Here is a 57,671-nt window from a genome sequence, read left to right on the forward strand (position 1 = left end):
TTGTCGAATTCGACAGGCCCTTGTCCCTAAAGGAGAGGACGATGGTTGCGGTAAGAAGTGCACATCTCAACAAAGCTGGTGAGTTTGACCCACAAAAATGGATCGCAAGTCTGGGGATTTCCAGCCAGCAGTCGTGTGAACGCTTAACCGAAACCTGGGCCTATTGTCTGCGCACGACGCAGGGCCATGCTGATGCCGATTTGCTGTTATGGCGCGGCATCGAGATGGTCGAAATCCTTTCCATGTTGAACATGGATATCGAAACGCTGCAGGCCGCATTGCTGTTCCCCCTGGCGGATGCCGACGTGGTCAGCGAGGACGTGCTGCGTGAGAGCGTAGGGAAATCCGTTGTTGAATTAATTCATGGCGTGCGGGATATGGCCGCCATTCGTCAGCTGAAGGCGGCTCACACGGATTCGGTCTCTTCCGAACAGGTTGATAACGTTCGCCGCATGCTGCTGGCGATGGTGGATGATTTCCGCTGTGTCGTCATTAAGCTGGCCGAACGCGTTGCCCATCTGCGTGAAGTGAAAGATGCGCCTGAAGATGAGCGCGTCCTGGCGGCAAAAGAGTGCACTAATATCTATGCACCTCTCGCTAACCGTTTAGGCATCGGACAGCTGAAATGGGAGCTTGAGGATTACTGCTTCCGCTATCTGCACCCTGCGGAATACAAACGCATTGCCAAACTGCTGCACGAACGCCGTATCGATCGCGAGCACTATATTGACGAGTTCGTCGGCGGATTACGTCAGGCAATGAAAGAAGAAAACGTGCGCGCAGAGGTATATGGCCGACCGAAACATATCTACAGTATCTGGCGCAAAATGCAGAAAAAGCATCTTGCCTTTGATGAGCTGTTTGATGTGCGTGCGGTGCGTATCGTCGCCGATCGTTTGCAGGACTGCTACGCCGCGCTGGGGATAGTGCATACTCACTTCCGTCATTTACCGGATGAGTTTGACGATTATGTCGCCAATCCAAAGCCGAACGGCTATCAGTCCATTCACACTGTTGTGCTGGGTCCTGGCGGCAAAACGGTTGAAATTCAGATTCGTACCAAACAGATGCATGAAGACGCCGAACTGGGCGTCGCGGCACACTGGAAATACAAAGAAGGTCCGTCCACTGGAACGCGTACCGGCCACGAAGATCGTATTGCCTGGCTACGTAAGCTTATCGCCTGGCAAGAAGAGATGGCCGATTCGGGCGAATTGCTCGACGAAGTGCGTAGCCAGGTCTTCGACGACCGGGTGTATGTCTTTACGCCGAAAGGGGACGTTGTTGACCTGCCGACAGGTTCAACGCCGCTCGATTTTGCTTACCACATCCACAGTGATGTGGGACATCGCTGCATCGGCGCGAAGATTGGCGGTCGTATCGTGCCGTTTACCTATCAGCTCCAGATGGGCGATCAGATAGAAATCATCACCCAGAAACAGCCGAATCCAAGCCGCGACTGGCTGAACCCGAACCTGGGTTATGTCACCACCAGCCGTGGCCGTTCCAAAATCCATGCCTGGTTCCGCAAACAAGATCGCGACAAAAATATCATCGCGGGTCGCCAGATCCTGGACGATGAGCTGGAACATTTAGGCATCAATCTGAAAGAAGCGGAAAAACACCTGCTGCCGCGCTACAACTTCAACGAAATGGATGAGCTGTTGGCGGCCATTGGCGGGGGCGATATTCGTCTCAACCAGATGGTGAATTTCCTGCAGTCGACGTTCAATAAGCCGAGCGCGGCTGAACAGGATGCGGCTGCGCTGAAACAGCTTCAGCAGAAGACCTACACGCCGCCACATCGCAGTAAAGACAATGGCCGCGTGGTGGTTGAGGGCGTCGGCAACCTGATGCACCATATTGCCCGCTGCTGCCAGCCGATTCCCGGCGATGAGATTGTCGGCTTTATTACTCAGGGTCGGGGGATCTCGATTCACCGTTCGGACTGTGACCAGTTGGCCGAGCTGCAATCTCATGCGCCAGAACGCATCGTGGATGCGGTGTGGGGCGAAAGCTATTCCGCGGGTTACTCGCTGGTGGTGCGCGTCACCGCCAATGACCGCAGCGGTTTGCTGCGTGACATCACCACAATTCTTGCCAACGAGAAGGTCAACGTGCTGGGCGTGGCCAGTCGCAGCGACACGCGCGAGCAGCTCGCCACCATCGATATGACAATCGAAATCTACAACCTGCAGGTGCTGGGCCGCGTGCTGGGCAAACTGAATCAGGTGCCTGATGTGATTGACGCCCGTCGTCTGCACGGCGGTTAATCCTCTTTATATCAGCCGGGTAAGGCGTCATCGCCGCCCGGCGTTTCTCATTTTTACCAGGAACTCCTCATGACCCAAATCGACCGCCTGCTCGGCATTATGAAACGCCTACGTGACCCGGAAAACGGCTGCCCGTGGGACAAAGAGCAGACTTTCGCCACTATCGCGCCCTACACCCTTGAAGAAACCTACGAAGTGCTGGACGCTATTTCGCGTGAAGATTTTGACGATCTGCGCGGTGAGCTGGGCGATCTGCTGTTCCAGGTGGTGTTTTACGCGCAAATGGCTCAGGAAGAAGCGCGTTTCGATTTTGACGATATTTGCGCGGCCATCAGTGACAAACTTGAGCGTCGTCATCCGCACATTTTTGGAGAGGCAACGGCAAACAACAGCACCGAAGTGCTGGCCCGTTGGGAGCAAATCAAAAGTGCTGAACGTGCTGAGAAATCACAGCATTCCGCGCTGGATGATATTCCGCTGAACCTGCCTGCCTTAATGCGCGCCCATAAAATTCAAAAGCGTTGCTCAACCGTGGGCTTTGACTGGACCTCATTAGGACCGGTGCTGGACAAAGTGCATGAAGAAATCGATGAAGTCATGCACGAAGCTAAACAGGCTGTGGTCGATGAAGACAAGCTGGAAGAGGAGATGGGCGATCTGCTGTTTGCTACGGTAAATTTATCTCGTCATTTAGGCGTGAAAGCGGAGACCGCGTTGCAAAAAGCCAACCTGAAATTTGAGCGTCGCTTCCGCGAGGTTGAGCGCATTGTCGCCGCTCGTGGCCTGGAAATGACCGGTGTTGACCTCGATTTGATGGAAGAGGTGTGGCAGGAAGTAAAACGCCAGGAACATGATCTCTAACGAATTTTCGCGATCAAGCGCAATTTGTGTGATTTTTTAAATGACAAGCGCTTGATTTGCGTCAAAAACAATTAACCAAAAGCGGCTATTTTCTCACTCCCTATGTTTGTCAAAGCCTGAGTCAGGAGACGGAGAATGAAAGTTTGTGGCACTCGCCGTGTTCGGGTATACTACTTTCCCGTCCTGGTTATTCCATCATTCCAACCTAACTTCTCAGGTTCAGCATGACAACGAACTATATTTTTGTGACCGGCGGGGTTGTATCCTCTCTGGGTAAAGGCATTGCCGCAGCCTCTCTCGCGGCCATTCTTGAAGCCCGTGGCCTCAATGTGACCATGATGAAATTGGATCCGTACATCAACGTCGATCCAGGCACCATGAGCCCAATCCAGCACGGCGAAGTGTTCGTTACCGAAGACGGCGCTGAAACCGATCTGGACTTAGGTCACTACGAGCGCTTCATTCGCACCAAGATGAGTCGTCGCAACAACTTCACTACGGGTCGTATCTACTCCGACGTTCTGCGTAAAGAGCGCCGTGGCGACTACTTAGGCGCAACCGTTCAGGTTATCCCGCATATCACCAATGCAATCAAAGAGCGCATCGTTGCCGGTGGCGAAGGCCACGACGTTGTGCTGGTTGAAATTGGCGGTACAGTCGGTGATATCGAATCGCTGCCATTCCTGGAAGCCATTCGTCAGCTGGCGGTAGATATTGGCCGTGAACACGCGCTGTTTATGCACCTGACGCTGGTGCCGTACATGGCTGCTGCCGGTGAAGTGAAAACCAAACCGACTCAGCACTCCGTGAAAGAACTGCTCTCTATCGGTATCCAGCCGGATATCCTGATTTGCCGTTCCGATCGTGCCGTTCCAGCCAACGAACGTGCGAAAATTGCATTGTTCTGTAACGTTGCTGAAAAGGCTGTAATTTCTCTAAAAGACGTCGATTCCATTTATAAAATCCCGGGCCTGTTGAAATCACAGGGGCTGGACGATTATATTTGTAAACGATTCAGCTTGAACGTTCCTGAAGCTAACTTGTCCGAATGGGAACAAGTTATTTACGAAGAAGCGAATCCGGCAGGCGAAGTGACCATCGGTATGGTTGGCAAGTACATTGAACTGCCAGATGCCTATAAGTCAGTTATCGAAGCGCTGAAACACGGTGGTCTGAAGAATCGCGTCACTGTTAACATCAAGCTGATTGATTCGCAGGATGTTGAAACGCGTGGCGTCGAAATTCTGAAAGATCTGGATGCTATTCTGATCCCTGGCGGCTTCGGCTACCGTGGAGTAGAAGGCAAGATCGCTACCGCACGCTATGCGCGTGAAAATAATATTCCTTACCTTGGCATTTGCCTGGGTATGCAGGTTGCGTTGATTGAGTTTGCCCGTAACGTCGTGGGTATGGAAAACGCGAACTCTACGGAATTTGTGCCAGACTGTAAGTACCCTGTTGTGGCGCTTATCACCGAATGGCGCGATGAAGACGGTAACGTCGAAGTTCGTACCGAGAAGAGCGATCTGGGTGGCACGATGCGTCTTGGCGCACAGGCTTGTCAGGTTTCTGAAGACAGTCTGGTTCGCAAGATGTATGGCTCGACGACCATTACCGAGCGCCATCGTCACCGCTACGAAGTCAACAACATGCTGCTGAAACAAATTGAAGCTGCGGGTCTGCGTATTGCGGGCCGTTCCGGAGATGATCAGTTAGTCGAGATCATTGAAGTGCCAAACCATCCTTGGTTTGTTGCTTGTCAATTCCACCCGGAATTTACTTCAACGCCGCGTGATGGGCATCCGCTGTTTGCAGGCTTCGTGAAAGCCGCCAGCGAGTACCAGAAGCGTCAGGCGAAGTAAAAAAAGTTAGAACGACAACGCGTACCTTGAGTACGCGTTGTTTGTCTGGAGTTTTAGTTTAACTTGTACTGAGGAAAATCTAATGTCCAAAATTGTTAAAGTCATCGGTCGTGAAATCATCGACTCCCGTGGTAACCCTACCGTAGAAGCTGAAGTTCACCTTGAAGGTGGTTTCGTTGGTATGGCTGCTGCGCCGTCAGGTGCTTCTACTGGTTCCCGCGAAGCGCTGGAACTGCGCGATGGCGACAAATCCCGCTTCATGGGCAAAGGCGTACTGAAAGCGGTTGGCGCGGTTAACGGCCCAATCGCTCAGGCTGTTATTGGCAAAGATGCCAAAGACCAGGCTGGCATCGACAAGATCATGATCGATCTGGACGGTACTGAAAACAAATCTAACTTCGGTGCGAACGCAATCCTGGCTGTGTCTCTGGCAACCGCTAAAGCTGCTGCTGCTTCTAAAGGTCAGGCGCTGTTCGAACACATCGCTGAACTGAACGGCACCCCAGGCAAATACTCCATGCCGGTTCCGATGATGAACATCATCAACGGTGGTGAGCACGCGGACAACAACGTTGATATTCAGGAATTCATGATTCAGCCAGTTGGCGCGAAATCCCTGAAAGAAGCCGTTCGTATGGGTTCTGAAGTGTTCCATAACCTGGCTAAAGTTCTGAAAGCTAAAGGTATGAACACTGCTGTTGGTGACGAAGGTGGTTATGCGCCAAACCTGGGTTCCAACGCAGAAGCACTGGCTGTTATCGCTGAAGCGGTAAAAGCTGCAGGTTACGAGCTGGGCACCGACATCACTCTGGCGATGGACTGTGCAGCATCTGAATTCTACAAAGACGGTAAATACGTTCTGGCTGGCGAAGGCAACAAAGCCTTCACCTCTGAAGAGTTCACTCACTTCCTGGAAGATCTGACCAAACAGTACCCAATCGTGTCTATCGAAGACGGTCTGGACGAATCTGACTGGGACGGTTTTGCATACCAGACTAAAGTTCTGGGCGACAAAATCCAGCTGGTTGGTGACGATCTGTTCGTAACCAACACCAAGATCCTGAAAGAAGGTATCGAAAAAGGCATCGTTAACTCCATCCTGATCAAATTCAACCAGATCGGTTCTCTGACCGAAACTCTGGCTGCGATCAAAATGGCGAAAGACGCTGGCTACACTGCCGTTATCTCTCACCGTTCAGGCGAAACTGAAGACGCTACCATCGCTGACCTGGCTGTTGGTACCGCTGCTGGCCAGATCAAAACCGGTTCTATGAGCCGTTCTGACCGCGTTGCTAAATACAACCAGCTGATTCGTATCGAAGAAGCGCTGGGCGAAAAAGCACCGTACAACGGTCGTAAAGAGATCAAAGGTCAGTAATACTGAGCTTTCGATTTAAAGAAAAACCCGCTTCGGCGGGTTTTTTTATGCCTGCGTTACAACAGTAGCGGAAGCGTCGCGCTGGCCGTTTGCTGACTGGCATCACCGTATCGATCGTCCAGTGAAATCAAGGTCATTGCCAGAAGCTCTACAAGCAGCATCACGCCGACTTTGGTATTCAGCGCCCCGGCGCTGAGCGGGCCTTCTGGCTTTGCAGCCACCAGCAATATATCGCTTAATGAAGTCAGCGGACTGCGCGGGGTATTGCTCAATGCCAGCACCTGCGCGCCACGTTTTCGCGCGAGTTTTACGACGTGTAAAAGATCCCGCGTCGAGCCGGAACTCGAAATAGCCACCACCAGATCGTCAGACGTTAAGGTCGTCGCATTCATCGAAGCACGATGCATATCACTAAATAGCTGTGCCGACTTGCCAAGACGAAGCAATTTGTAGTGCAGGTAATCACCGATAATGGCGCTTGCCGCCACGCCATAGATGTATACGGAGCGCGACTGGTGTAATGCCTGAGCGGCTTTTAACAAAATTTCCCGGTCGAGCAGACGAGAAGTATCCTGTAGCGCCAGAATCGACTCTTCGACGATTTCGTCAATCTCATCGCCTTTCTTTACGGGTACATGCTCACGCTTAACATCCAGCGCCAGCGCCATTTTAAATTCGGTATATCCCTTACACCCTAGCGTGCGGCATAGCCGCGTCACGCTCGCTTCGCTGGTGTCGCTTTCACGCGCCAGCTCGGTAATCGTCAGGTAGAGCACTTTAGAAGGATCGTTCAGGATAAACGATCCTAACTTTTGCTGCGTAGGGCTGTATCCAGAGACGCCCTGGCGCAGCCTGAGCAGCAGATTTTCATTTTCTGACATGCCTGATCCTTGATGCGTTTTTCTAGCGCTAGTGTGGCGGAAAGCGGGGGAAAGATGCCAGTCATTTTAAAAAAGTATGATCCCTCTCTGCTTTTGTGATGATAATTTTCATTTTATATATTTATTGTGGTAAAAATTTTCATCAGTTAAAGAGAGAGTGAAAATCATGATGCAAATGTTCAGCGGTGCCTCATCAGGGGCGTGGTTTGAAAAAGCCCAGCGTTTTGGTAAGTCGTTTATGTTACCCATCGCCGTATTGCCTGCGGCGGGTTTACTGTTAGGTATTGGCGGCGCGCTATCAAATCCGAACACGCTTACGGCCTATCCGTTTCTGGATATCGGCTGGCTGCAGGCCATTTTCACCATTATGAGCAGCGCGGGTTCGATTGTTTTTGCAAACCTGTCGGTGCTGTTTGCGGTTGGCGTCGCGGTTGGTCTGGCGAAAACGGACAAAGGCACGGCTGGGCTTGCAGCATTGCTCGCGTTTCTGGTGATGAATGCCACCATCAATGCCTTGCTGATTCTGACCGGCAAACTCGCGCTGGAAAATCCCGGTGCCGTAGGGCAGGGAATGACGCTTGGCATTCAGACGCTGGAGACCGGCGTCTTTGGTGGGGTGGTGATTGGTCTTGTCACCTGCACTCTGCATCACCGCTTTAATAAAATCGCGCTACCGCAGTTCCTCGGCTTCTTCGGCGGCTCACGCTTTGTGCCGATTATCAGCTCCCTCGCCGCCATCGTCGTCGGCGCGGCGATGACGGTCGTATGGCCGCATTTTCAGAAACTGATCTTTGGACTGGGCGGCCTTGTGGATGCCACGGGTTATCTCGGCACATTGCTGTACGGTTTTATTCTGCGCATGCTAGGCCCGTTCGGTTTGCACCATATTTTCTATCTGCCTTTCTGGACGACGGCGCTCGGCGGCAGTGAGATCGTGAACGGTCATCTGGTCGAAGGCACGCAGCGGATCTTCTTTGCGCAACTGGCTGACCCGAATACCCAACAGTTTTACCTCGGCACGTCACGCTTTATGTCCGGACGCTTTATCACCATGATGTTTGGCCTGCTCGGGGCGTGTCTGGCGATGTATCACACCGCCAAACCTGAGAATAAAAAGCGCGTAGCGGGGCTGTTAATTTCCGCAGCGTTGACCTCTTTCCTGACAGGGATTACCGAGCCGATTGAGTTCTCGTTCCTGTTCGTGGCACCGGTGCTTTATGTCATCCACGCTTTATTCGATGGACTGGCATTTATGCTCGCCCACATTCTGCATATCACCATTGGCCAGACGTTCTCCGGTGGTTTTATCGATTTCATTCTGTTTGGCGTTCTGCAAAGCGAGGCCAAAACGAACTGGATGTATGTCCCGCTGGTCGGCGTGCCGTGGTTCTTCCTCTATTACTTCACCTTCCGCTTCATGATCACGCGTTTTGGCTATGCCACGCCGGGGCGCGAAAAAGAGGCGGTGGTCGAAAGCACCCTCCCGCAAAGTGAACGCGCGGCGGCGGTGATTGCAGGGCTGGGCGGCAAAGACAACCTGGACGAGGTGGATTGCTGTGCGACGCGGTTACGCGTGACGGTCAAGGATGGCGGAAAGGTTAATGAGGCCGCGCTGAAAGCCACTGGCGCACGCGGTGTAATCGTCCGCGGTAACGGCGTCCAGGTGATTTACGGCCCGCATGTCACCATTATCAAAAACGAAGTGGAAGAGATTTTATCGTGAAAAAGACTGTACTGGATGTATTGAAAGGCAAATTAATCGTCTCCTGTCAGGCGCTGGAAAACGAACCGCTGCATAGCCCATTCATTATGTCGCGCATGGCGCTGGCCGCAGCGCAAGGTGGCGCGGTAGCGATTCGGGCCAACAGCGTGGTAGATATCGCTGCCATTAAACAGCAGGTGTCGCTGCCGGTGATTGGCATCATTAAGCGAGATTATCCGGGCAGCGAGGTCTTTATTACCGCTACGCTCAAGGAGATCGATGAACTGATGACGGTGAATCCGGAAATTATCGCGCTGGACGCCACCGCCCGACCGCGTCCGGATGGCGAAACGCTGGAGTCATTGGTGGGGAAAATCCGGTCCCACTATCCGTCGGTGCTGTTAATGGCCGATATCGCCACCCTTGCGGAAGCGAAAGCGGCACAAGCGCTGGGGTTTGACTGCGTGGGCACCACGCTATACGGCTATACAACGGAAACACAGAGCCATTCGCTTCCTGAAAATGACTGTGAATTTTTACGAGACGTGGTGGCTGCCGTCAGTATTCCTGTGGTGGCTGAAGGCAATGTCGACACGCCTGAGCGTGCTGCGCGCTGTCTTGCGCTGGGGGCTCATACGGTTGTTGTCGGGGGCGCCATTACGCGTCCTCAGCAAATCACGACACGTTTCGTCGCGGCGATTGAGGCACACAGCACCGATCGGGCATGAAACATCGGCGGGGATCTGCGATAATTAACGATTATCCCCAAAGTGAGATGACTATGCAGTACCCGATTAACGAGATGTTCCAAACCCTGCAAGGCGAGGGTTACTTCACTGGCGTTCCTGCTATTTTTATTCGTTTACAGGGATGCCCGGTTGGCTGTGCCTGGTGTGATACCAAACATACGTGGGACAAACTGGCAGATCGGGAAGTATCGCTGTTTAGCATTCTTGCCAAAACCAAAGAAAGCGATAAATGGGGAGCCGGGAGTGCTGAAGATCTGCTGGCGATTATTGGTCGTCAGGGCTGGACAGCGCGCCACGTTGTCATCACCGGCGGTGAGCCGTGCATTCACGACCTTATGTCGCTGACCGATTTGCTGGAAAAGAACGGCTACAGTTGCCAGATTGAAACCAGCGGTACGCACGAAGTGCGCTGCTCTCACACCACCTGGGTTACCGTATCGCCAAAAGTGAACATGCGCGGTGGCTATGATGTGCTTTCGCAGGCGCTTGAGCGTGCCGATGAGATTAAACATCCCGTTGGTCGCGTGCGCGATATCGAAGCGCTGGATGAACTGCTGGCGACGTTGACCGATGAAAAGCAGCGAATCATTGCCCTGCAGCCGATCAGTCAGAAAGACGATGCGACGCGTCTGTGCATTGAAACCTGTATTGCCCGCAACTGGCGGTTGTCGATGCAGACGCACAAGTATCTGAATATTGCCTGAAAAAAAGCCCGGTTAATTCGCCGGGCTTTTTCTTACTCTCCGCGATACACGCAGCCTGCGGTACACGTCTCTTTGATCATCACCGAGCTTAACAGCGGCACCCGCGGTTTCATCTGATCCCAGATCCATTTTGCCAGCACTTCGCTGGTGGGGTTTTCCAGTCCGGGAATGTCATTCAGATAGTAGTGATCGAGGCGATCGTACGTCGGCTTGAACGCCGCTTTCAGTTCGGAGAAGTCCATAATCCAGCCAGTGTGTGGATCGACTTCACCGGTAATCTCAAGACGCACCATAAAAGAGTGTCCGTGCAGACGGCCACATTTATGCCCTTGCGGGACATGCGGGAGGTGGTGGGCGGCTTCGAAGATGAAATCTTTAAACAGTGTGGTGGACATCATGTGCTCTCAGTAGTGCGGAAAAAACCGCCGCATAGTACCGGAAAGCACATTTTTAATCATTAACTAAAACGGCCATCCACCATTGCGGGGTTGCGTTGGGCAAATTTAAGGAATTTTATGGTTATATTTCAGTCAGTTGCTTAACCAGTTTTGTTGTTAACAACCATGACTAAAACAGGTTAGTTCTTTTGGTTATTTGTTATTTCCATCCCTTCTTTAATTGTTATTATCCCCGCCGTTAACCTTATCTTCAGTTTGGATTTTATGCCCGTCATACTTCGGTTGTCGCTGCTTGGCTGCAACTCGAACTATTCAGGACATATTACTTGAAGTCCGCTTTGCTACTGGAACATAACGACGCATGACAACACAGGCCCCACCTTCGAATTTGCTTCCTCTGAACCCGGAGCAACTGGCGCGCCTTCAGGCGGCCACCACTGATTTTTCGCCCACGCAGCTTGCCTGGGTTTCCGGCTATTTCTGGGGAATGCTCAATCAGCAACCTGGGGCGGTCGTGAATGCGCCAGCCGCAGCGGTTGAAATTCCGGCGATTACTGTTATTTCTGCTTCGCAAACGGGCAATGCCCGACGCGTCGCGGAAGCGCTGCGTGACGATCTGCTCGCCGCCAAACTGAACGTGAACCTGGTGAACGCCGGGGATTATAAATTCAAACAAATCGCGTCAGAAAAACTGGTGGTGGTTGTCGCATCTACGCAGGGCGAAGGCGAACCCGCTGAAGAAGCGGTTGCGCTGCATAAATTCCTGTTCTCCAAAAAAGCGCCAAAACTCGATGGCACCGCGTTTGCCGTCTTTGGTCTGGGCGACACGTCCTATGAGTTCTTCTGTCAGTCCGGTAAAGATTTCGACAGCAAACTGGCGGAACTGGGCGCTGAGCGTCTGCTGGATCGCGTGGATGCCGACGTTGAGTATCAAGCCGCGGCAGCCGAATGGCGCGCACGCATTGTGGATGTGCTGAAAGCGCGCGTGCCGAAAGATACGCCGGCGCAGGCGGCGATCAGTGCTTCAGGTGCGGTCAATGAAGTCTCTACAAGCCCGTACACCAAAGAAGAGCCGCTGGTTGCGAGCCTGTCCGTAAACCAAAAAATTACCGGTCGCGACTCTGAAAAAGACGTTCGCCATATCGAAATTGATCTGGGTGATTCCGGTTTGCGTTACCAGCCGGGCGATGCGCTTGGCGTGTGGTATCAAAACGATCCTGCATTAGTGAAAGAGCTGGTTGAACTGCTGTGGCTGAAAGGCGACGAGCCGGTCACGGTCGAAGGCAAAACGCTGCCGCTTTCCGAAGCGCTGCAGTGGCATTTTGAGCTGACGGTAAACACCGCCAATATTGTCGAGAATTACGCCACGCTGACCCGCAGCGAAACTCTGCTGCCGTTGGTGGGCGATAAAGCTAAGCTACAGCATTACGCGGCGACCACCCCGATTGTCGATATGGTGCGATTCTCTCCGGCACAGCTGGACGTCGATGCTTTAGTCGGTCTGCTGCGCCCGTTAACGCCGCGCCTCTATTCCATTGCTTCGTCTCAGGCGGAAGTGGAAAGCGAAGTGCATATCACTGTGGGCGCCGTACGCTTCGATATCGAAGGTCGTGCGCGGGCGGGCGGGGCATCGAGTTTCCTTGCCGATCGCGTTGAAGAAGAGGGCGAAGTCCGCGTCTTTATTGAGCATAACGACAACTTCCGCCTGCCAGCGAATCCTGAAACGCCGGTCATTATGATTGGTCCTGGCACGGGGATCGCGCCGTTCCGCGCGTTTATGCAGCAGCGTGCAGCCGAGGAAGCGCCTGGTAAAAACTGGCTGTTCTTCGGCAATCCACACTTTACGGAAGATTTCCTTTATCAGGTTGAGTGGCAGCGCTACGTCAAAGAGGGCGTGCTGAACCGCATCGATCTGGCCTGGTCACGTGACCAGAAACAAAAAATATACGTACAAGACAAACTGCGCGAACAGGGCGCAGAGCTGTGGGCGTGGATCAATAATGGTGCCCACCTTTATGTCTGCGGCGACGCCAATCGCATGGCGAAAGACGTTGAGCAGGCTTTGTTGGAAGTGATTGCCGAATTCGGTGGTATGGATATCGAATCGGCGGATGAATTTTTAAGTGAGCTGCGCGTAGAGCGCCGTTATCAGCGAGATGTCTACTAATGAGCGAAAAACACCCCGGCCCACTGGTGGTCGAAGGCAAACTGACTGATGCCGAGCGCATGAAAGTTGATAGCAACTATCTGCGCGGCACCATTGCCGAAGATTTAAACGACGGTCTGACCGGCGGTTTCAAAGGTGATAACTTCCTGCTGATCCGCTTCCACGGTATGTATCAGCAGGACGACCGCGATATTCGTGCGGAACGTGCTGAACAAAAGCTGGAGCCGCGTCATGCGATGCTGCTGCGCTGCCGTCTGCCGGGTGGGGTTATTACCACTAAACAGTGGCAGGCGATTGATAAATTCGCACATGACAACACGATTTACGGCAGCATTCGTCTGACCAACCGCCAGACCTTTCAGTTTCATGGCATTCTGAAAAAGAACGTCAAGCCGGTCCACCAGATGCTGCATTCCGTCGGGCTGGACGCGCTGGCGACTGCAAACGACATGAACCGTAACGTGTTATGTACCTCTAACCCATATGAGTCAGAGTTACACGCCGAAGCGTATGAATGGGCGAAGAAGATCTCCGAGCATCTGCTGCCGCGCACCCGCGCGTATGCGGAGATCTGGCTCGATCAGGAAAAAGTCGCGACCACCGATGTCGAGCCGATTTTGGGTCAGACCTATCTGCCACGTAAATTTAAAACCACGGTTGTCATTCCGCCGCAGAATGATATCGATCTGCACGCCAACGACATGAACTTCGTGGCGATTGCGGAAAACGGTAAACTGGTTGGCTTTAACCTGCTGGTGGGGGGTGGTCTGTCGATTGAGCACGGCAACAAAAAAACCTACGCCCGCACGGCGAGCGAATTTGGCTATATCCCGCTGGAGCACACGCTGGCCGTGGCCGAAGCGGTAGTCACCACGCAGCGCGACTGGGGCAACCGTACCGATCGTAAAAACGCGAAAACCAAATATACGCTGGAGCGCGTCGGCGTAGAGACGTTCAAAGCGGAAGTCGAACGTCGCGCGGGGATCACGTTTGAGCCTATCCGTGCGTATGAATTTACCGGTCGCGGCGATCGCATTGGCTGGGTGAAAGGTATCGACAATAAATGGCACCTGACGCTGTTTATCGAAAACGGCCGTATTCTGGATTATCCGGGTCGTCCGCTGAAAACGGGTCTGCTGGAGATTGCTAAGATTCATAAAGGCGAGTTCCGCATCACTGCGAATCAGAACCTGATTATCGCCGGCGTGCCGGAGAGCCAGAAAGCGAAGATCGAGAAGCTGGCGCGCGAGCATACGCTGATGGATGGCGTTAAGCCGCAGCGCGAGAACTCAATGGCCTGCGTGTCATTCCCAACCTGTCCGCTGGCGATGGCAGAAGCTGAGCGTTTCCTGCCGTCATTCACCGATAAAGTGGAAGCGGTACTGGCGAAACACGGTATTCCGGATGAGCATATCGTGATGCGCGTGACGGGTTGCCCGAACGGCTGTGGCCGCGCGTTGCTGGCCGAACTTGGCCTGGTGGGTAAAGCGCCGGGTCGTTACAACGTGCATCTTGGCGGCAACCGCAGCGGAACGCGTATCCCGCGTATGTATCGCGAAAACATTACTGAACCCGAAATTCTCGATTCACTGGACGAGCTTGTCGGGCGCTGGGCGAAAGAGCGTGAAGCGGGTGAAGGCTTCGGCGACTTTACGGTGCGTGCGGGCATCATTCGCCCTGTGCTCGATCCCGCCAGAGATTTTTGGGAATAAAAGAGAGGTTGCTATGTCCTTACTCGATCTGAATGCCCTTAACGATTTACCGAAAGTGGAACGCATTCTGGCGTTGGCAGAAACCAACGCCAAACTGGAAAAACTGGATGCCGAAGGACGCGTAGCGTGGGCGCTGGAAAATTTGCCAGGTGAGTATGCGCTCTCATCAAGTTTTGGTATTCAGGCTGCGGTGAGTTTGCACCTGGTGAACACGATCCGCCCGGATATTCCGGTGATCCTTACGGATACAGGCTATCTGTTCCCTGAAACCTATCAGTTCATTGATGAGCTGGCGGAAAAGCTCAAGCTGAACCTGAAAGTTTATCGCGCGGAGCAGAGTGCGGCGTGGCAGGAAGCACGCTACGGCAAACTGTGGGAGCAGGGCGTTGAGGGCATTGAGAAATACAATGAGATCAACAAAGTCGAGCCGATGAATCGGGCGCTCGAAGAGCTGAATGTGAAAACGTGGTTTGCAGGTCTGCGTCGCGAGCAGTCCGGCAGTCGTGCCAGTTTGCCGGTGTTGGGCATTCAGCGCGGCGTGTTCAAAGTGCTGCCGATTATCGACTGGGATAATCGTACGGTTTATCAGTATCTGCAAAAGCATGGGCTGAAGTACCATCCGCTGTGGGATCAGGGCTATCTGTCTGTGGGCGACACCCACACCACGCGGAAATGGGAGCCGGGAATGGCGGAAGAAGAGACGCGATTCTTTGGACTGAAGCGCGAATGTGGATTGCACGAGGGATAATTTTTCCCTCACCCTAACCCTCTCCCAAGGGAGAGGGAATCACCCGGAACTCTCTTTTCGCTTCACTCACTGGGAGAAGGACTAGGACGAAGCTGTCTTTTCTCGTCTCCCAAAGGAGAGGGAATCACCCGGAATTCTCTTTTCGCTTCACTCACTGGGAGAAGGACTAGGACGAAGCTGTCTTTTCTCGTCTCCCAAAGGAGAAGGAATCACCCGGAACTCTCTTTTCGCTTCACTCACAGTGAGAAGGACTAGCACGAAGCTGTCTTTTCTCCCTCTCCCTGTGGGAGAGGGGCGGGGTGAGGGCATCAGACTACGCTACCCTTTCCCAGCTTTTGCCAACTCTTTGACCAGCGGTAGCATCACTTTCACCACGTCGCGGGTGCGACGCTCAATGCGTTGCGGGAGCGCTGCGTCAATGTACTGTTGGTTATCGAGTCGCACGTCGTGCCAGCTCGTGCCGTCCGGGAACGTTTTCGATTTTGCCCGCTGCTGATACCCATCTTTTTTGCCCAAAGACCAGTTGGTCGCTTCGACGTACAGCACCGGGATTCCCGCTTTATCAAACGTTTCACCGTCGGTACAACACCCCGTGCCTTTTGGGTAATTCGGGTTGCGTCCTGGATTAATCGCCGCCTGAATGCCCTGACCACGCGCAATCGCCAGTGCGCGATCGCGCGTGAGCTTGCGTACGGAGTTTGGCGTCGTCTTGCCGCTGTTGAAATAGAGTTTGTCACCCACGATCAGGTTATCGAGATTAATCACCAGCAGGGTATTTTTCTTTTCAGCCGCGCTCATACGGTTAAGCAGGTTTTCCGCACCGAGTTTGCCCTCTTCTTCGCCGCTGGTGGCGACAAAACGAATGCCGTAGTGCGTCGGGATATTTTTCAGACGTTCAGCCAGCTCAAGCATGACGCCCAAACCCGCTGCGTTATCGTCCATTCCCTGTAGCGTCAGGCCGCCGAGATTATGATCGGTGTCCTCATCGCTCATAGGCGCGAAGGTATCCAGGTGCGCCATGATGATAATCTGCTGCGCCGTTTTACCTTCATGCGCAGCAATGACCGTACTGCCCGTCACGTTGTGCCAGTTTTTACTGTTGTTGCGCGAGGTATAAATGTATCGGCTGTGAAAGGCGCGGATATCGCTCTGGTAGCCCATGTCGGCAAACTGTTGGCGCAGATAATCAGCGGAGAGCATTTCTGCTGGCGTGCCGGTCATCCTTCCCGGAAAAACGGTGGCGATGTGGCGCGCCTGTGTTGAGGCGATTTCACCGAAAGAGTTTGCTGTTGCGTGAGCCGGAAGAATAAAGCAAACGCCGAACGCCAGGGCAGCGATACGGTGGCGCATTGCGGAAAACATAGTGAGTCCTTAAAAATCGGAGCTAATTTTAACTCGCCTAGTATGAAACTGTGATCGCGCTTACACAATTTCATTTGCTCTTAAACGCCCGATATTCCGCGTGTTAAGCACTTTTTGATATGAGCTTTTCCAGGTCGTTATTCCATTGAGTAACTACTCATTCCAATTCGTAATTTCATTCACCCTGAGTCGCCCCCTATAGTCCCACTATTCCTGTTTGTGAGTGAGTTGTCACATCGCGCACTGTCCGTCTGTATCAAAGCCCGTCTGGGGCTTGCGACCGACACCGTTAATACCGTGAACATCTTGCCAAAAATGCCCCCATGCCCGCCCTGAATGTGGCGGGAGAATAAGGAACGGTTATGGACCAAAAACGACTTACCCACCTGCGGCAACTCGAAGCAGAAAGCATTCATATCATCCGCGAGGTGGCTGCCGAATTCTCCAATCCCGTGATGATGTATTCCATCGGGAAAGACTCCAGCGTGATGCTGCATTTGGCGCGTAAAGCGTTTTATCCGGGCACACTGCCTTTCCCGCTGCTGCATGTGGATACCGGCTGGAAATTCCGTGAGATGTATGAATTCCGCGACCGTACGGCTAAGGCCTACGGCTGCGAACTGCTGGTGCATAAAAACCCGGAAGGCGTGGCGATGGGGATCAACCCCTTTGTGCACGGCAGCGGTAAGCATACCGACATCATGAAAACCGAAGGGCTAAAGCAGGCGCTGAATAAATACGGCTTTGATGCTGCATTTGGCGGCGCGCGCCGCGATGAAGAAAAATCGCGTGCCAAAGAGCGTATTTACTCTTTCCGCGATCGCTTCCATCGCTGGGACCCAAAAAATCAGCGCCCTGAGCTGTGGCACAACTACAACGGCCAGATTAACAAAGGCGAAAGCATCCGCGTGTTCCCGCTCTCCAACTGGACCGAGCTGGATATCTGGCAGTACATCTATCTGGAAAATATCGACATTGTTCCGCTGTATCTGGCGGCAGAGCGCCCGGTGCTGGAGCGCGACGGCATGCTGATGATGATCGATGACGATCGTATTGATTTGCAGCCTGGCGAAGAGATCAAAAATCAGATGGTGCGTTTCCGTACCCTCGGCTGTTGGCCGCTGACCGGCGCGGTGGAGTCAAACGCGCAAACGCTGCCGGAGATCATCGAAGAGATGTTGGTCTCCACCACCAGCGAGCGGCAGGGGCGCGTCATTGACCGCGACCAGGCCGGCTCAATGGAGCTGAAGAAACGCCAGGGTTATTTCTAAGGAGCCGCCATGAATACCACGATTGCACAACAAATTGCTGATGAGGGCGGCGTCGAAGCCTATCTGCACGCTCAGCAGCACAAAAGCCTGCTGCGTTTTCTGACCTGTGGCAGCGTCGATGACGGCAAAAGCACGTTGATTGGGCGTCTGCTGCATGACACCCGTCAGATTTACGAAGACCAACTCTCCTCGCTGCACAACGACAGCAAGCGTCACGGCACGCAGGGCGAAAAGCTCGACCTGGCATTGCTGGTGGACGGCCTTCAGGCTGAACGCGAGCAGGGCATTACCATTGACGTGGCGTATCGCTATTTCTCCACCGAGAAGCGCAAATTTATCATTGCCGATACTCCAGGCCACGAACAGTACACCCGTAACATGGCGACCGGGGCCTCAACCTGTGAACTGGCGATTCTGCTGATGGATGCGCGCAAAGGCGTGCTCGATCAAACGCGCCGCCACAGCTTTATCTCTACGCTGTTAGGGATCAAACATCTGGTCGTTGCGGTTAACAAAATGGACCTGGTGAACTTCAGCGAAGAGGCGTTCGAAGAGATTCGCCAGAGCTACCTGACGTTTGCCGAGCAGTTGCCTGGTCATCTGGATATCCGCTTTGTACCGCTTTCGGCGCTGGAAGGGGATAACGTCGCTTCTCAGAGCGCCAATATGCCGTGGTACAGCGGCCCAACGCTGCTGGAAGTGCTTGAAACCGTCGAAATACAGCGCGTGGTGGAAAACCAGCCGATGCGTTTCCCGGTGCAATACGTGAACCGTCCGAACCTCGATTTCCGGGGTTTCTCCGGCACAATCGCGTCTGGCACGGTTAAGGTCGGCCAGCGCGTCAAAGTCCTGCCGTCAGGCGTGGAATCGGCGATTACCCGTATTGTCACCTTTGACGGTGACTTGCAGGAAGCGGGTGCCGGTGAAGCGGTGACGCTGGTGCTGAAAGACGAGATTGATATCAGCCGTGGCGATCTGCTGCTGGATGCTGAGGAAAGCGTCCCTGCCGTGCAAAGCGCGTCGCTGGACGTGGTGTGGATGGCGGAGCAACCGCTGACCGCGGGCCAGAGCTACGACGTTAAAATCGCAGGTAAGAAAACGCGAGCACGCGTAGACGGTATTCAGTATCAGGTGGACATCAACAGTCTGGCGCAGCATAAGGCGGAAGAATTGCCGCTGAACGGCATTGGCCTGGTGGATTTCACCTTTGACGAACCGCTGGTGCTGGATAAATACCAGCACAATCCGGTCACCGGTGGTCTGATCTTTATCGACAGGCTGACGAACGTCACCGTGGGCGCAGGGCTGGTGAACGAACCACATCTGCAGGCCAACGCGACGCCGTCAGAATTCAGCGCGTTTGAACTGGAGCTGAATGCCCTGGTACGCAAGCACTTCCCGCACTGGGGCGCGCGCGATCTGCTGGGAGGCAAGTGATGGCGGAGCATGATGAGAACGTCGTCTGGCATCCTCATCCGGTGACGGTCGCTCAGCGCGAACAACTCCACGGCAACCGTGGAGTTGTGCTGTGGTTTACCGGGCTTTCTGGCTCCGGTAAGTCGACGGTTGCAGGCGCGCTGGAAGAGGCCCTGCATAAGCAGGGCGTTAGCACCTATCTGCTGGACGGCGACAATGTGCGCCATGGCCTGTGCAGCGATTTGGGGTTCAGCGATGACGACCGGAAAGAGAACATTCGTCGCGTCGGTGAAGTGGCGAGCCTGATGGCCGATGCGGGGCTGGTGGTGCTCACGGCGTTTATTTCACCGCACCGCGCGGAACGCCAGATGGTGCGCGAGCGCGTCGGAGAGAATCGGTTTGTCGAAGTCTTCGTCGATACGCCGCTGGCAATCTGCGAAACGCGCGATCCGAAAGGGCTGTACAAAAAGGCGCGTGCCGGAGAACTGAAGAATTTCACGGGGATTGATGCGGTTTACGAAGCGCCTGAATCGCCAGAGATTCACCTGGATGGTCAACAATTGGTAACAAATTTAGTAAGCCAATTATTAGACCTGCTCCGACAGGACGATATTATCAGATCCTGAGACGGTATCGGATAGTGAGCTATCCGGTTGTCATCGGCCACAGGATTCGTTATGCGCAACAGTCAGAATTACATTATCAGCGGGTCGGAAACGTTATCGACCAATGACGAGACGACCTGGTCACTGCCTGGGGCCGTGGTGGGCTTCGTCTCGTGGTTGCTGGCGCTCGGCATTCCGTTCCTGATCTATGGCCGCAACACGCTGTTTTTCTTCCTCTACACCTGGCCTTTCTTTCTGGCGCTGATGCCCGTGGCGGTTGTGGTCGGCATTGCGCTGCACTCGCTGCTCAATGGCAAACTGCTTTATACCACCTTGATCACGATTGTGGCGGTTGTCGCCATCTTCGGTCTGCTGTTTTTATGGCTGATGGGTTAAGTTCAGCCATAATTCAAATCGTAACGAATAATGTGCCTTTGTTGTGCTTACGTATCCGTGGCAAAAATGTGGTACATTTGCCCGCGATGTTGCGGCATCTCCGTCGCCCCAGAGTAGAGTCAGGGGCAAAGTTGTGGGATGATGATGCCGTTTTTCAGGGGGCAGGATGGGTAAACTAACGCTGCTGTTGCTGGCCTTGCTGGTCTGGCTACAGTATTCGCTGTGGTTCGGTAAGAACGGTCTTCATGACTACGGTCGCGTCAACGATGACGTGACGGCACAGCAGGCAACGAACGCAAAACTTAAAGCGCGAAACGATCAACTTTTTGCCGAAATTGATGACCTCAATGGCGGGCAAGAGGCGATTGAGGAACGCGCACGTAACGAACTCAGTATGACTAAACCGGACGAAACCTTTTATCGTCTGGTGCCGGATGCGTCTAAACGCAACCAGGGCTCAGCACAAAATAATCGATAATCAGGCCCAGGATTACGACATGGCAGTGACTTTTTCGGATGTATGCGCCGTGGTACCGGCCGCTGGCTTTGGTCGGCGCATGCAGACAGAGTGTCCTAAGCAATACCTTTCAATCGGTGATAAAACGATCCTTGAGCATACCGTGGCGGCGCTGCTGGCAAATCCACGGGTGGCGCGCGTCGTTATCGCTATCAGTCCGGGCGATGCCCGTTTTGCCGCGTTACCGCTGGCGAATCATCCGCAAATTACCGTTGTTGACGGTGGCACAGAACGTGCCGACTCGGTGCTGGCTGGCATTCGTGCGGCGGGGAATGCCGCGTGGGTATTGGTTCACGATGCCGCGCGTCCCTGTTTACACCCAGACGATCTCGCACGTTTGCTGGCGATCAGCCAAACAAGCGCTGTGGGCGGTATTCTGGCCGCGCCGGTACGCGACACCATGAAGCGTGCGGAGCCAGGGCTGAATCATATTGCTCACACCGTGGAGCGCGTTGATCTTTGGCACGCGCTGACGCCCCAATTTTTCCCCCGCGAACTGCTTCATGACTGCTTAACCCGTGCGCTCAACGAGGGCGCAACCATCACCGATGAAGCCTCGGCGCTGGAATATTGTGGTTTCCATCCTGAGCTTGTAGAAGGACGCGCTGATAATATCAAAGTGACGCGCCCCGAAGATTTACAGCTCGCGGAATTTTATCTTACCCGTATGACCTATCAGGAGAACGCATAATGCGAATTGGACACGGTTTTGACGTACACGCCTTTGGCGGCGTTGGCCCGATTATCATTGGCGGCGTGCGCATTCCTTTTGAGAAAGGACTGCTGGCGCACTCCGATGGCGATGTGGCGCTGCACGCCCTGACCGACGCCCTGCTGGGCGCTGCGGCGCTGGGCGATATCGGCAAGCTGTTCCCGGATACCGATCCGGCCTTTAAAGGGGCGGATAGCCGCGAACTGCTGCGCGAAGCCTGGCGACGTATTCAGGCGAAGGGCTACACGCTCGGCAACGTTGACGTGACCATTATTGCGCAGGCGCCAAAAATGCTGACGCATATCCCACAGATGCGCGTGTTTATCGCCGAAGATCTGGGTTGTCATATGGACGACGTGAATGTTAAAGCGACCACCACCGAGAAACTTGGATTTACCGGGCGCGGCGAAGGCATCGCCTGCGAAGCGGTTGCGCTGCTGGTGAAGGCGGCCAAATGACAGAGTTTGAGAATCTGACTTATCTGCACGGAAAACCACAGGGTGCTGGCCTGCTAAAAGCCAATCCCGAAGATTTCGTGGTGGTAGAAGATTTAGGTTTTGAGCCTGACGGCGAGGGTGAACACATTCTCGTGCGTATTCTGAAAAATGGCTGTAACACCCGTTTTGTCGCTGACGCGCTCGCGAAATTCCTTAAAATCCATGCCCGCGAAGTGAGTTTTGCCGGTCAAAAAGACAAACACGCCGTAACGGAACAGTGGCTTTGCGCCCGCGTTCCCGGCAATGCGATGCCTGATTTAAGTCAATTTGAGCTTGAAGGCTGTAAAGTGCTGGAATATGCCCGTCATAAGCGCAAGCTGCGTTTAGGCGCGCTTCAGGGCAATGCCTTCACCTTGATTCTGCGCGAAGTGACGGATCGTGACGACGTGGAAAAACGCCTGACCGCGATCGCGGAGCAGGGCGTGCCGAACTACTTCGGCGCACAGCGTTTCGGTATCGGCGGCAGCAATTTGCTGGGTGCGTTGCGCTGGGCGCAAAGTGATGCGCCAGTACGTGACAGGAATAAGCGCAGTTTTTGGTTGTCGGCAGCCCGCAGCGCGTTGTTTAATCAGATTGTGAGTGAACGACTGAAAAAACCGGACGCGAATCAAGTTGTTGTCGGCGATGCGCTACAATTAGCGGGACGCGGCAGTTGGTTTGTGGCCACAGCGGAAGAAATCACCGATGTGCAGGCGCGCGTCGATAATAAAACGCTGATGATTACCGCCGCGATGCCCGGCTCGGGAGAGTGGGGCACGCAGGGCGATGCGCTCGCGGTCGAACAGGCGGCGATTGCCGATGCGCCAGAATTACAATCATTGCTGATGCGGGAGAAAGTCGAGGCGGCGCGCCGCGCGATGCTGCTCTATCCGCAGCAGCTTAGCTGGAACTGGTGGGACGACGTGACCGTCGAGTTACGCTTCTGGCTACCGGCAGGTAGCTTCGCCACCAGCGTTGTCAGGGAACTTATCAACACCTCGGGTGATTATGCGAATATTGCTGAGTAACGATGATGGGATACATGCGCCGGGCATTCAGACGCTGGCGAAATACCTGCGCGAGTTTGCCGACGTGCAGGTTGTTGCTCCTGACCGTAACCGCAGCGGGGCGTCCAATTCATTGACGCTGGAATCGTCACTTCGTACGTTTGCGTTTGAGAATGGCGATATCGCCGTGCAAATGGGCACGCCGACCGACTGCGTGTTTTTGGGCGTCAATGCGCTGATGCGTCCCGGGCCGGATGTGGTCGTGTCGGGGATTAACGCGGGTCCAAATCTGGGGGATGACGTGATTTACTCGGGTACCGTCGCCGCAGCGATGGAGGGCCGCCATTTGGGATTCCCTGCGCTGGCGGTCTCCCTGAATGGCCACCAGCACTACGATACAGCCGCAGCGGTAACCTGTTCGATTCTGCGTGCGCTCAGCCGTGAACCGCTGCGCACAGGACGTATTCTGAATATCAACGTTCCCGATCTGCCTCTTGACGAAATCAAAGGCATTCGTGTGACGCGCTGTGGCAGCCGACATCCGGCTGACCAGGTGATTCCGCAGCAGGATCCGCGCGGCAATACGCTTTACTGGATTGGTCCTCCTGGCGATAAATGCGACGCAGGCCCGGATACCGATTTTGCAGCCGTGGATGAAGGGTATGTGTCCGTCACGCCGTTGCACGTAGATTTAACCGCGTACAACGCGCAAGATGTGGTGTCAGGCTGGCTTGAACGTGCCGGGGTGAACACGCAATGGTAAGTCAACGTGTACAAGCACTTCTGAATCAATTGCGCAGCCAGGGCATCGCCGACGAGCGTGTGCTGGAGGCTATCTCGCAGGTACCGCGCGAGAAATTTGTGGATGAGGCGTTTGAACACAAAGCGTGGGAAAACGTGGCCTTACCCATAGGACAGGGGCAGACAATCTCTCAGCCCTATATGGTTGCGCGTATGACGGAATTACTGGAGCTGACGCCGGAATCTCGCGTTCTCGAAATAGGGACAGGGTCGGGTTATCAGACGGCAATTCTGGCGCATCTCGTTCATCATGTCTGCTCTGTTGAGCGCATCAAAAGCTTGCAATGGCATGCGCGCCGTCGTCTTAAACAGCTGGATTTACATAATGTTTCAACACGTCACGGTGACGGATGGCAGGGGTGGCAAGCCCGCGCTCCGTTTGACGCTATTATCGTGACGGCTGCACCGCTTGAAATCCCCGCTGCGCTCTTGTCGCAGCTGGCGAATGGCGGCATTCTCGTGTTACCCGTGGGCGATGAACATCAGCTGCTAAAGCGCGTTCGTCGGCGGGATGACGAGTACATCATCGATACTGTAGAAGCCGTGCGTTTTGTGCCTCTCGTGAAGGGAGAACTGGCCTGAGACTCGGAATTTTCCAGGGTTTTTCAGGAAAATTCAGCGTATGGTGAGGCGCAAACCGTGTGTGCTATTACGGTTAATTTTAAGTCACTGGTAGTTAACACATTCCTGGGGGATAAATGAGCGCGGGAAGCCCAAAATTCACCATCAGCCGTGTTGCGGCATTGTCACTGGTTTCACTTTGGCTGGCAGGTTGTACAAGTTCTAATAACGCCCCTGCTCCGGTGAGCTCTGTCGGTGGTAATAGTGGTTCCGAAAGTTCGTCCGGCGGAATGCTAATTACCCCTCCACCAAAAATGGGCACAGCAACAACGCAACAAAATCCGCCAATTCAGCCGATGCAGCCTCCTGCTGCACAGCCAACGCAGATGCAACCAGTGCAACAAACTGTGCAGACCGAGAATGGCCGCATAGTCTATAACCGTAAGTATGGGAATATTCCCAAAGGAAGCTACACCGGCGGCAGTACGTATACGGTTAAACGTGGCGACACGCTTTTCTATATCGCGTGGATCACCGGGAACGATTTCCGTGACCTTGCGCAGCGAAATAGCGTGCAGGCCCCGTATGGCCTGGAAGTTGGGCAAACGCTTCAGGTCGGTAATGCGACCGGTACGCCATTAACGCCGGGTAACTCTGTCTCCGCAGCGGATGTCACCGCTCAAAATAACAGCGTTAAACCTGCGCAAAATACAAGCGCAGTGGTTGCTTCACAGCCCACAATTACGTATTCTGAGGACTCAGGTGAACAGAGTGCTAACAAAATGTTGCCGAATAATAAGGCGTCTGCGACTGTCGTCACAGCACCGACTACGGCACCTGTGGTTAGCTCTACCGTACCGACTGCCAGCAGTATGACCTCCAGTGCGCCTATCTCCACCTGGCGCTGGCCAACTGACGGCAAAGTATTCGAAAACTTCTCTTCCTCCGAGGGGGGAAATAAAGGGATCGATATCGCAGGAAGTAAGGGACAGGCTATTACCGCGACCGCAGATGGACGCGTTGTATATGCCGGTAACGCTCTGCGCGGTTACGGTAATCTTATTATCATAAAACATAACGATGATTACCTGAGTGCCTACGCCCATAACGATACAATGCTGGTCCGGGAGCAACAAGAAATCAAGGCGGGGCAAAAAATCGCTACCATGGGTAGCACCGGAACCAGTTCTACACGCTTGCATTTTGAAATTCGTTACAAGGGGAAATCCGTAAACCCGCTGCAGTATTTGCCGCAGCGATAATTTGGCGGGACATGCCACTTCAGGATGTCTCGTTCAGGGATCACGGGTAGGAGCCACCTTATGAGTCAGAATACGCTGAAAGTTCATGATTTAAATGAAGACGCGGAATTTGATGAGAACGGAACCGAGTCTTTTGATGAGAAAGTCTTAGTTGAAGAGGAACCCAGTGATAACGATTTAGCTGAAGAAGAGCTGTTATCGCAGGGCGCCACACAGCGTGTGCTTGACGCGACTCAGCTTTACCTTGGGGAGATTGGTTTTTCTCCACTGTTAACAGCCGAAGAAGAAGTTTATTTCGCGCGTCGCGCACTGCGTGGAGATGTTGCCTCACGCCGTCGCATGATTGAAAGTAACTTGCGTTTGGTTGTGAAAATTGCCCGTCGTTACAGCAATCGTGGTCTGGCACTGCTGGATCTGATTGAAGAGGGTAACCTGGGCTTGATCCGCGCAGTTGAGAAGTTTGACCCTGAACGTGGGTTCCGATTCTCGACTTACGCTACCTGGTGGATTCGTCAGACCATCGAACGGGCAATCATGAACCAAACCCGTACGATCCGTTTGCCGATTCACATCGTCAAAGAGTTGAACGTCTATCTGCGTACCGCGCGCGAGTTGTCCCATAAACTGGATCACGAGCCAAGTGCAGAAGAGATTGCAGAGCAACTCGATAAACCGGTTGATGACGTAAGCCGTATGCTGCGTCTCAATGAGCGCATTACCTCAGTCGACACTCCACTGGGTGGCGATTCCGAAAAAGCGCTGCTGGACATCCTGGCCGATGAAAAAGACAACGGCCCGGAAGACACCACGCAAGATGATGATATGAAACAAAGTATCGTCAAATGGCTGTTCGAACTGAACGCCAAACAGCGTGAAGTGCTGGCACGTCGTTTCGGTCTGTTAGGGTATGAAGCTGCAACACTGGAAGATGTTGGCCGTGAGATTGGTCTGACTCGTGAACGTGTTCGTCAGATTCAGGTAGAAGGTTTGCGTCGTCTGCGTGAGATTCTGCAGGGGCAAGGACTGAATATCGAAGCGCTGTTCCGCGAATAATGACATTTTCATTAAAAAAGGCCGGTCGAAAGACTGGCCTTTTTCTTTGGGCTTAACTGGCCCGACATATTCTGTCGGGCACTGTTATCACACTAAATTCTTCAAACGATAAATCCACTCTAACGCCTGACGCGGCGTCAGAGAGTCCGGATCGAGTTTTTCAAGTGCTTCCACCGCAGGTGATGTCTCTTCCGCTGGCATCAGGAGCGACATTTGTGAACCATCCACCTGAGTCGCTGCTGCATTTGGCGATAAGCTTTCCAGTTCGCGTAGCTTCTGACGCGCACGTTTAATCACTTCTTTTGGTACACCAGCCAGCGCGGCAACGGCAAGGCCGTAACTCTTGCTGGCAGCACCATCCTGAACCGTATGCATAAACGCAATGGTATCTCCATGCTCCAGCGCATCCAGATGCACATTCGCCACGCCTTCCATTTTTTCTGGTAACTGCGTTAGCTCGAAATAATGCGTCGCAAAAAGGGTCAGCGCTTTGATTTTATTCGCCAGACTTTCGGCGCAAGCCCACGCCAGAGAAAGACCATCATAGGTTGATGTACCGCGACCAATCTCATCCATTAACACCAGACTGTTTTCAGTCGCGTTATGCAGAATATTCGCCGTTTCGGTCATTTCGACCATAAAGGTTGAGCGGCCGCTCGCCAGATCGTCCGCAGCACCCACGCGGGTGAAAATGCGATCGATAGGACCGATTTCGACTTTCTGCGCGGGAACGTAGCTACCAATATAGGCCAGCAGGGCAATCAACGCAGTCTGTCGCATGTAGGTGCTTTTACCGCCCATATTCGGGCCGGTGATAATCAGCATACGGCGTTGCGGAGACAGATTAAGCGGGTTAGCAATAAAGGGTTCGCGCAATACCTGCTCGACAACGGGATGACGGCCCTCGGTGATACGAATGCCGGGTTTATCAATAAAGGTTGGGCAAGCGTAATTTAGGGTGTCGGCGCGTTCTGCCAGGTTGATCAGCACATCGAGTTCAGCCAACGCGCTTGCGCTCGCCTGTAACTCGGCGAGATGCGGCATCAGCATATCGAATAGCTCTTCATAAAGCTGTTTTTCAAGCGCCAGCGCTTTACCTTTGGAGGTGAGAACTTTGTCCTCATACTCTTTCAGTTCAGGAATGATATAACGCTCGGCGTTCTTAAGTGTCTGCCGACGGACGTAGTGAATCGGGGCGTGGTGGCTCTGACCACGGCTGATTTGAATGTAATAGCCGTGAATGGCGTTATAGCCGACTTTCAACGTATCCAGACCCAAGCGCTCGCGCTCGCGGATTTCCAGTTTATCAAGGTAATCCGTTGCGCCGTCGGCCAGGGCTCGCCATTCATCAAGTTCCTCGTGATAGCCAGGAGCAATGACGCCGCCATCACGAACCAGAACCGGTGGGGCTTCAACAACCGCGCGCTCCAGTAATTCGCACAGCTCTGTAAATTCGCCCATCGTTTCGCGCAGTTTTTGTACGGGTGCGCTGTTCACTTCGGCCAGTTGCGCACGTAATGTCGGAAGCTGCTGGAAGGCATGACGCATGCGAGCCAGATCGCGTGGGCGCGCCGTACGAAGTGCAAGGCGAGCAAGAATACGTTCTAAATCTCCCACCTGGCGCAGCACGGGTTGCAGCTCTGTAAAGCGATCCTGCAACGCACCGATGGTTTGCTGGCGGCTGACCAGCACATCCGTATCTCGCACGGGCATATGCAACCAGCGCTTGAGCATACGACTGCCCATTGGCGTGACGGTGCTGTCGAGCACGGCGGCGAGGGTGTTTTCCACGCCACCGGCCAAATTCTGAGTAATTTCGAGATTACGACGTGTAGCGGCATCCATGATGATGCTGTCCTGCTGCCGTTCCATCGTAATCGAACGGATATGGGGCAGGGTCGTGCGTTGGGTGTCTTTCACGTACTGCAACAGACAGCCTGCGGCGCACAGGCCACGCGGTGCATTCTCAACGCCAAAGCCAATCAGATCCCGCGTACCAAACTGCAGGTTTAACTGCTGGCGCGCCGTATCAATTTCAAATTCCCATAACGGACGGCGACGCAGGCCACGACGGCCCTCAATCAGTGCCATTTCCGCAAAATCTTCGGCGTACAGGAGTTCTGCAGGATTCGTTCGTTGCAATTCAGCCGCCATCGTTTCGCGATCGGCGGGTTCACTCAAACGAAAACGACCGGAGCTAATATCCAGCGTGGCATAACCGTAACCTTTGCTGTCCTGCCAGATCGCCGCCAGCAGGTTATCCTGCCGCTCCTGTAACAGCGCTTCGTCACTGATAGTGCCTGGTGTGACGATGCGAACCACTTTGCGTTCCACCGGACCTTTTGACGTGGCCGGATCGCCAATCTGTTCGCAAATCGCGACGGACTCGCCTTGGTTGACGAGCTTCGCCAGGTAGTTTTCTACGGCATGATGCGGAATGCCCGCCATCGGAATAGGTTCACCCGCCGATGCGCCACGCTTGGTCAGTGAGATGTCGAGCAGCTGTGACGCGCGTTTTGCATCATCATAGAAAAGCTCGTAAAAATCTCCCATCCGATAAAAAAGCAGGATTTCCGGATGCTGAGCTTTGAGTTTCAGATACTGCTGCATCATCGGCGTGTGTGCGGTTAAATTTTCGATTGTGCTCATGGAGTTAAGATATCCATTTCATTGAAATTATTGCGTTTTGCGCGACCTGCTGGCCGTTAGTTACCTCTATTGTCGCATGAACAAATGACAGGGGGCAGCAAAATGTCGAGACTTTATGCTGTGTCTTCTTTCATCAACTCAATGAGCAATTTTCCGTGTTCGACTCTCACACTGACCTGCGAATTGGTTTTAAACCCTGCTTTTTCGAGCCAGTCGCCTTTTAGGCTCAGTGCCGCATGAACGCTGTAACGTTTTGGAATTTTGGTATTACGATCTTCATGGCGCTTTCTGAAGTAGCCCACTTTGAGAAGGCGTTGTGACGGGGTGATCGGGATATCAGACATACAGGCTCCATTAACAGCAGACGAAAAGGGAATGAAATCACCTGTATAAAATGCCAGTAGTTATGGGCTAAAACAAATCTATAACTGGAAGCCGTCTTCAGAAAATGAAATGCAACAAATGAAATCAAGCTGAAAAGGCGATTTTAAAGATGTATTATTCATGCAATTTATTAATGGGTGATCTGTTATGTCAGGAAAACGACTCTCTCGTGAAAAAGAGACGATCGGTAAAATGATCGCGCTCTATGAAACGCAATGCCCTCAGGCATCTCGTGAGCCTGGGTATTATCAGGCCTTGAACGCGTATGCAGACAAACGACTGGATAAATGCGTTTTTGGAGAAGATAAACCAGCCTGCAAACAGTGCCCTGTCCACTGCTACCAACCAGCAAAACGTGAAGAGATGAAACAGGTTATGCGCTGGGCCGGGCCACGTATGTTATGGCGTCACCCGATCCTCACTATTCGTCATTTGATAGACGACCGCCGCCCGGTGCCGGAACTGCCCGAGAAATGCCGACCGAAAAATAAGGCTTAAACTTTACGACCACGCGCGCCTTGCATCGGACGGCAAATGATCACCATCGCTATCGCGCTGCACAGCGGGAAAAAGGCTAACTGCAACCAGGGATAAATGGCCTCTTTCGACGGCACTAAAGCATGATCAAGTTGACTGCCGAATAGGAGATTCCCCGCCAGCACAGCGCAGCCCCCGGCTGTGGCCAGCGCGCCATAATGTGCACCAAGCGTTGCCTCATCAGCAAACCAGGGGATCAGATCTTTTGCGGCGGGCACCAGCAGCATCTGGCCCAGCGTTAGCAGCGTGACAAAACAGGCGGACGGCACGAGTCGAAGCCACCCCTCCGGTGGGACTGTTGCCGCGAACAGGGCGACGCTGACAAAGGAGGCGGAGACGAACAGAAACCCAAAGGGAAGGATCCTGGTCGGACCCATACGACGCGCAAAACGTGCCAGCGGAAGTTGAAAGGCAATAATCAATACCGAGGCCAGCATAAACAGCGGTCCCAAATCTTTTTCGCTGCCGCCAGCACGTTGAATTTCTACGGGCAGCGCCAGATAAAGTTGGTTGTAACTCAGTAACCATGCGCTGTAGGCGATAATAAAGGCGACAAAACGCGGCTGACGGAAGGTGGTCCACCACGGTGTCATTTCAAGCGTTTGCTTTTTTGCAGGCGCAGAAGGCAGCGCGAAAAACAGGACGATCAACGCCACGACAAAGACACCCGCGCCAGCCAGTGCAACCTGACGGAAACCAAGTCCCGTCATGAGGGCTCCTGCAACCGGCCCAAGTACAGCCCCCAGCTCGCCACATACGGCAAACAGAGCAAACCACTCCGCGCGACTGCGTTTGCCCCGCGCCTCACTTTGTGTTCCGGCTTTCGCCAGCAATGCTTCAATGGAGGGCGAAAACAGCGCTCCGCCAATCCCGGTCAAACAGGCTCCCATTATAATCGGCCAAAGCGATTGCCCAAACGCCAGCAGCAAATAACCCGACACGCGAATAAGACAGCCGGCCAGGATCACGATACGTGCGCCGAATCGGTCTGATAGGGCGCCGCCCACGAAAAACATCCCTTGTTGGGAAAAGGTCCGCAGCCCAAGGATCAGCCCAATCAGCCCGCCGGAGAGCATCATGTCATCGCGCAAAAAGATCGCAAGAAAGGGAACGACAGCATAAAAACCGATGTTGAAAACAAACTGGCTGCCCAGTAAAACAGGCGGCCAGACCTGTGCGGCTGGCCGAAAGAGAGGCAAAGACATGCGGGTTACCCGGCGTTAAGCGATGTAGTGGATATGTTTTTTGCCATGAAACGGTGAAATTTCAATTTTCGTTTCGACCCGGAAGACATCCCACAACAGCGTTTCAGTCAGGATCTCATCAGGTGTTCCGGAGGCAACGATTTCTCCATTTTGCATCACGATGAGTGCGTCACAGAACATCGACGCATGGTTGAGATCGTGGATGGCCACAATGCTGGTGACGGGTAATTCGCTGATGAGTTTCATCAACTGTATTTGATGATGAATATCCAGATGGTTCGTAGGTTCATCAAGCAGGATCTCGGTTGGTGTCTGCGCAAGCGCGCGGGCAATGTGCACGCGCTGGCGTTCACCGCCGGACAAACTTTGCCAGCCTTGCTCGCTTTTTTGGAGCATATCTACACGTTCCAGCGCAGCAGTGACGGTTTCATCGTCCTGCGTGCTCCAGTTCGAAAAAGGTGAATGATGGGGGATGCGGCCGAGTTTCACCACATCGCGAACGCGCATATTCGCTTCTGTCATTCCATGCTGTTCAACAAAAGCGACGCGGCGCGCCAGCTGTTTTTTGGCGATCTGGCTAATGTTTTTATCGTCCAGCGTGACGCAGCCCGAGTGAGGACGACGCAAGCCCGCCAGAACGCGCAGCAAAGAGGATTTACCTGAACCGTTTGGGCCAAGTAGCCCAACCGTTTGCCCACGAGACACCGTCAGTGAGACATTGTTGACGATAACTTTTTTACCCACCCTCCAGGTAATATTTTCGGCAGTGATGCTCATCACTTATTCCTTGAACGATAGATAATAAGGGCAAAGAACGGCACGCCAACCAGGGCGGTGACGACACCCACCGGCAGGCTTTGCGGTGCAATCAGCAGACGAGACGCAATATCGGCAAGCACCATCAAAATGGCACCCGCCAGGGCGCTGGCGATGAGCAACGTGCGATGCAGCGGCCCAAAGAAATAGCGCATCACATGCGGAACGACCAGGCCGACAAAGCCAATAGAGCCCGCCATGCTGACAATGGTTGCGGTAATAAGCGCAGTGACGGTGAAGAGAATTAAACGCACCCACGGGACGGCGATCCCAAGCGACGCTGCGGCATCATCGCCAAACGTAAAGGCATCCAGAGCACGAGAATAGTAAAGGCAGATAGCTAATCCGGTCAGCACGACGATCAGCACCAGCTGGAGCTCAGGCCATCTGACGCCGCTAAAACTGCCGAGCAGCCAGAACATCACATCACGGGCCTGCTGAGCGCTGGCGGAAGTGCTGATAGTGTAGGCGGTGATAGCATTAAACAGCTGAGAGGCGGCAACGCCCGCCAGGATAGTGCGCTCGTTACCGCCACGCGCGCCATTAGTGAGGAATGCGACAAACACAAAGGCAGCAAAAGCACCGGCAAACGCGCCCGCGGAGAGCGAAACTGCGCCTGTCCCGATGCCTAATACCACAACAGACACTGCGCCTGTCGAGGCTCCCGCAGAGACCCCGAGAACATACGGTTCTGCGAGCGCATTTTTCAGCAGGCTCTGGAGTACTGCCCCACAAATGGCTAACCCCGCGCCGCAGCAAGCCGCAACCAATGCACGGCTCAGGCGAAAGTCCCAAATCACACTTTCAAAAATGCGACTCAGCGGCACATCGGTGAATCCCATTTTATTGCCGATCGCGTAAAACACGGTTTGCAGCGGAATCGATAACTCACCCACGCTGACGCCAATGGCGATGACCAGAATAAGCAAGGCAATAGAAAGGATGCAGGATGTGCCGAGAAACACCCCCTGCCGTGCCTGTTGAACGGCTGAACTCATTAGTTCAGCCCCATCTTTCTAAGCTGTTCGCCAACCTGTTCTGCGCCGTAAAGGGTACGGATAGTGGGGTTCATGGCCTGGCCGTCCATCACCACGATATGGCCTTTTTTGACGGCATCAAGCTGACTGACCGCGGGATCGCTTTTTAGGAATTTGATTTTTTCTTCCGCGTTATCCAGAACCCAACGGTTACGATCGAGGCTTGAGACGACGATCACGTCAGGGTTTGCGGCGATGATGCTTTCCCAGCCCACCGTTGGCCATTCGGTTTCAGAGGTAATGGCGTTATGTCCGCCCAGAACATTCGCGATAAAGCCGGATGCGCTGTTTTTGCCGCCCACGTAGGCGTCTGCGGAAGGTGAGGCGCTGGAGAACCAGAAGACAAATGAAAGGTCTTTTTTGTTTTTACCAAATTCGGCACGCAAATCTACTTCGCGTTTTTTAAAATCGGCAATCACCGCCTGACCGCGCGCTTCCACGTTAAAAATTTTAGCGAAATCTTCAATTTCCTGGTACAGGAACGTCATATCCCAGAGTTTTTGACGGCTACCGTACATGTCGCCCACGCCCTTTTTGGTGGCGCACATGCCGGGTGAAACATAGCTGTTAACGCCGACAGTCGCGAGATCTTCTCGTTTTGCCACTTTGCTTTCAGGGCCCAGCAATAACGGCAATTGTGCCGGAACAAAATCAGGATTCTGGGCGAGAACAGACTCGAGTGTCGGGATTTCGACCGTCAGCAGTTTGATTTTGGCATTTTTCTCAGCCAGTTCCGGCAGCACTTTGGTTGGCCAAAAAGCGCTGGCAGCGATCTTATCCTGCAGTCCCAACAGCAGCAAAATTTCGACGGTGTTCTGACCCAGCGCCACAACGCGCTCAGGGGCTTTGGTGAAGGTTTGCGTGTACCCGCAATTCTCGATAGTCAGAGGATAAGTGGTTGCATATACGGAGCTAACCGAAGCGAATACCAGGCCTAAGGCGCTGAGGACCTTGTTCATAAAAACGCTATCCTTCATCAATATATTATTTATTAGCAGGTCAGGGGATTTTAATGATAATGAAACTCATTTTAATGGGTGGGATTTATACAATTTAAAATATATTGTGTCAATAACTGATAATAACGTGTTGTTATTAATTAAGAATTATGATGGCTGGAGAAATAAGTGCCGTGCGTAACACGGCATTGAGAGTGGGGTTAAACCAATAAATCTTTATCGATGCCCAAACGTTTCATTCGCGAAAGCAATGTTGTGCGCTTTAAGCCGAGACGGTGCGCTGCGCCTTTTGGCCCGGCGACGACACCGTTGGTCTCTCTCAAAATACGAACAATCAGCTGGTACTCGTCCTCACCGTCCTGCGCAATTTCCCTTGCGGGCAACGGCGGCTCTGAGATCATGACTTCCGGAAGCGACAGCTGAAGCACGTTGCCGCGCGTTAACAGCACGGCACGTTCAATCACATTTTCCAGTTCACGAACGTTGCCCGGCCACTCCATTGTGGAGAGTGTGCGTAGCGTTTCCGCTGGAATACTGTCGATATTCCGTCCCATCCGGCGAGCAATTTTGGCGGTGAAGGCTTTCACCAGCAGCGGAATATCGTCCGGGCGCTCACGTAATGGCGGTAAGCAAATTGGGAACACGTTCAGACGGTAATAAAGGTCGTTACGAAATTCGCGGTCGGCGACCATTTTTTTCAGATCGCGATTGGTCGCGGCAATCAACCGGACATTGGTCTGAATGAGTTTGTTACTTCCCAGACGTTCAAACTCTTGTTCTTGTAACACTCGCAGCAGTTTTGGCTGCAATTCCAGCGGCATATCACCCACTTCATCCAGGAACAACGAGCTTTTATCCGCCAGTTCAAAGCGGCCAATACGCTGGGTGCTGGCGCCGGTAAACGCGCCGCGCTCGTGACCAAAAAGATCGCTTTCAAGCAATCCTGCGGGCATTGCCGCGCAGTTCATCTTCACCATCCGGCGGCTATTTCGATTGCTGAGATTATGAATAGCTCGGGCGATCAGCTCTTTGCCGGTGCCCGTCTCGCCAAGGATTAATACCGTGCTGTCGCTTTGCGCCACCATCTCAACTTGCTTCAGGACGCTGTACATGGCATCACTGCGGCCAATGATTTCACCGAATTCGCTGTCGACATTGTTCAACTGCTCGGTCAGCGCGAGGTTTTCGTCCACCAGCCGCTCTTTCAGACGATGAATTTCCTGGTACGCCAGCGCGTTGTCGAGCGCAATAGCAATGCGCTCTGCGATTTGGCGCAGCAGCTTAAGATTGGTGGTGGTAAAGGCTTGTTCTTCGCACTGCGCCAGCTTTAATACGCCGAGCATGGTATTGCCGGACATCAGCGGCAGCAGGCACAGCGTCTGGATCTGATTGCCCCAGCACTGGAAAAGCATCCGTTCGTAAGGTGCCAGCTCGTCGCGTTCGCTCAGATTCAGCAGCAGCATCTCTTTGCTTTTAAATACTCGTTCGGAAAGCGTTCCCGATTCATCCACTTCGCTTTGCTCGTGCGCGGGATTAGTTTCATCAAGATAATGAGTGGAGTGGATCGTTAGCTTGCCCTTGCGATGGCCGCGCAACACGATGCTTATCGCGTCGATTTTAAAATAGTGGTGGATCTCTTTGGCGACTTCACTCACCAGTTCGTCCATGTCTAGCCTGGACAGTACCGCATTGGTGATGGCCACGAGAATGCGGAAGTTATCGCGCTCGCGGCTCAACAGATCGTAATCGACGTTATCGGTGACGCGGCTGTGGATCTGCTCGGCCACCACGCTGACAATCTGCGTGAACGTATGCAAACGCTCATATTCCGCCTCGCTCCACGGCTGATCCGTATTGCGGATAAATTCGCAGCCACCAAAAATGCGTCCCTCAGCGGTGAGCGGCAGCAGGCAGTAATGGCCAAAAGGTGAATACAAATTGCTCTGCGCAAGCAGCGGCCAGGCCTGCTGGAATTCGTCGAAGTTGCAGTGCAGGGCGTCCGGGCGCGACAAAATACGGCGAACCGGACCGTTCGCCAGCACGGTTTCGTCTTCATATTCGACAGACTTCCCCTTATCGCGCGTCGCAAAGTAGCTGGCACGACGGCTTGCGCTGTGCCATAGCACGATAGCGGCACTGTCTGCCAGCGCAGACTGCTGCACCAGACGCGTCAGGGCTTCGCTGAGCGAACCCAGATCGGGCTGCTGTAACAGTGTACGCGTAATATCGAACAGCCCTTGCTGTCCAAGATCGCTCATCGGTGTATACGACATATTGCTTCCAAAGAAACGGGCAAAAAAATAAGAGTGCTGACCACGTTTAGCGCGGTTCTAGCAAATTCGGGGTAACGGTTCCGCGTGCGGTAAATCCAGCGTGCGTTTAATGCCGTAAAGTCCGGTCAGGCGCACCCCTTTGCGCTCAACCACTTCACCGATCACGGCGGCATCCTGACCAAGTGGATGATCGCGCAGCTGCGCCAGCACGGCTTCTGCCGCAGAACGCTCGACGCCGATTAACACTTTGCCTTCGTTGGCAAAGTTTAGCGGATCAAGGCCAAGAAGTTCGCACAGGCCGCGCACGGCGGGTTTGACCGGCAGATGTTGCTCTGTCAGCTCAATGCCGCAGCCGCTGCTGGCGGCAAATTCATGGGCAACCGCATTGACTCCCCCGCGCGTCGCATCGCGCAGGGCTTTGACCCCCGGGAGGTGACGGAGCGTCTGGATAAGCGGCGTCAGCACGGCGCAGTCGCTGCGCAATTCGCCGTCCAGACCCAGACCTTCACGCAGGTTTAAAATCGTCGCACCATGACAGCCCAGCGTGCCGCTCACGATCAACACATCACCGACCGCCAGCCGTTGTGCCCCCCAGTGAACGTCCGCAGGTATAGCGCCCAGCCCTGCAGTATTAATAAACAGTTTATCTGCCGCGCCGCGCTGCACGACTTTGGTATCACCGGTGACAATAGCGATACCCGCTTCGCGTGCGGTGCGCGCCATGCTCTGGACGACAGCGTTTAGCGTGTCCATCGCCAGCCCCTCTTCAAGAATAAAACCGCACGAAAGATAGCGAGGGGTAGCGCCGCTGACGGCCACGTCATTGGCGGTGCCGCACACCGCCAGCTTGCCGATATCACCCCCCGGAAAGAACAGCGGATCAATCACGTAACTGTCGGTGGAGAACGCCAGCCTGTCGCCCTGCGCGGTCAGTGTCGACAGGGCAATGCGCGCCTGATCTTCCTGCTCCGCCAGCCATGGGTTGGCAAAGGCTTCCAGAAACAGTTGGCTGATGAGTTTTTGCATCGCCTGGCCGCCGCTGCCGTGCGCCATTTCAACCGTGTTCATGCTTCACACTCCTGATTGCGATACTGATACCATGCGGCGCAGGCGCCTTCGGAAGAGACCATGAGCGCGCCAAATGCGGTTTGCGGATTGCAGGTGTTGCCAAATAGCGGGCACTGATGCGGTTTGCATTTACCGGTCAGCACGGCGCCGCAGCGGGCCCGTGGATCGTCACAAACCTGCTGTGGCTGCGGGCGAAAATGCGCTTCGGCGTCGAATGCGCGATACGCGGGGGTTAACTGCACGCCAGACGCCGCAATCAATCCCAAACCGCGCCATTCGCTGTCACCTTCAACGGCAAAAACCTCGGCGATGGCTTTTTGCGCCAGCGGATTTCCCGCATCGGGCACGACGCGGCGATACTGATTTTCGACCACGCTCAGGGCTGCTATTTTCTGCTCAACCAGCATGTTGACGCCTTGCAGTAGATCAAGTGGTTCGAAACCAGCGACCACTAATGGCCGATGATAGTCCGCCGCAATAAAACCGTACGCCTCTGTGCCAATCACCATACTGACATGGCCGGGCGCTAAAAAAGCATCAATTCCGTTATCCGGTTCTTCCAGCAGGCTGCGTAACGTAGGGATCAGCGTGATGTGCTGGCAAAAAAAGAAGAAGTTATCGAGACCTTGCGCTTTTGCCTGTTGCAAAGTAATCGCCGTGGCGGGCATGGTGGTTTCAAATCCCAGGCCGAAAAACACCACTTTGCGCGTTGGATTTTCCGCCGCCAGCTTCAGCGCATCCACAGGAGAATAGACAATTCGCACATCCGCACCGCGCGCTCTGGCCTGTAACAGTGAACCGTTTTTGCCCGGCACGCGCATTGCATCGCCAAAAGTGCAGAAAATCACGCCCGGCTGGCTGGCGATTTCGAGGCAATTATCGATACGGCCCATCGGCAGCACGCACACTGGACAGCCCGGACCGTGGATAAACTCGATGTTCTCCGGCAGCAACTGGTCAAGGCCAAACTTAAAGATGGCATGCGTGTGTCCGCCGCACACTTCCATAATCCGCAGCGGACGCTGCGCGGTGTACTCGAGTAATGTTGCCCGAATCTTAAGGTGGGTGATAAGCCGCATCACCTGTTCTGGCGCACGATATTCATCAACGTAGCGCATCGGCTATCGCTCCTCGCCATACAGCAGCGCGCCGACGTCGGGCTCGACGTCGAACATATTTTGCAGCGCCGCCAGGGTGTCGCGGGCTTCGTCCTCGTCAATCATGCTCATCGCAAAACCCACGTGGACCAGCACCCACTGGCCAAGACGCGATGCGCCAGTTTCATCCACGCACCCGACCAGCGTGAGATCAACGTCGCGGAGCACGCCGCAGACTTCTACTTTCGCCTGATTGCCATCGATGGAATGAATTTGTCCCGGAACGCCTATGCACATCGTTCGTTCTCCAGCCACGCAAGCCAGCTTTCCATGCCGTCGCCGCGCGTGGCGGACACCAGCAGGATCTGAATATCCGGGTTCACCTCGCGCGCGTAGGCCAGGCATTTATCGACATCAAAATTCAGATACGGCAGCAGGTCGATTTTATTGAGCAGCATCAGTGAGGCAGCGGCAAACATATGCGGGTATTTCAGCGGCTTGTCTTCCCCTTCGGTCACGGACAGCACCGCGACTTTGTGGCGTTCGCCCAGATCAAAGCTCGCCGGACACACCAGATTGCCGACGTTTTCGATAAACAGAATGCCCTTGTCCGCCAGCGGCAGACGCGGCGCGGCGTCGGCGATCATTTGCGCATCCAGATGGCAGCCTTTACCGGTATTCACCTGAATGGCCGGGGTGCCGGTTTCGCGGATACGCGCGGCGTCATTCACGGTTTGCTGATCGCCTTCGATAACGGCGCAGGGGACGCTGCCGTTCAGGCGTTTGAGCGTTTCGGTTAGCAGAGTGGTTTTGCCGGAACCGGGGCTGGAAACCAGGTTCAGCACCAGCTGTTGACGCGCGGCAAAGCGCGCGCGATTGCGCGCAGCCAGCTGATTATTCTTGTCCAGCACGTTGATTTCGACTTCCAACATTTTGCGCTGGCTCATGCCTGGCGCATGCGTTCCCGCTTTGCCGTGGCCGTAATGCAGATCGCCTGCATCCGACGGCTTCGGTGCGAACCGAATGCCGGTTAGCGCCGCCGTGGCACGCGGTGCAGGGGCGAAGGGGGCAGAGCGAAACGCGGAATGGGGGCGATGCTCATCGCCTTCGATATACAGGTTGCCTTCGGCGCAACCGCAGGTACTACACATGATTTACTCCTGGTCTATTTCGAGGCGCTGAATCTGCAAACCGTCGTCCGCCACGATGCGCAGCCCAACGTTCTGGCACTGCGGGCAGAGGCGCACTTTAGAGGACAACAACGTGACGTACTGCTGGCAGTGTTCGCACCAGCATTCGGCCTGCTGTTCTTCTATATGCAGCTGGCAGCCTTCTGCCAGCGTGTCGCGGCACACCAGCTCAAAGCAAAAGGTAAGGGCGCTGGTTTCGACGCAGGAAAATGCCCCCACTTTCAGCCACACGCCCGTCACGCGTTTCGCGTGGTGCGCTTTTGCCTGCTGTTCGATTAACTCCAGCGCTCGCTGGCAGAGGGTGATTTCGTGCATGACGCCTCCTCAATGATTTGCCCCATTAATGCAATAACGATGCCAGCTTAATTTTGATTAGGGTGTGACGATGACACTGCTGACGAAATGACACGTCGACAGGCTGTCGTTGACAGATTGCGTTGGATTAAATTCTATAAATTTCAACATGATAAAAATTGGCACAAAATCTGCTTAATAGCCGTATCTCCATTAACCGGATACCTGAGATGACTATTTGGGAAATTAGCGAAAAGGCGGATTACATCGCGCAGCGCCATCAATCACTGCAGGAACAATGGCAGCATTACTGTAATTCGCTGGTCCAGGGGATCACCCTGTCAAAAGCGCGTTTGCATCACGCCATGAGCTGTGCGGCACAAGAGGATTTGTGCTTTGTGCTGTTCGGTCACTTCATGATTTACGTCACCCTGGCGGATAACTTTAACAGCCACACCATTCAGTACTTCGTCGAGACGAAAGAGGGCGAAAGAGAGCTGATTGCGCAGGCGCAGTTGATGGCTGACGGCATGGTTGACGGTCACGTCAGCAACCGCGATCGCCAGCAGGTGCTTGAACACTATCTGGAAAAAATCGCACCTGTTTACAACAACCTCTATTCCGCGGTTGAGCACGATTTACCGGTGGATTTAAAAGCGTTGGTGAGCGAGCCGCGCACCGTCTGATGTTACGTGTCGAGAGGTGTCGATATGGCACTTTTTCGTCAAAAATGACTATGTCCTGAGGACTCCCCGGTGAACCGTTTTGTAATAGCTGACTCGACGGTCTGCATTGGCTGCCACACCTGTGAAGCGGCGTGTTCAGAAACACACCGTCTGCACGGGTTACAGTCGATGCCACGTTTGAAAGTCATGCGAAATGAGAAAGAGTCTGCGCCGCAGCTCTGCCATCATTGTGAAGATGCCCCCTGCGCGGGTGTCTGTCCCGTCAACGCCATCACCCGCGTTGAGGGGGCTGTGCAATTAAATGAAAGCCTGTGCGTGAGCTGCAAACTGTGCGGCATCGCCTGTCCATTTGGTGCCATTGAATTTTCCGGCAGCCGTCCGCTGCACATTCCCGCAAATGCAAATTCGCCAAAAGCGCCACCCGCGCCACCGGCTCCGGCGCGCGTCAGTACGCTGCTGGATTGGGTACCGGGCGTGCGTGCCGTGGCGGTGAAATGCGATTTGTGTAGCTTTGACGAACAAGGCCCCGCCTGTGTTCGCACCTGTCCGACAAAGGCGCTGATTTTAGTGAATATTCGTGATATTGCGCGCAGCAGCAAACGTAAACGCGAGCTGACCGTGAATACCGATTTCGGCGATCTGTCGCTGTTCCAGACGCAAAATGAGGGGGCGAAATGAACGCTGTCGATTTGATTATCAGCGCCGTCGCGTGCCTGACGGTGACGGCCGTTTTGTCACTCCTCTGCTCATTTTACAAGCCGCTGAGCGGCTGGGTTGCCGGGCTTGGCGGCGCAGTGGGGAGCGTGATGACGCTGGCTGCGGGCTTTGTCGTGTTGACGCGCGGACTGAATGCTGCGGCGGTGATGCCTTTTATTCACCACAGCATTGCCATTACGCCGCTCAACGCCATCTGGCTGCTGACCTTTGGCTTGTGCGGCCTGTTTATCAGCCTGTTTAACATCGACTGGCATCGTCATGCGCAGACCAAACCGAACGGGTTGTTGGTTAATTTGCTGTTGGCTACCGCCATTTGTGCCGTGGTTGCCAGCAATCTGGCGGCGCTGGTGGTGATGGCGGAAATCATGGCGCTTTGCGGGGTGTTTCTCACCGGCTGTATGCCGTCGGGCAAGCTGTGGTTTGTGCTGGGACGCCTCGGAACGCTGCTGCTGGCGCTGGCGTGCTGGTTGACGTGGCAACGCTACGGCTCGCTGGATCTGGTGTTGATCAATGAACGCACACCGATGCTGCCACTGGGCGCTGACATCTGGCTGCTGGGTATGGTGGGCTTTGGTTTGCTGGCCGGGATTATTCCGCTACACGGCTGGGCTCCGCAGGCACATGCTAACGCTTCTGCACCTGCCGCGACCCTGTTTTCAACCGTGGTGATGAAAGTCGGTCTGTTCGGCATGTTGACGTTGACGCTGGTGGGTGGACAACCGCCGCTGTGGTGGGGCGTGGTGCTGCTCCTGGTCGGAATGCTCACTGCCTTCGTAGGCGGACTGTATGCCCTGATGGAGCACAATATCCAGCGTCTGCTGGCGTACCACACGCTCGAAAATATCGGCATTATTTTACTGGGCTTTGGCGCAGGTGTTACCGGACTCGCATTGAACCAACCGGCCCTGATTGCGGCCGGTTTTATCGGCGGATTATATCACCTCATCAACCACAGCCTGTTTAAAAGCACCCTGTTTCTGGGAGCGGGCAGCGTCTGGTTCCGCACCGGGCATCGCGACATCGAGAAGCTCGGCGGGATCGGTAAAAAAATGCCGTTTATCTCACTTGCCATGCTGGTCGGGTTGATGGCGATGGCCGCACTGCCGCCGCTCAACGGCTTTGCTGGCGAATGGGTTATCTACCAGTCCTTTTTTGCGCTCGGTCAGAGCGACGTGTTTATTGCACGGCTTCTTGGACCGATGCTGGCGGTGGGTTTAGCCATTACGGGTGCGCTGGCGGTGATGTGTATGGCAAAAGTGTATGGCGTGACGTTCCTTGGCGCGCCGCGTACTCGTGAAGCTAAACAGGCATTTAGCGCCCCTTTCCTGATGACGATGAGCGTAGTTCTGCTGGCGATGTGCTGTATTGCGGGTGGCGTCGCGGCGCCATGGCTGTTGCCGCTACTGGGTACGGCTGTTCCGCTGCCGCTAACGACGGCGCACACCACCGTTTCTCAACCGATGATTGCGCTGCTGCTGATTGCCGCGCCGCTGCTGCCGTTCGTGCTGATGCTGTTCTTCAAACGCGATCGCCTGCCTGCCCGCTCGCGCGGCGCGGCGTGGGCCTGCGGATATGAACACGAACAATCCATGGTGATCACCGCCCACGGTTTTGCGATGCCGGTAAAAGAAAACTTTTCTGCCGTGCTGAAACTGCGAGAGAAGTTCAATCCGGTGGGCTGGATCCCCGGCTGGCAGAGCACTGCCGCGCCTGGTTTTTTCCGTCGTCTTGCCGTGATCGAGCTGGCCGTTCTGGTGGTGATTGTGATTTCACGAGGAGCCTGACATGAGTTTGTTACTGGCATTATTTCAGGCGCTGGTGTTGTTTGCCGTCGCGCCACTGCTCTCCGGCGTGACCCGTGTGGCGCGTGCGCGGATGCATAACCGTCGTGGTCCTGACGTGCTGCAAGAATATCGCGACCTGTTCAAGCTGATGGGGCGTCAAAGCATTGCGCCCGATGCGGCGGGTTGGGTGTTTCGTCTGACGCCGTTTGTCATGGTCGGTGTGATGCTGACCATTGCCACCGCGCTGCCGGTGGTGACGGTGTGGTCACCGCTGCCTGTTTTGGGCGATCTGATCACCCTGATTTACCTCTTCGCTATCGCGCGCTTTTTCTTTGCCATTGCGGGTCTGGATACCGGCAGTCCGTTCACCGGTATCGGGGCCAGCCGCGAGGCAATGCTGGGCGTATTAGTGGAGCCGATCCTGCTGCTGGGATTATGGGTCGCCGCGCAGGTCGCGGGATCTACCCATATCAGCTTTATCACCGATACCGTCTATCACTGGCCCGTTGCGCGCAGTATCCCGCTCATTCTGGCGCTGTGCGCCTGCGCGTTTGCCACGTTTATCGAGATGGGCAAACTGCCGTTCGACCTCGCGGAAGCGGAGCAAGAGCTGCAGGAAGGCCCGCTGACTGAATACAGCGGTTACGGCTTTGCGGTGCTGAAGTGGGGCATCAGCCTTAAACAGCTGGGTGTGTTGCAGATGTTTGTCGGCGTCTTTTTCCCGTGGGGGCAAATGATCCACTTTTCCGTCGGCGGTCTGGTGCTGGCCGTGGTGATTGCCGCGCTCAAGCTGATGGCCGGCGTCCTCATTATCGCCCTGTTTGAAAACAGCATGGCGCGACTGCGGTTTGTTGCCACCTCACGCATCACCTGGGCTGGTTTTGGTTTTGCATTTTTAGCATTCGTCTCCTTGCTGGTGGCGTGATTACAGAGAGTCAGAGCATGTCAGAAGAAAAAATAGGTCAAAACTATCTCGCCGCGCTGCATCAGGCCTTCCCCGGCGTGGTGCTGGAAGAGTCCTGGCAGACGAAAGATCAGATAACCGTCACCATTAAGGTGAACTATCTGCCAGAAGTGGTGGAGTTTCTTTATTACCAGCAGGGCGGCTGGCTGTCGGTGTTGTTCGGTAACGATGAGCGTCAGCTGTGCGGTAATTACGCGGTGTATTACGTGATGTCGATGGAGCAGGGCGTGAAGTGCTGGCTCACCGTTCGCGTCGAAGTGGATCCGAATAAACCGGAATACCCGTCCGTCACGCCGCGCGTGCCCGCGGCCGTCTGGGGCGAGCGCGAAGTGCGCGATATGTACGGTCTGGTGCCTGTTGGCCTGCCGGATGAGCGCCGTCTGGTCTTGCCTGACGACTGGCCGGACGAACTCTATCCGCTGCGTAAAGACAGCATGGATTATCGTCAGCGCCCTGCGCCAACGACCGACAGCGAAACCTACGAATTCATCAACGAGCTGGGCAGCAAAAAAAATAACGTGGTGCCGATTGGCCCGTTGCACGTCACCTCCGATGAGCCAGGCCATTTCCGCCTGTTCGTCGATGGCGAAAACATTATCGATGCCGATTACCGTCTGTTCTATGTTCACCGTGGCATGGAGAAACTGGCGGAAACCCGCATGGGCTATAACGAAGTCACCTTCCTGTCTGACCGTGTGTGCGGCATTTGCGGCTTTGCCCACAGCACCGCCTACACCACGTCGGTAGAAAACGGCATGGGAATTGTGGTGCCGGAACGTGCGCAGATGATCCGCGCCATTTTGCTGGAAGTGGAGCGTCTGCATTCGCACCTGCTCAACCTGGGACTGGCCTGCCACTTTGTAGGTTTTGACTCCGGGTTTATGCAGTTTTTCCGCGTGCGTGAAGCCTCCATGAAAATGGCGGAAATCCTCACCGGGGCGCGTAAAACCTACGGTCTGAATCTGATCGGCGGGATTCGTCGCGATCTGCTGAAAGATGACATGATCCAGACCCGCTTGCTGGCGCAGCAAATGCGCCGCGACGTGCAGGAGCTGGTCGATATGCTGCTCAGCACGCCAAACATCGAACAACGTACCGTGGGCATTGGTCGTCTTGATCCGCAAATCGCCCGCGATTTCAGCAACGTCGGCCCGATGGTTCGCGCCAGTGGTCACGCCCGCGATACCCGCACCGATCACCCGTTTGTCGGGTATGGCCTGTTACCCATGACGATTCACACCGAACAGGGTTGCGACGTAATTTCGCGTCTGAAAGTGCGTATCAACGAGGTGTTCACCGCGCTGAATATGATCGATTTTGGTCTGGATAACCTGCCGGGCGGTCCGCTGATGGTCGAGGGCTTTACCTATATTCCTAACCGCTTTGCGCTTGGCTTTGCCGAAGCGCCGCGTGGGGATGATATCCACTGGAGCATGACCGGCGACAATCAAAAACTCTACCGCTGGCGCTGCCGTGCGGCGACCTACGCTAACTGGCCGACGCTGCGCTACATGCTGCGCGGCAACACCGTCTCTGATGCGCCGCTGATCATCGGCAGCCTGGATCCGTGCTACTCCTGCACCGACCGCATGACGGTGGTCGATGTGCGTAAAAAGAAAAGCAAAGTGGTGGCGTACAAAGAGCTTGAGCGTTACAGCATCGAGCGTAAAAACTCGCCGCTGAAATAAGGACTCGTGATGTTTACCTTTATCAAAAAAGTGGTCAAAACCGGCACGGTTACCAGCAGTTATCCGCTGGAGCCGATTCCGGTCGATAAAAACTTTCGCGGCAAACCTGAACACAATCCGCAGCAGTGTATCGGCTGCGCCGCCTGCGTGAACGCCTGCCCGTCGAATGCGCTGACGGTTGAAACGGATCTGGCAACCAAAGAGCTGGCCTGGCAGTTCAACCTTGGGCGCTGCATTTTTTGCGGTCGCTGCGAAGAGGTTTGCCCAACGGCGGCGATTAAGCTGTCGCAAGAGTACGAACTGGCGGTATGGAAAAAAGAGGATTTTCTCCAGCAGTCGCGCTTTGCCCTGTGCAACTGCCGGGTGTGCAGTCGTCCTTTTGCCGTGCAAAAAGAGATCGACTACGCGATTGCGCTGCTGAAACACAACGGTGACGTCCGCGCAGAACATCACCGCGAAAGCTTTGAAACCTGCCCGGACTGCAAACGCCAAAAATGCCTGTTGCCGTCCGACCGCATCGATTTAACTCGCCATATGAAAGAGGCCAGCTGATGAGCCATTTACTCGGCCCGCGCGACGATAACGGCATTCCAGTGCCGATGACGGTGGACGAATCCATCGCCAATATGAAGGCGTCGCTGCTGAAAAAAATCAAACGCTCTGCCTACGTTTATCGCGTCGACTGCGGCGGCTGCAACGGCTGCGAGATTGAAATCTTCGCCACGCTGTCACCGCTTTTTGATGCCGAACGTTTTGGTATTAAGGTCGTGCCCTCTCCGCGTCACGCCGATATTTTACTGTTTACCGGCGCGATGACCCGCGCGATGCGCTCACCTGCGCTGCGGGCATGGCAGTCTGCACCCGATCCGAAAATTTGTATTTCTTACGGAGCCTGCGGTAACAGCGGCGGGATTTTCCACGATCTTTACTGCGTGTGGGGCGGCACCGACAAAATCGTGCCGGTCGATGTCTATATTCCTGGCTGTCCCCCGACGCCAGCGGCCACGCTGTACGGTTTCGCCATGGCGCTGGGGCTACTGGAGCAGAAAATCCACGCTCGCGAGCCGGGTGAAATCGACAATCAACCCGCGACGATCCTGCATCCGGACATGGTGCAGCCGCTGCGCGTTAAAGTCGATCGCACTGCGCGCAGGCTGGCGGGATATCGCTATGGTCGCCAGATTGCCGACGATTATCTGCGCCTGCTGAGCCAGGGCGAACATCAGGTGACACGCTGGCTGGAGGCAGAAAACGATCCGCGACTGAATGAGATCGTTGCCAACTTAAATCAGGTCGTCGATGAGGCGCGTATCCGATGAGTGAAAGGGTGGTGTTCAGTCAGCTGAGCCGTAAGTTTATTGACGAAAACGATGCCACGCCGGATGCGGCGCAGCAGGTGGTTTATTACAGCCTGGCGATTGGTCACCACCTTGGGGTGATCGACTGCCTCGAAGCGGCGTTAAGTTGTCCGTGGCAAGAATATCTGGCGTGGATTGGCACGCTGGAAGCGGGGAGCACCGCGCGGCGCAAGATGGAAGGCGTGCCGAAATATGGCGAAATCGTTATCGACAGTAACCACATCGCGATGCTGGCGAACGCGTTTGATGCGGCACTCGCAATACAATCCCCCGAGCAGCAGGTGTGGAGCAAAACCGTGCTCAGCATGCTGCACGATATTCATCAGGAGAGCGCCATCTACCTGATGGTGAGGAGAATACGTGACTGACGTTTTACTGTGTGTCGGCAATAGCCTGATGGGTGATGACGGCGCAGGTCCGCTGCTGGCGGAAATGTGCGCTGCGCATCCGCAAGGAAACTGGGTGGTGATTGATGGCGGCAGTGCGCCCGAAAACGACGTCGTCGCCATTCGCGAATTGCGCCCGGACCGGGTGCTGATTGTGGATGCCACTGATATGGGGCTGAATCCCGGCGAAATCCGTCTGGTCGATCCCGACGATATCGCCGAGATGTTTATGATGACCACCCACAATATGCCGCTCAATTATCTGGTCGATCAGATTAAAGACGATGTGGGTGAAGTGCTTTTTTTAGGCATCCAGCCGGATATTGTCGGTTTTTATTATCCGATGACGCCGCCCATCAAAGAGGCGGTAGTCGTGGTTTACTCTCGTCTTGCGCAGTGGGAAGGGGACGGGGGATTTGCTCAACTGTGAGCTGTTCCCCTAACCCTCTCCCACAGGGAGAGGGAATTATCCTTTCACTTTGTAGAGTAGCGGCTTTTCTCCCTCTCCCTGTGGGAGAGGGCGGGGTGAGGGCATCAGGCTAATCCAGATCCGCGCCGTTACTCGCAATCACCTTTTTGTACCACCAGAACGATTTTTTCCGAATGCGATCCAATGAACCGTTGCCCGCGTCGTCACGATCCACGTAAACAAACCCGTAGCGCTTGCTCATTTCACCCGTCGATGCCGCCACCAAATCAATACAACCCCATGAGGTGTAGCCGATAAGCGGAACGCCATCTTCGATCGCATCGCCCATTGCACGAATGTGTTCGCGCAGGTAGCTGATGCGGTAGTCGTCGTTGATCTCGCCGTTGGCGTCAAATTCGTCTTTTGCGCCCAGGCCATTTTCGACCAGGAACAGTGGTTTCTGATAGCGGTCGTACATCATGTTCATGGTGATGCGCAGGCCCAGCGGGTCGATACCCCAGCCCCACGCGCTCACTTCGATGTGCGGATTACGCAGCGATTTAACGATGTTTGCCGCGCTGGTGTTGTTGGCGTTCATGTCTGCGGAGGCACAGCGAGAGGCGTAATAGCTGAACGACACAAAATCGACGGTGTTTTTCAGCAGCGCATCATCGCCAGGGTCTTTAACTATCGTCACCCCTTTTTCGCGAAATACGCGGGCAGAATAGGATGGATAGCGCCCGCGCGCCTGCACGTCGATAAAGAACAGATTTTCGCGGTCTTTCTCCAGCGCCATCCACACGTCTTCCGGCTTGCAGGAGTAAGGATAGAAATTACCGCCCGCCAGCATGCATCCGACCTGGTTTTGCGGGTTCACTTCATGGGCGATTTTGGTCGCCAGCGCACTTGCGACCAGTTCATGGTGCGCGGCCTGGTATTTCACCTGATCTTCGTTTTCACCCTCTTCAAACACCAGCCCGGCACCGGAGAACGGGCTGTGGAGCATGATGTTGATTTCGTTGAAGGTGAGCCAGTATTTCACCAGACCGTTAAACTCTTCAAAACAGGTACGGGCATAACGGGCGAAGAAATCGACCATTTTACGGTTACGCCATGAGCCATATTCAGTGACCAGATGCATCGGCACGTCAAAGTGGCACAGCGTCACCAGCGGTTCGATGTTGTACTTTTTGCACTCTTCAAAAACCGCACGATAAAAGGCGATACCTTCCTGATTGGGTAGCGGCTCGTCGCCGTTCGGATAGAGGCGGCTCCAGGCAATCGACGTGCGGAAAACGGTAAACCCCATCTCCGCCATCAGGGCGATGTCTTCTTTGTAGCGATGGTAAAAATCAATCGCCTCGTGGCTCGGATAAAATTCGTCCTCGCGCAGCGCAAAACGTTTTTCCTTACCGACCTTCACCGCCAGGCGATTGGCGCCGTGGGGGATCATATCGACCGTGGTCAGCCCTTTCCCGCCCTCGCGGTACGCGCCTTCACTCTGGTTGGCGGCCAGTGCGCCGCCCCATAGAAATCCTTGTGGAAAAACAGACATTTTTACCTCGCTATTCATTTTATGCTCGTGCTTCTTGTGCCTGAACCGGCGCGGTTTGCAGGGCGCGTGCTTTTTCTGCATCGTCTTCGATCGGGATATCCTCAAAGCCGAGGAGCAGGGTCAGAACAAACGATAACACCACCGCCAATGCCATCACGCCAAACACCCATACGATCGTCATCGGGTTGGCCGGATCAAAGAATTGTACGCTGGTAAACAGGCCCGGCGCGGCCATCGAATGGCTGGCAAGACCGGCCATTCCGGCCACTGCACCGCAGATAAACCCGCTGATTAAACTCGCAATCAGTGGACGTTTCAGACGGATTGCTACACCGTACAGCGCGGGTTCAGAAATACCCGCCATGATGGCAGACGCCGCCGCCGCTAACGCCGTCTGGCGCAGTTCCGGGTTTTTGGTTTTCCAGGCGACCGCCAGAGAAGAACCGCCGAGTGACAGGTTTGCGCCAATCTCAGACGGCATCACCATCCCTTCTTTGCCCGTTTCAGCAATGGTCTGGATAATCGTCGGGGTAAACACGCGGTGCATCCCGGTCATGACCAGCAGTGGCCACAATGCGCCCATAATCGCGACCGACAGCCAGCCCAGATAACCGTGAACAGTGTAAACCAGCGCGGAGATGGCGCTACCGATCCAGATCCCCAGCGGGCCAATTAAGACGATGGCAAGCGGAGCCGCAATCAGCACGATCAGCATCGGTTTAAGGAAGTTTTTGGTCACCGCAGGGGTAATTTTGTCTACCCAGACTTCGATGTACGACAGACACCAGGTCATCACCAGCGCGGGGATCACGGTGTAGGTGTATTTCACCGCGGTCACCGGAATAAATGCGAACTCAACGTGCTCGCCCTGCGCGGCTTTCGCCATCAGCTCGATAAAGCTTGGATGCACCAGCACCCCGGCGATGGCAATTGCCAATGACACGTTGGTTTTGAATTTAATCGCGGCGGACGCGGCGACCATCAGCGGCAGGAAGAAGAATGCGCCGTCGCCGATAACCGTCAGAATAGTCAGTGTCGGCGCGCCTTTTGGTAGCACACCGGTCATTTCCAGAATCATTGCCAGCAGCTTCACCATTGAGCCGCCAATGATCGCCGGGATCAGCGGAGACATCGTACCGATCAACGCGTCCAGTATTCCGGCCCCGATGCGCTTAAGCGTGAGTTTTTGCGGGCCCTGCGGCTGAGCGGGCTGCATTCCTGCCGGGAGCAGGCTCACCACTTCGCGATACGCTTGAGAGACGGTGTTGCCGATAATCACCTGGCACTGGTTGTCATTACGCACCACGCCGAGCACGCCGCTGAGGCTTTTCAGCGTCGCGGTATCCACTTTACTTTCGTCGTGCAGCACGAAACGCAGGCGCGTCATACAGTGGGTGACGGCAGCGACGTTGTCTTTACCGCCGAGCGCGCTGACGACATCGTTCGCCAGTGCAGCATAATTTTTGGCCATCGGGTGAGATCCTGTTGTCGTTTTGAGAATGGATAGGAAACCGGTTTCACAAAATCATGAATAGTTTTCTCATATGAAACAAGATGCAAATATGTACATTTTTTATATTCGTGATAACGATCACTTTGGCATATTGAAAGCGTGAGATTCGTGCTGCGACAATGTTTACGCAGTGCAGTACACTGCGGCTCATCAGGTTGAGAGGGAAAAATACAATGACCACGATGCTGGAAGTGGCGAAGCGAGCAGGGGTGTCGAAAGCGACGGTGTCGCGGGTGTTGTCGGGCAATGGCTATGTGAGCCAGGAGACCAAAGATCGCGTTTTTCAGGCGATCGAAGAGAGCGGTTATCGGCCCAATTTGCTGGCACGAAACCTGGCAACAAGACGTACGCAAACTCTCGGGCTGGTGGTGACCAACACCTTGTATCACGGCGTCTATTTTAGCGAACTGTTGTTCCACGCCGCGCGAATGACCGAAGAGAAAGGGCGGCAGCTGATCCTGGCCGATGGCAAGCACAGCGCCGATGAAGAGCGCGAAGCGATTCAGTATCTGCTTGATATGCGCTGCGATGCGATCATCATCTATCCGCGCTTTTTGAGCGTGGAGGAGATGGATGACATCATTCAGAAACACGAACAGCCGATTATGGTGCTTAACCGCCGCCTGCGTAAAAACAGCAGCCACTGCGTTTGGTCAGATCATAAAGCCTCGTGTCAGGCGGCGGTGTCGCAGCTGATTGACATGGGGCATCGCGACATTGCGTTTATCACCGGATCGCTGGATTCTCCTACTGGGATCGAGCGCCTTTCCGGGTACAAAGACGCGCTGGCTCAGCATCACATTCCCCTGAATGACGCCTTGATTGTGGAGGGAAAATGGAACCCCGAAAGCGGAGCGTTGGGCGTTTCAACGCTGCTGTCGCGCGGTGAGACATTTACCGCGCTGGTGGCCAGCAACGACGACATGGCGATTGGCGCGGTGAAACAACTGCATGACAGCGGCGTCGCCACGCCGGGCCAGGTCTCAGTCATTGGTTTCGATGATGTATCCATCGCGCCGTACATCATTCCGTCGCTTTCCAGCGTGCGGATTCCGGTGACGGAGATGATCAAAGAGACCATCAGCCGCCTTATTTTTATGCTCGACGGTGGCGACTTCACCTTGCAGCAAACGTTCAGTGGAGAACTGATCCTGCGTGATTCGGTGATTGCCGGACCGCATGTCTAACGTCGACAGGTGTCATCGTCACTTGTGTCGATGACAGACCGTCGCTTTCGATAAATCCAGTGAAATCAGCTCACTAAAACATGGCACGGTTTATGTATGTTTTGCCGCATGAATGTCATGCTGGAGAAGCAAATGAACCGTTTTATTATGGCTGATGCGAGTAAATGTATTGGCTGCCGCACCTGCGAAGTGGCGTGTGTGGTGTCGCATCAGGCGCAGCAGGATTGTGCGTCCCTTACCCCAGAATCTTTTCTGCCGCGTATTCATGTCATTAAAGGCGTGAATATTTCGACGGCGGCCATCTGTCGTCAGTGCGAAGATGCCCCGTGCGCCAACGTCTGCCCTAACGGCGCCATCAATCGTGAAAATGGTTTTGTGCAGGTGATGCAGGAGCGCTGTATTGGCTGCAAAACCTGCGTGGTGGCGTGCCCGTATGGTGCGATGGAGGTGGTGGTGCGTCCGGTTGTGCGTAACAGTGGCGCGGGTCTGAGCGTGCGTGCGGATAAAGCCGAAGCCAACAAATGCGATTTGTGCCATCACCGTGAAACGGGCCCTGCGTGTATGGAAGCCTGTCCGACACACGCGCTGGTGTGTGTGGATCGCAATAAACTTGAACAGATGAGTGCCGAAAAACGTCGTCGTGCGGCGTTTGATACGTCGTCTGCCATGCTGTTCTGACGATGAGTGACGGCGGCGTACAGCTGCGGGTGCGCGGCAAAGTGCAGGGCGTGGGGTTTCGCCCGTTCGTCTGGCAACTGGCGAATCAGCTGCATTTGCGCGGGGATGTCTGCAACGATGGCGAAGGCGTGCTGGTGCGCTTGTCGGGCGATGCGGTGGCGTTTACCGAGCTGCTCTTGCAGCAGTGCCCGCCGCTGGCACGCATTGATGAAGTGGAGACGCAGCCATTTCACTGGCCGCGCCCGCCTGCGGATTTTACTATCCGGCGCAGTGCGGCTGGGGCGATGGCAACCCAAATCGTGCCGGATGCCGCCACTTGCCCGGCGTGTCTCGCGGAAATGCGCGACCCGCGTGAGCGCCGCTATCGCTATCCGTTTATCAACTGCACCCACTGCGGCCCGCGCTTTACCATTATTCGCGCCATGCCCTACGATCGTCCGGCAACGTCGATGGCGAATTTCCCGCTTTGCGCCCCGTGCGATGAAGAGTACCGGAATCCCGCCGACCGCCGCTTCCATGCCCAGCCTGTTGCCTGCCCGAACTGCGGACCGGCGCTGGAATGGCGATCCGGTAATGAACGCTGTTCACGTGAAAACGCGCTGCAAGCGGCGGTCACATCGCTCAAAGCCGGGGGGATTGTGGCCATCAAAAGCCTCGGCGGGTTTCATTTGGTTTGCGATGCTCGCAATGTTCTGGCGATCGCCCGGTTGCGGGAGCGCAAACATCGCCCGGCTAAACCGCTGGCGGTGATGATGACGGACATCGCGCATTTACCGGTCTCCGTTCAGGAATTACTGAAATCACCTGCTGCGCCTATTGTCCTGACATCAAAAACGTTTCTTCCCGATCTGCCGCATGAGATTGCACCCGGTCTGGATACGATTGGCGTGATGCTCCCTTCAAATCCGCTCCAACATCTGCTGATGGATGACATGACCTGTCCGCTGGTGATGACGTCCGGAAACCTCAGCGGTAAACCCCCTGCGATGACAAATCAGCAAGCGCTGGATGATCTGGACAATATCGCTGACGGATTTTTGCTGCACAACCGCGACATCTTGCAGCGGATGGATGATTCCGTTGTGGACGATGAAGGCGTGATGCTGCGTCGTGCGCGGGGCTACGTGCCGGATGCGATGACGTTGCCTGATGGGTTTAAGGATATTCCGCCGATACTGGCGCTGGGCGCAGACATGAAAAATACGTTTTGTCTGGTACGCGACGGGCAGGCGGTCTTGAGCCAGCATTTTGGCGATCTGGGCGATGAAGGCGTGGCGAGCCAGTGGCGCGGTGCGCTCGCGGTGATTCAGCAGATGTATCATTTTTGCCCTGAGCACATCGTGTGTGACGCCCATCCGGGCTATCGCAGCGCGAAATGGGCCAACGAAATGGCGCTGCCCACGCAGACGGTATTGCACCACCATGCCCATGCGGCGGCGTGTCTGGCCGAAAATGGCTGGCCACTTGAGGGCGGCGATGTTATCGCGCTGACGCTCGACGGTATCGGAATGGGTGAAAACGGTGCGCTGTGGGGCGGTGAGTGCCTGCGCGTAAACTATCTGACGTGCGAACACCTGGGCGGATTGCCTGCCGTAGCGCTACCCGGCGGCGATCTGGCAGCGCGACAGCCCTGGCGAAATCTGCTCGCGCACTGTCAGGCATTTGTTCCTGACTGGCTATCGCGGCCTGAAACTCGCCCGGTGCAACAGCAAAACTGGCCGCTGCTGGCTAAGGCGATCGCCCGGGGCATCAACGCGCCGATGGCGTCGTCCTGCGGACGGTTATTTGATGCCGTGGCCTGCGCGCTCGCTATTGCGCCAGGGGTGCAAAGCTATGAAGGCGAAGCGGCCTGCAAACTGGAAGCGCTGGCGATGCGGTGCGCCGGAGTTGAACATCCCGTTACGATGCCGCTTAAAAATACTGTGCCAGACTTAGCCACATTCTGGCGGCAGTGGCTCGACTGGCAGGCGGAACCCCATGAACGCGCATGGATATTTCATGACGCGCTGGCGAAAGGGCTGGCAGATTTGGTCCGCTATCACGCCGAACGGCTGTCTCTTTCCACGATCTGCTTTAGCGGTGGCGTGCTGCATAACCGATTGCTGCGGGCGCGTCTGCGGTTTTACCTCGTGGACGTCCAACTGCTTTTCCCCTCAAAATTGCCTGCAGGCGATGGCGCTTGCTCTTTCGGGCAAGCGGTAGTCGCCGCCGCTCGAACCTGCTCACAAAGGAACTCACATGTTACGACTCATCCGTAGCGAACCCCGCGCGGTGCTTTTACTCTCTGTTCTGGCAATGGCGAATCTGCTTGCCTGGGGCTGGGCATGGCAGACGTTTAGCGGCAGTACGGCGCTGATGGCTGCAAGCCTGCTGGCGTGGTGTTACGGGCTGCGGCATGCGGTTGATGCCGATCATATTGCCGCGATCGATACCGTGACGCGCAAAATGATGCAGCAAGGTAAACGACCTTCAGGCGTTGGTGCGTGGTTCTCTTTGGGTCACTCCACGATTGTAGTGCTGGCGACGGTCGCCATTGCCGCCACCGCGACGGCATTTCAACAGAACATGACCTGGTTTCATGAAACGGGCAGCGTAATTGGCACTGCTGTTTCCGCAACGTTCCTGCTGGCGATGGCGCTGGTCAATATGGTGATTTTACGTAGCGTCTGGCGCAGTTTTCAGGCGCTGAAAAAAGGGCGCATGACACACGTTGACGCGGAACTCCCGGTGACGGGCGGCGCGATGAACTGGTTATTTGGCGCGACGTTCCGGTTGGTGAGCAAAAGCTGGCAGATGTATTTGGTCGGTTTCCTGTTTGGTCTGGGTTTTGACACGGCGACAGAAATTGGTGTGCTCGGTATCTCTGCCGCCAGCGCATCACACGGAATGTCGGTCTGGTCGATTATGATTTTCCCGGCGCTGTTTGCCAGCGGGATGGCATTGATTGATACGATTGATAATTTACTGATGGTTGGGGCTTACGGTTGGGCGTTCAATAAACCGCAGCGTAAGCTCTATTACAATATGACCATTACCGGCACCTCGGTCGTGGTGGCGCTTTTTATCGGTGGGCTGGAAGCATTGGGCCTGGTTATGGATAAGTTCCAGCTAAGCGGCGGCATCTGGAATGCTGTGGCGAAGGTCAACGATAATCTTGGCAACGCGGGATTTTTCGTGGTTGGCTTGTTTATCACCTGCTGGGTCATCTCTATGCTTAATTACCGATGGCGTGGTTACGATGCGCTGATGGTGCGCTCGTAGTCGTTTTTTTGCAGCCTGTTCTAACAGGGGATGGCGCTCTTTCAACGTGCGCGCCGCACACTTTTTTGGCAACAAATAAGATAAGGGAAATGGATTTTCCAACGATCATACAGGGCGATTTTTTATCTTTATCGAAAGATATTATCCATTCATATAACTTATTTTATTTCTGTTTCAGCCTATTAATCCAAATGTATGAATGGAAATACGTTGTGGCTCGTGCGTGTTTTGGGATAAGTGGGGATAAAAAGATTTTGTGTCCAAATTCGGAATGTTATTGTCTAAAGCCGATAAAAACATGAAAATAGGCGTGCATTATTAATTGATAATTATAGGTTATATATTTGCATTTCCCGTATTTATAATAGTGATAATAAACAAAGGAATGATGGTGTGATTTATTTAATAATTATTTACCTTGTGAATAGAGCGCGTAAAAAAAAGCCCCGGGACATCGGGGCTGCGGATAATAAAATCCTAACATCAAGTAAGATGAGCAAGAGACTGAGGGTTAAACGGGTAACGATTTCAACAGAGCGAAAGCCTCCTTCATTCGATCTTCACTGACCACAAAAGCACGCAGCTGACCGTCATCATCCATTCCACGCGCCACCATCCCTTGCGGCTCAAGCGTTATCTGCCAGTTAAGATCCTGACGCTGCGTTTCGCCAGCGAGATGCAGCGGCAATTCGGGCGTTTTCACTTTCACCAGCATGGCGGGTAATTTCAGCGGTGTGCTGATGCCAAGCAGATTTTTCGCTAAAACCATTGCACCGATCTGAATGGGCTGCAGGAACGGCAGCACCTGGCCGTTAATTTCTGCACAATCTCCCAGCGCATAAATATCGGACTGTGTGGTTTGCAGATAGCTGTCGACCTTCACGCCGCGATGGGTTTCTGCGCCGGCCCTGTGGGCAAGCGCGGTTTCTGGCCGCAAACCGGTTGCGGCAATCACCACGTCCACTTCCACGCTGCGGTTGCGGTCGAGGGTCGCGCGGATCCCGGTGTCGGTTTTTGTCAGACTCTGCAACTGCGATTTCAGCAGGTGGTGCACGCCCATATCCGTCAGGCGATGCTGTAAGCGACTGCTGACTTCTGCGGG

54 protein-coding genes (1 of these 54 running past the window's edge) are annotated in these 57,671 nt (G+C 54.6%); 36 read left to right on the forward strand and 18 right to left on the reverse strand.

What is annotated here, in order from left to right; genetic code table 11:
• The first annotated feature begins 41 nt into the window (after positions 1-41).
• The 4 genes from relA (at position 42) to eno (ending at position 6,374) form a co-directional block, all read left to right on the forward strand.
• Entirely contained in the window at positions 42-2,273 is a 2,232-nt protein-coding gene (gene relA, locus AC0LWE_RS10195; RefSeq protein WP_059177667.1) for a GTP diphosphokinase, read from the forward strand.
• A 69-nt stretch (positions 2,274-2,342) separates the two neighbouring features.
• Positions 2,343-3,134 (forward strand): nucleoside triphosphate pyrophosphohydrolase, encoded by a 792-nt coding sequence (mazG, locus tag AC0LWE_RS10200; protein ID WP_202665777.1) that lies wholly within the window; start codon positions 2,343-2,345, stop codon positions 3,132-3,134.
• 224 nt (positions 3,135-3,358) lie between these two features.
• Positions 3,359-4,996, forward strand: coding sequence for a glutamine hydrolyzing CTP synthase (gene pyrG, locus AC0LWE_RS10205; protein ID WP_131486211.1), 1,638 nt, complete (start codon positions 3,359-3,361; stop codon positions 4,994-4,996).
• A gap of 82 nt (positions 4,997-5,078) precedes the next feature.
• The gene (gene eno / locus AC0LWE_RS10210) at positions 5,079-6,374 is read left to right on the forward strand and encodes a phosphopyruvate hydratase (RefSeq protein WP_059177669.1); all 1,296 of its coding nucleotides are present in this window, start codon (positions 5,079-5,081) and stop codon (positions 6,372-6,374) included.
• A 56-nt stretch (positions 6,375-6,430) separates the two neighbouring features.
• On the opposite strand, the gene AC0LWE_RS10215 is transcribed toward eno, so the two are convergent.
• Positions 6,431-7,255, reverse strand: coding sequence for a MurR/RpiR family transcriptional regulator (locus AC0LWE_RS10215; RefSeq protein WP_219347430.1), 825 nt, complete (start codon positions 7,253-7,255; stop codon positions 6,431-6,433).
• Positions 7,256-7,421: 166 nt separating this feature from the next.
• Here AC0LWE_RS10215 and AC0LWE_RS10220 point away from each other — a divergent pair, with 166 nt between their 5' ends.
• From AC0LWE_RS10220 to queE, 3 genes are read left to right on the forward strand one after another with little or no spacing between them, the layout of a single operon-like run.
• The gene (locus tag AC0LWE_RS10220) at positions 7,422-8,978 is read left to right on the forward strand and encodes a PTS transporter subunit EIIC (protein ID WP_219347431.1); all 1,557 of its coding nucleotides are present in this window, start codon (positions 7,422-7,424) and stop codon (positions 8,976-8,978) included.
• A complete protein-coding gene (locus AC0LWE_RS10225; protein WP_219347432.1) occupies positions 8,975-9,685 on the forward strand; it encodes an N-acetylmannosamine-6-phosphate 2-epimerase in 711 nt (236 codons plus the stop codon). Before AC0LWE_RS10220 ends, AC0LWE_RS10225 begins: the two co-directional genes overlap by 4 nt.
• 53 nt (positions 9,686-9,738) lie before the next feature.
• Positions 9,739-10,410, forward strand: a complete 672-nt coding sequence (queE, locus tag AC0LWE_RS10230) for a 7-carboxy-7-deazaguanine synthase QueE (protein ID WP_059177673.1) — start codon at positions 9,739-9,741, stop codon at positions 10,408-10,410.
• 32 nt (positions 10,411-10,442) lie between these two features.
• Here the strand turns inward: queE and queD are convergent, their stop codons facing one another.
• Positions 10,443-10,808, reverse strand: a complete 366-nt coding sequence (queD, locus tag AC0LWE_RS10235; RefSeq protein WP_096759542.1) for a 6-carboxytetrahydropterin synthase QueD — start codon at positions 10,806-10,808, stop codon at positions 10,443-10,445.
• Between the two features lie 361 nt (positions 10,809-11,169).
• On the opposite strand from queD, the gene cysJ reads away from it, so the two are divergent.
• The 3 genes from cysJ to cysH are packed head-to-tail and all read left to right on the forward strand — an operon-like array spanning position 11,170 to position 15,435.
• Positions 11,170-12,975 carry an NADPH-dependent assimilatory sulfite reductase flavoprotein subunit gene (gene cysJ, locus AC0LWE_RS10240; RefSeq protein ID WP_202667650.1) on the forward strand — a complete coding sequence of 602 codons (1,806 nt, stop codon included), beginning with the start codon at positions 11,170-11,172 and terminating at the stop codon, positions 12,973-12,975.
• On the forward strand, positions 12,975-14,687 hold the full coding sequence (cysI, locus tag AC0LWE_RS10245; protein ID WP_015960219.1) for an assimilatory sulfite reductase (NADPH) hemoprotein subunit: 1,713 nt from the start codon (positions 12,975-12,977) through the stop codon (positions 14,685-14,687). The genes cysJ and cysI overlap by 1 nt, the downstream gene beginning before the upstream one ends.
• Before the next feature lie 13 nt (positions 14,688-14,700).
• Positions 14,701-15,435 (forward strand): phosphoadenosine phosphosulfate reductase, encoded by a 735-nt coding sequence (gene cysH, locus AC0LWE_RS10250; RefSeq protein WP_131486206.1) that lies wholly within the window; start codon positions 14,701-14,703, stop codon positions 15,433-15,435.
• Between the two features lie 318 nt (positions 15,436-15,753).
• Here the strand turns inward: cysH and AC0LWE_RS10255 are convergent, their stop codons facing one another.
• Positions 15,754-16,797 carry an aminopeptidase gene (locus AC0LWE_RS10255; RefSeq protein WP_202693867.1) on the reverse strand — a complete coding sequence of 348 codons (1,044 nt, stop codon included), beginning with the start codon at positions 16,795-16,797 and terminating at the stop codon, positions 15,754-15,756.
• A gap of 362 nt (positions 16,798-17,159) precedes the next feature.
• Here AC0LWE_RS10255 and cysD point away from each other — a divergent pair, with 362 nt between their 5' ends.
• From cysD to rpoS, 12 genes are all read left to right on the forward strand, one after another.
• Positions 17,160-18,068, forward strand: a complete 909-nt coding sequence (gene cysD, locus AC0LWE_RS10260; RefSeq protein ID WP_015960216.1) for a sulfate adenylyltransferase subunit CysD — start codon at positions 17,160-17,162, stop codon at positions 18,066-18,068.
• Between the two features lie 9 nt (positions 18,069-18,077).
• Entirely contained in the window at positions 18,078-19,505 is a 1,428-nt protein-coding gene (gene cysN / locus AC0LWE_RS10265; RefSeq protein WP_219347433.1) for a sulfate adenylyltransferase subunit CysN, read from the forward strand.
• The gene (gene cysC, locus AC0LWE_RS10270; RefSeq protein WP_216980991.1) at positions 19,505-20,110 is read left to right on the forward strand and encodes an adenylyl-sulfate kinase; all 606 of its coding nucleotides are present in this window, start codon (positions 19,505-19,507) and stop codon (positions 20,108-20,110) included. Before cysN ends, cysC begins: the two co-directional genes overlap by 1 nt.
• Before the next feature lie 51 nt (positions 20,111-20,161).
• Positions 20,162-20,485: a DUF3561 family protein gene (locus AC0LWE_RS10275; protein WP_015960213.1), complete on the forward strand. Its 324-nt coding sequence runs from the start codon at positions 20,162-20,164 to the stop codon at positions 20,483-20,485.
• Between the two features lie 166 nt (positions 20,486-20,651).
• Positions 20,652-20,963 (forward strand): cell division protein FtsB, encoded by a 312-nt coding sequence (gene ftsB, locus AC0LWE_RS10280; protein WP_015960212.1) that lies wholly within the window; start codon positions 20,652-20,654, stop codon positions 20,961-20,963.
• 19 nt (positions 20,964-20,982) lie between these two features.
• On the forward strand, positions 20,983-21,693 hold the full coding sequence (ispD, locus tag AC0LWE_RS10285; RefSeq protein ID WP_216980992.1) for a 2-C-methyl-D-erythritol 4-phosphate cytidylyltransferase: 711 nt from the start codon (positions 20,983-20,985) through the stop codon (positions 21,691-21,693).
• Positions 21,693-22,172 (forward strand): 2-C-methyl-D-erythritol 2,4-cyclodiphosphate synthase, encoded by a 480-nt coding sequence (ispF, locus tag AC0LWE_RS10290; RefSeq protein WP_059177680.1) that lies wholly within the window; start codon positions 21,693-21,695, stop codon positions 22,170-22,172. Before ispD ends, ispF begins: the two co-directional genes overlap by 1 nt.
• The gene (gene truD, locus AC0LWE_RS10295) at positions 22,169-23,218 is read left to right on the forward strand and encodes a tRNA pseudouridine(13) synthase TruD (protein WP_219347434.1); all 1,050 of its coding nucleotides are present in this window, start codon (positions 22,169-22,171) and stop codon (positions 23,216-23,218) included. Before ispF ends, truD begins: the two co-directional genes overlap by 4 nt.
• Entirely contained in the window at positions 23,199-23,960 is a 762-nt protein-coding gene (gene surE, locus AC0LWE_RS10300) for a 5'/3'-nucleotidase SurE (RefSeq protein WP_059177682.1), read from the forward strand. Before truD ends, surE begins: the two co-directional genes overlap by 20 nt.
• Entirely contained in the window at positions 23,954-24,580 is a 627-nt protein-coding gene (locus AC0LWE_RS10305) for a protein-L-isoaspartate(D-aspartate) O-methyltransferase (protein ID WP_131486200.1), read from the forward strand. The genes surE and AC0LWE_RS10305 overlap by 7 nt, the downstream gene beginning before the upstream one ends.
• Before the next feature lie 116 nt (positions 24,581-24,696).
• Entirely contained in the window at positions 24,697-25,821 is a 1,125-nt protein-coding gene (gene nlpD / locus AC0LWE_RS10310; RefSeq protein ID WP_131486199.1) for a murein hydrolase activator NlpD, read from the forward strand.
• Between the two features lie 60 nt (positions 25,822-25,881).
• Entirely contained in the window at positions 25,882-26,874 is a 993-nt protein-coding gene (gene rpoS / locus AC0LWE_RS10315) for an RNA polymerase sigma factor RpoS (RefSeq protein ID WP_474265390.1), read from the forward strand.
• A gap of 87 nt (positions 26,875-26,961) precedes the next feature.
• Here the strand turns inward: rpoS and mutS are convergent, their stop codons facing one another.
• Positions 26,962-29,523: a DNA mismatch repair protein MutS gene (gene mutS / locus AC0LWE_RS10320; RefSeq protein WP_216980995.1), complete on the reverse strand. Its 2,562-nt coding sequence runs from the start codon at positions 29,521-29,523 to the stop codon at positions 26,962-26,964.
• A gap of 113 nt (positions 29,524-29,636) precedes the next feature.
• Positions 29,637-29,867: a SymE family type I addiction module toxin gene (locus AC0LWE_RS10325; RefSeq protein ID WP_219347435.1), complete on the reverse strand. Its 231-nt coding sequence runs from the start codon at positions 29,865-29,867 to the stop codon at positions 29,637-29,639.
• Between the two features lie 187 nt (positions 29,868-30,054).
• Here AC0LWE_RS10325 and AC0LWE_RS10330 point away from each other — a divergent pair, with 187 nt between their 5' ends.
• Entirely contained in the window at positions 30,055-30,405 is a 351-nt protein-coding gene (locus AC0LWE_RS10330; RefSeq protein WP_219347436.1) for a nitrous oxide-stimulated promoter family protein, read from the forward strand.
• Here AC0LWE_RS10330 and AC0LWE_RS10335 read toward each other — a convergent pair.
• From AC0LWE_RS10335 to hypA, 10 genes are all read right to left on the reverse strand, one after another.
• The gene (locus AC0LWE_RS10335; RefSeq protein WP_458411278.1) at positions 30,402-31,649 is read right to left on the reverse strand and encodes an MDR family MFS transporter; all 1,248 of its coding nucleotides are present in this window, start codon (positions 31,647-31,649) and stop codon (positions 30,402-30,404) included. The genes AC0LWE_RS10330 and AC0LWE_RS10335 overlap by 4 nt on opposite strands.
• A 15-nt stretch (positions 31,650-31,664) precedes the next feature.
• Positions 31,665-32,426 carry a siderophore ABC transporter ATP-binding protein EitC gene (gene eitC / locus AC0LWE_RS10340; RefSeq protein WP_219347437.1) on the reverse strand — a complete coding sequence of 254 codons (762 nt, stop codon included), beginning with the start codon at positions 32,424-32,426 and terminating at the stop codon, positions 31,665-31,667.
• Positions 32,426-33,463, reverse strand: a complete 1,038-nt coding sequence (locus AC0LWE_RS10345; protein ID WP_131486193.1) for a FecCD family ABC transporter permease — start codon at positions 33,461-33,463, stop codon at positions 32,426-32,428. The genes eitC and AC0LWE_RS10345 overlap by 1 nt, the downstream gene beginning before the upstream one ends.
• A complete protein-coding gene (gene eitA, locus AC0LWE_RS10350; protein ID WP_219347438.1) occupies positions 33,463-34,461 on the reverse strand; it encodes a siderophore ABC transporter substrate-binding protein EitA in 999 nt (332 codons plus the stop codon). Before eitA ends, AC0LWE_RS10345 begins: the two co-directional genes overlap by 1 nt.
• A 200-nt stretch (positions 34,462-34,661) precedes the next feature.
• A complete protein-coding gene (flhA, locus tag AC0LWE_RS10355; RefSeq protein ID WP_219347439.1) occupies positions 34,662-36,734 on the reverse strand; it encodes a formate hydrogenlyase transcriptional activator FlhA in 2,073 nt (690 codons plus the stop codon).
• Between the two features lie 57 nt (positions 36,735-36,791).
• Positions 36,792-37,802 (reverse strand): hydrogenase expression/formation protein HypE, encoded by a 1,011-nt coding sequence (gene hypE / locus AC0LWE_RS10360; protein WP_202665770.1) that lies wholly within the window; start codon positions 37,800-37,802, stop codon positions 36,792-36,794.
• On the reverse strand, positions 37,799-38,920 hold the full coding sequence (hypD, locus tag AC0LWE_RS10365) for a hydrogenase formation protein HypD (RefSeq protein WP_202667635.1): 1,122 nt from the start codon (positions 38,918-38,920) through the stop codon (positions 37,799-37,801). Before hypD ends, hypE begins: the two co-directional genes overlap by 4 nt.
• 3 nt (positions 38,921-38,923) lie before the next feature.
• Positions 38,924-39,196: a HypC/HybG/HupF family hydrogenase formation chaperone gene (locus tag AC0LWE_RS10370; RefSeq protein WP_131486188.1), complete on the reverse strand. Its 273-nt coding sequence runs from the start codon at positions 39,194-39,196 to the stop codon at positions 38,924-38,926.
• Complete coding sequence (hypB, locus tag AC0LWE_RS10375; protein WP_202667634.1) at positions 39,187-40,050, reverse strand: hydrogenase nickel incorporation protein HypB; 864 nt, start codon at positions 40,048-40,050, stop codon at positions 39,187-39,189. The genes AC0LWE_RS10370 and hypB overlap by 10 nt, the downstream gene beginning before the upstream one ends.
• A 3-nt stretch (positions 40,051-40,053) precedes the next feature.
• Positions 40,054-40,404: a hydrogenase maturation nickel metallochaperone HypA gene (hypA, locus tag AC0LWE_RS10380; protein ID WP_059177695.1), complete on the reverse strand. Its 351-nt coding sequence runs from the start codon at positions 40,402-40,404 to the stop codon at positions 40,054-40,056.
• Between the two features lie 209 nt (positions 40,405-40,613).
• Here hypA and hycA point away from each other — a divergent pair, with 209 nt between their 5' ends.
• The 9 genes from hycA (at position 40,614) to hycI (ending at position 48,396) form a co-directional block, all read left to right on the forward strand.
• Positions 40,614-41,069, forward strand: a complete 456-nt coding sequence (gene hycA / locus AC0LWE_RS10385; RefSeq protein WP_059177696.1) for a formate hydrogenlyase regulator HycA — start codon at positions 40,614-40,616, stop codon at positions 41,067-41,069.
• A gap of 69 nt (positions 41,070-41,138) precedes the next feature.
• Entirely contained in the window at positions 41,139-41,747 is a 609-nt protein-coding gene (locus tag AC0LWE_RS10390; RefSeq protein WP_015960190.1) for a 4Fe-4S dicluster domain-containing protein, read from the forward strand.
• A complete protein-coding gene (hycC, locus tag AC0LWE_RS10395; RefSeq protein WP_219347440.1) occupies positions 41,744-43,570 on the forward strand; it encodes a formate hydrogenlyase subunit 3 in 1,827 nt (608 codons plus the stop codon). The genes AC0LWE_RS10390 and hycC overlap by 4 nt, the downstream gene beginning before the upstream one ends.
• A 1-nt stretch (position 43,571) precedes the next feature.
• Positions 43,572-44,495, forward strand: coding sequence for a respiratory chain complex I subunit 1 family protein (locus AC0LWE_RS10400; RefSeq protein WP_219347441.1), 924 nt, complete (start codon positions 43,572-43,574; stop codon positions 44,493-44,495).
• A gap of 17 nt (positions 44,496-44,512) precedes the next feature.
• Positions 44,513-46,222, forward strand: a complete 1,710-nt coding sequence (locus AC0LWE_RS10405) for a hydrogenase large subunit (RefSeq protein ID WP_059177700.1) — start codon at positions 44,513-44,515, stop codon at positions 46,220-46,222.
• Between the two features lie 9 nt (positions 46,223-46,231).
• Complete coding sequence (locus tag AC0LWE_RS10410) at positions 46,232-46,774, forward strand: formate hydrogenlyase complex iron-sulfur subunit (protein ID WP_059177701.1); 543 nt, start codon at positions 46,232-46,234, stop codon at positions 46,772-46,774.
• The gene (locus AC0LWE_RS10415; protein ID WP_015960185.1) at positions 46,774-47,541 is read left to right on the forward strand and encodes an NADH-quinone oxidoreductase subunit B family protein; all 768 of its coding nucleotides are present in this window, start codon (positions 46,774-46,776) and stop codon (positions 47,539-47,541) included. Before AC0LWE_RS10410 ends, AC0LWE_RS10415 begins: the two co-directional genes overlap by 1 nt.
• Complete coding sequence (locus AC0LWE_RS10420) at positions 47,538-47,948, forward strand: formate hydrogenlyase maturation HycH family protein (RefSeq protein WP_219347442.1); 411 nt, start codon at positions 47,538-47,540, stop codon at positions 47,946-47,948. The genes AC0LWE_RS10415 and AC0LWE_RS10420 overlap by 4 nt, the downstream gene beginning before the upstream one ends.
• Entirely contained in the window at positions 47,941-48,396 is a 456-nt protein-coding gene (hycI, locus tag AC0LWE_RS10425) for a hydrogenase maturation peptidase HycI (RefSeq protein ID WP_216981005.1), read from the forward strand. Before AC0LWE_RS10420 ends, hycI begins: the two co-directional genes overlap by 8 nt.
• Before the next feature lie 109 nt (positions 48,397-48,505).
• Here the strand turns inward: hycI and AC0LWE_RS10430 are convergent, their stop codons facing one another.
• Together AC0LWE_RS10430 and ascF are read right to left on the reverse strand one after the other, a co-directional pair.
• On the reverse strand, positions 48,506-49,930 hold the full coding sequence (locus tag AC0LWE_RS10430) for a 6-phospho-beta-glucosidase (protein WP_202665763.1): 1,425 nt from the start codon (positions 49,928-49,930) through the stop codon (positions 48,506-48,508).
• Between the two features lie 19 nt (positions 49,931-49,949).
• Positions 49,950-51,401: a PTS cellobiose/arbutin/salicin transporter subunit IIBC gene (gene ascF / locus AC0LWE_RS10435; RefSeq protein ID WP_216981006.1), complete on the reverse strand. Its 1,452-nt coding sequence runs from the start codon at positions 51,399-51,401 to the stop codon at positions 49,950-49,952.
• Between the two features lie 215 nt (positions 51,402-51,616).
• Here ascF and AC0LWE_RS10440 point away from each other — a divergent pair, with 215 nt between their 5' ends.
• From AC0LWE_RS10440 to AC0LWE_RS10455, 4 genes are all read left to right on the forward strand, one after another.
• On the forward strand, positions 51,617-52,630 hold the full coding sequence (locus tag AC0LWE_RS10440) for a LacI family DNA-binding transcriptional regulator (protein ID WP_059177706.1): 1,014 nt from the start codon (positions 51,617-51,619) through the stop codon (positions 52,628-52,630).
• 132 nt (positions 52,631-52,762) lie between these two features.
• The gene (gene hydN / locus AC0LWE_RS10445; RefSeq protein ID WP_059177707.1) at positions 52,763-53,308 is read left to right on the forward strand and encodes an electron transport protein HydN; all 546 of its coding nucleotides are present in this window, start codon (positions 52,763-52,765) and stop codon (positions 53,306-53,308) included.
• 2 nt (positions 53,309-53,310) lie between these two features.
• Positions 53,311-55,566, forward strand: a complete 2,256-nt coding sequence (gene hypF / locus AC0LWE_RS10450; protein WP_202693830.1) for a carbamoyltransferase HypF — start codon at positions 53,311-53,313, stop codon at positions 55,564-55,566.
• Entirely contained in the window at positions 55,547-56,569 is a 1,023-nt protein-coding gene (locus AC0LWE_RS10455; protein ID WP_219347443.1) for a HoxN/HupN/NixA family nickel/cobalt transporter, read from the forward strand. The genes hypF and AC0LWE_RS10455 overlap by 20 nt, the downstream gene beginning before the upstream one ends.
• A gap of 511 nt (positions 56,570-57,080) precedes the next feature.
• On the opposite strand, the gene norW is transcribed toward AC0LWE_RS10455, so the two are convergent.
• Positions 57,081-57,671, reverse strand: partial view of an NADH:flavorubredoxin reductase NorW gene (gene norW, locus AC0LWE_RS10460; RefSeq protein WP_219347444.1) — the 3' portion only. The gene runs 543 nt beyond the window's last position; 591 of the gene's 1,134 nt are visible here — the last part of the coding sequence; the start codon falls outside the window, past its right edge; it ends in the stop codon at positions 57,081-57,083.

The organism is Lelliottia sp. RD5 (assembly GCF_056032945.1).

Coding starts and splice junctions, on each gene's coding strand:
- hypB (WP_202667634.1), bottom strand. CDS start 40,050: ATGTGTAGTACCTGCGGTTGCGCCGAAGGCAACCTGTATATCGAAGGC.
- hypA (WP_059177695.1), bottom strand. CDS start 40,404: ATGCACGAAATCACCCTCTGCCAGCGAGCGCTGGAGTTAATCGAACAG.
- cysD (WP_015960216.1), top strand. CDS start 17,160: ATGGACCAAAAACGACTTACCCACCTGCGGCAACTCGAAGCAGAAAGC.
- cysJ (WP_202667650.1), top strand. CDS start 11,170: ATGACAACACAGGCCCCACCTTCGAATTTGCTTCCTCTGAACCCGGAG.
- AC0LWE_RS10415 (WP_015960185.1), top strand. CDS start 46,774: ATGAGCCATTTACTCGGCCCGCGCGACGATAACGGCATTCCAGTGCCG.
- queE (WP_059177673.1), top strand. CDS start 9,739: ATGCAGTACCCGATTAACGAGATGTTCCAAACCCTGCAAGGCGAGGGT.
- AC0LWE_RS10255 (WP_202693867.1), bottom strand. CDS start 16,797: ATGTTTTCCGCAATGCGCCACCGTATCGCTGCCCTGGCGTTCGGCGTT.
- surE (WP_059177682.1), top strand. CDS start 23,199: ATGCGAATATTGCTGAGTAACGATGATGGGATACATGCGCCGGGCATT.
- AC0LWE_RS10420 (WP_219347442.1), top strand. CDS start 47,538: ATGAGTGAAAGGGTGGTGTTCAGTCAGCTGAGCCGTAAGTTTATTGAC.
- queD (WP_096759542.1), bottom strand. CDS start 10,808: ATGATGTCCACCACACTGTTTAAAGATTTCATCTTCGAAGCCGCCCAC.
- cysH (WP_131486206.1), top strand. CDS start 14,701: ATGTCCTTACTCGATCTGAATGCCCTTAACGATTTACCGAAAGTGGAA.
- AC0LWE_RS10370 (WP_131486188.1), bottom strand. CDS start 39,196: ATGTGCATAGGCGTTCCGGGACAAATTCATTCCATCGATGGCAATCAG.
- hydN (WP_059177707.1), top strand. CDS start 52,763: ATGAACCGTTTTATTATGGCTGATGCGAGTAAATGTATTGGCTGCCGC.
- hypE (WP_202665770.1), bottom strand. CDS start 37,802: ATGAACACGGTTGAAATGGCGCACGGCAGCGGCGGCCAGGCGATGCAA.
- AC0LWE_RS10215 (WP_219347430.1), bottom strand. CDS start 7,255: ATGTCAGAAAATGAAAATCTGCTGCTCAGGCTGCGCCAGGGCGTCTCT.
- truD (WP_219347434.1), top strand. CDS start 22,169: ATGACAGAGTTTGAGAATCTGACTTATCTGCACGGAAAACCACAGGGT.
- flhA (WP_219347439.1), bottom strand. CDS start 36,734: ATGTCGTATACACCGATGAGCGATCTTGGACAGCAAGGGCTGTTCGAT.
- AC0LWE_RS10410 (WP_059177701.1), top strand. CDS start 46,232: ATGTTTACCTTTATCAAAAAAGTGGTCAAAACCGGCACGGTTACCAGC.
- AC0LWE_RS10325 (WP_219347435.1), bottom strand. CDS start 29,867: ATGTCTGATATCCCGATCACCCCGTCACAACGCCTTCTCAAAGTGGGC.
- AC0LWE_RS10455 (WP_219347443.1), top strand. CDS start 55,547: ATGTTACGACTCATCCGTAGCGAACCCCGCGCGGTGCTTTTACTCTCT.
- eno (WP_059177669.1), top strand. CDS start 5,079: ATGTCCAAAATTGTTAAAGTCATCGGTCGTGAAATCATCGACTCCCGT.
- hycC (WP_219347440.1), top strand. CDS start 41,744: ATGAACGCTGTCGATTTGATTATCAGCGCCGTCGCGTGCCTGACGGTG.
- AC0LWE_RS10405 (WP_059177700.1), top strand. CDS start 44,513: ATGTCAGAAGAAAAAATAGGTCAAAACTATCTCGCCGCGCTGCATCAG.
- cysN (WP_219347433.1), top strand. CDS start 18,078: ATGAATACCACGATTGCACAACAAATTGCTGATGAGGGCGGCGTCGAA.
- ispF (WP_059177680.1), top strand. CDS start 21,693: ATGCGAATTGGACACGGTTTTGACGTACACGCCTTTGGCGGCGTTGGC.
- AC0LWE_RS10220 (WP_219347431.1), top strand. CDS start 7,422: ATGATGCAAATGTTCAGCGGTGCCTCATCAGGGGCGTGGTTTGAAAAA.
- eitC (WP_219347437.1), bottom strand. CDS start 32,426: ATGAGCATCACTGCCGAAAATATTACCTGGAGGGTGGGTAAAAAAGTT.
- cysC (WP_216980991.1), top strand. CDS start 19,505: ATGGCGGAGCATGATGAGAACGTCGTCTGGCATCCTCATCCGGTGACG.
- ftsB (WP_015960212.1), top strand. CDS start 20,652: ATGGGTAAACTAACGCTGCTGTTGCTGGCCTTGCTGGTCTGGCTACAG.
- mutS (WP_216980995.1), bottom strand. CDS start 29,523: ATGAGCACAATCGAAAATTTAACCGCACACACGCCGATGATGCAGCAG.
- ispD (WP_216980992.1), top strand. CDS start 20,983: ATGGCAGTGACTTTTTCGGATGTATGCGCCGTGGTACCGGCCGCTGGC.
- AC0LWE_RS10335 (WP_458411278.1), bottom strand. CDS start 31,649: ATGTCTTTGCCTCTCTTTCGGCCAGCCGCACAGGTCTGGCCGCCTGTT.
- mazG (WP_202665777.1), top strand. CDS start 2,343: ATGACCCAAATCGACCGCCTGCTCGGCATTATGAAACGCCTACGTGAC.
- ascF (WP_216981006.1), bottom strand. CDS start 51,401: ATGGCCAAAAATTATGCTGCACTGGCGAACGATGTCGTCAGCGCGCTC.
- AC0LWE_RS10275 (WP_015960213.1), top strand. CDS start 20,162: ATGCGCAACAGTCAGAATTACATTATCAGCGGGTCGGAAACGTTATCG.
- pyrG (WP_131486211.1), top strand. CDS start 3,359: ATGACAACGAACTATATTTTTGTGACCGGCGGGGTTGTATCCTCTCTG.
- AC0LWE_RS10345 (WP_131486193.1), bottom strand. CDS start 33,463: ATGAGTTCAGCCGTTCAACAGGCACGGCAGGGGGTGTTTCTCGGCACA.
- hypF (WP_202693830.1), top strand. CDS start 53,311: ATGAGTGACGGCGGCGTACAGCTGCGGGTGCGCGGCAAAGTGCAGGGC.
- AC0LWE_RS10400 (WP_219347441.1), top strand. CDS start 43,572: ATGAGTTTGTTACTGGCATTATTTCAGGCGCTGGTGTTGTTTGCCGTC.
- cysI (WP_015960219.1), top strand. CDS start 12,975: ATGAGCGAAAAACACCCCGGCCCACTGGTGGTCGAAGGCAAACTGACT.
- eitA (WP_219347438.1), bottom strand. CDS start 34,461: ATGAACAAGGTCCTCAGCGCCTTAGGCCTGGTATTCGCTTCGGTTAGC.
- AC0LWE_RS10440 (WP_059177706.1), top strand. CDS start 51,617: ATGACCACGATGCTGGAAGTGGCGAAGCGAGCAGGGGTGTCGAAAGCG.
- hycA (WP_059177696.1), top strand. CDS start 40,614: ATGACTATTTGGGAAATTAGCGAAAAGGCGGATTACATCGCGCAGCGC.
- AC0LWE_RS10330 (WP_219347436.1), top strand. CDS start 30,055: ATGTCAGGAAAACGACTCTCTCGTGAAAAAGAGACGATCGGTAAAATG.
- relA (WP_059177667.1), top strand. CDS start 42: ATGGTTGCGGTAAGAAGTGCACATCTCAACAAAGCTGGTGAGTTTGAC.
- hypD (WP_202667635.1), bottom strand. CDS start 38,920: ATGCGCTACGTTGATGAATATCGTGCGCCAGAACAGGTGATGCGGCTT.
- rpoS (WP_474265390.1), top strand. CDS start 25,882: ATGAGTCAGAATACGCTGAAAGTTCATGATTTAAATGAAGACGCGGAA.
- AC0LWE_RS10430 (WP_202665763.1), bottom strand. CDS start 49,930: ATGTCTGTTTTTCCACAAGGATTTCTATGGGGCGGCGCACTGGCCGCC.
- nlpD (WP_131486199.1), top strand. CDS start 24,697: ATGAGCGCGGGAAGCCCAAAATTCACCATCAGCCGTGTTGCGGCATTG.
- AC0LWE_RS10305 (WP_131486200.1), top strand. CDS start 23,954: ATGGTAAGTCAACGTGTACAAGCACTTCTGAATCAATTGCGCAGCCAG.